The organism is Amycolatopsis vastitatis (assembly GCF_002234595.1).
Taxonomy (GTDB): domain Bacteria; phylum Actinomycetota; class Actinomycetes; order Mycobacteriales; family Pseudonocardiaceae; genus Amycolatopsis; species Amycolatopsis vastitatis.
Window position 1 is genome coordinate 1 of sequence record NZ_NMUL01000048.1, and the last position, 55,778, is coordinate 55,778.

57 protein-coding genes and 1 pseudogene are annotated in these 55,778 nt (G+C 72.2%); 23 read left to right on the plus strand and 35 right to left on the minus strand.

Features of this window, described 5'->3' with window-relative positions; all coding sequences use genetic code 11:
* Nucleotides 1-270: pseudogene (locus CF165_RS38900) on the minus strand (hypothetical protein); the annotation flags it as partial.
* Nucleotides 271-615: 345 nt separating this feature from the next.
* On the opposite strand from CF165_RS38900, the gene CF165_RS38905 reads away from it, so the two are divergent.
* The 3 genes from CF165_RS38905 to CF165_RS38915 are packed head-to-tail and all read left to right on the plus strand — an operon-like array spanning nucleotide 616 to nucleotide 3,894.
* A complete protein-coding gene (locus tag CF165_RS38905) occupies nucleotides 616-2,268 on the plus strand; it encodes an AMP-binding protein (protein ID WP_093952606.1) in 1,653 nt (550 codons plus the stop codon).
* Nucleotides 2,269-2,272: 4 nt separating this feature from the next.
* Nucleotides 2,273-3,253 (plus strand): phosphotriesterase family protein, encoded by a 981-nt coding sequence (locus tag CF165_RS38910; RefSeq protein ID WP_093952607.1) that lies wholly within the window; start codon nucleotides 2,273-2,275, stop codon nucleotides 3,251-3,253.
* A gap of 14 nt (nucleotides 3,254-3,267) precedes the next feature.
* On the plus strand, nucleotides 3,268-3,894 hold the full coding sequence (locus CF165_RS38915) for a TetR/AcrR family transcriptional regulator (RefSeq protein WP_093952608.1): 627 nt from the start codon (nucleotides 3,268-3,270) through the stop codon (nucleotides 3,892-3,894).
* On the opposite strand, the gene CF165_RS38920 is transcribed toward CF165_RS38915, so the two are convergent.
* From CF165_RS38920 to ligA, 9 genes are all read right to left on the minus strand, one after another.
* The gene (locus CF165_RS38920; RefSeq protein ID WP_093952609.1) at nucleotides 3,891-4,778 is read right to left on the minus strand and encodes an alpha/beta fold hydrolase; all 888 of its coding nucleotides are present in this window, start codon (nucleotides 4,776-4,778) and stop codon (nucleotides 3,891-3,893) included. The two genes, CF165_RS38915 and CF165_RS38920, sit on opposite strands and share 4 nt — an antisense overlap.
* Nucleotides 4,779-5,138: 360 nt before the next feature.
* Nucleotides 5,139-6,233, minus strand: a complete 1,095-nt coding sequence (locus CF165_RS38925) for an acyl-CoA dehydrogenase family protein (protein WP_167441707.1) — start codon at nucleotides 6,231-6,233, stop codon at nucleotides 5,139-5,141.
* On the minus strand, nucleotides 6,230-7,414 hold the full coding sequence (locus tag CF165_RS38930; RefSeq protein ID WP_093952610.1) for an acyl-CoA dehydrogenase family protein: 1,185 nt from the start codon (nucleotides 7,412-7,414) through the stop codon (nucleotides 6,230-6,232). Before CF165_RS38930 ends, CF165_RS38925 begins: the two co-directional genes overlap by 4 nt.
* The gene (locus CF165_RS38935) at nucleotides 7,411-8,634 is read right to left on the minus strand and encodes an acyl-CoA dehydrogenase family protein (RefSeq protein WP_093952611.1); all 1,224 of its coding nucleotides are present in this window, start codon (nucleotides 8,632-8,634) and stop codon (nucleotides 7,411-7,413) included. Before CF165_RS38935 ends, CF165_RS38930 begins: the two co-directional genes overlap by 4 nt.
* Nucleotides 8,634-9,659 carry a phosphotransferase family protein gene (locus CF165_RS38940; protein ID WP_093952612.1) on the minus strand — a complete coding sequence of 342 codons (1,026 nt, stop codon included), beginning with the start codon at nucleotides 9,657-9,659 and terminating at the stop codon, nucleotides 8,634-8,636. The genes CF165_RS38935 and CF165_RS38940 overlap by 1 nt, the downstream gene beginning before the upstream one ends.
* 89 nt (nucleotides 9,660-9,748) lie before the next feature.
* Entirely contained in the window at nucleotides 9,749-10,201 is a 453-nt protein-coding gene (locus CF165_RS38945) for a MaoC family dehydratase (protein WP_093952613.1), read from the minus strand.
* A 5-nt stretch (nucleotides 10,202-10,206) separates the two neighbouring features.
* A complete protein-coding gene (fabG, locus tag CF165_RS38950) occupies nucleotides 10,207-10,968 on the minus strand; it encodes a 3-oxoacyl-ACP reductase FabG (RefSeq protein WP_093952614.1) in 762 nt (253 codons plus the stop codon).
* Between the two features lie 197 nt (nucleotides 10,969-11,165).
* Nucleotides 11,166-11,612 carry a hypothetical protein gene (locus CF165_RS38955; protein ID WP_093952615.1) on the minus strand — a complete coding sequence of 149 codons (447 nt, stop codon included), beginning with the start codon at nucleotides 11,610-11,612 and terminating at the stop codon, nucleotides 11,166-11,168.
* A 107-nt stretch (nucleotides 11,613-11,719) separates the two neighbouring features.
* Entirely contained in the window at nucleotides 11,720-13,711 is a 1,992-nt protein-coding gene (gene ligA / locus CF165_RS38960) for an NAD-dependent DNA ligase LigA (RefSeq protein ID WP_093952616.1), read from the minus strand.
* A 36-nt stretch (nucleotides 13,712-13,747) separates the two neighbouring features.
* Between ligA and CF165_RS52930 the strand changes: the two genes are divergently transcribed.
* Both CF165_RS52930 and CF165_RS38970 read left to right on the plus strand, forming a co-directional pair.
* Nucleotides 13,748-13,882 (plus strand): mycothiol transferase, encoded by a 135-nt coding sequence (locus CF165_RS52930; RefSeq protein WP_439098539.1) that lies wholly within the window; start codon nucleotides 13,748-13,750, stop codon nucleotides 13,880-13,882.
* Between the two features lie 41 nt (nucleotides 13,883-13,923).
* Entirely contained in the window at nucleotides 13,924-14,763 is an 840-nt protein-coding gene (locus tag CF165_RS38970) for an LLM class F420-dependent oxidoreductase (RefSeq protein WP_167441708.1), read from the plus strand.
* Nucleotides 14,764-14,776: 13 nt separating this feature from the next.
* On the opposite strand, the gene CF165_RS38975 is transcribed toward CF165_RS38970, so the two are convergent.
* Nucleotides 14,777-15,190, minus strand: a complete 414-nt coding sequence (locus tag CF165_RS38975) for a hypothetical protein (RefSeq protein ID WP_093952617.1) — start codon at nucleotides 15,188-15,190, stop codon at nucleotides 14,777-14,779.
* Between the two features lie 89 nt (nucleotides 15,191-15,279).
* Complete coding sequence (locus CF165_RS38980) at nucleotides 15,280-15,591, minus strand: hypothetical protein (RefSeq protein WP_093952656.1); 312 nt, start codon at nucleotides 15,589-15,591, stop codon at nucleotides 15,280-15,282.
* A 154-nt stretch (nucleotides 15,592-15,745) separates the two neighbouring features.
* Between CF165_RS38980 and CF165_RS38985 the strand changes: the two genes are divergently transcribed.
* From CF165_RS38985 to CF165_RS38995, 3 genes are read left to right on the plus strand one after another with little or no spacing between them, the layout of a single operon-like run.
* Complete coding sequence (locus tag CF165_RS38985) at nucleotides 15,746-16,222, plus strand: roadblock/LC7 domain-containing protein (protein WP_240521974.1); 477 nt, start codon at nucleotides 15,746-15,748, stop codon at nucleotides 16,220-16,222.
* A 39-nt stretch (nucleotides 16,223-16,261) separates the two neighbouring features.
* Nucleotides 16,262-16,627 (plus strand): hypothetical protein, encoded by a 366-nt coding sequence (locus CF165_RS38990; protein ID WP_167441712.1) that lies wholly within the window; start codon nucleotides 16,262-16,264, stop codon nucleotides 16,625-16,627.
* A gap of 19 nt (nucleotides 16,628-16,646) precedes the next feature.
* On the plus strand, nucleotides 16,647-16,985 hold the full coding sequence (locus CF165_RS38995) for a hypothetical protein (RefSeq protein WP_240521975.1): 339 nt from the start codon (nucleotides 16,647-16,649) through the stop codon (nucleotides 16,983-16,985).
* A 14-nt stretch (nucleotides 16,986-16,999) separates the two neighbouring features.
* Here CF165_RS38995 and CF165_RS39000 read toward each other — a convergent pair whose 3' ends face one another.
* Entirely contained in the window at nucleotides 17,000-17,578 is a 579-nt protein-coding gene (locus CF165_RS39000; RefSeq protein WP_240521976.1) for a TetR/AcrR family transcriptional regulator, read from the minus strand.
* A gap of 75 nt (nucleotides 17,579-17,653) precedes the next feature.
* Between CF165_RS39000 and CF165_RS39005 the strand changes: the two genes are divergently transcribed.
* The 5 genes from CF165_RS39005 to CF165_RS39020 all read left to right on the plus strand — a co-directional run bounded on the left by CF165_RS39005 (nucleotide 17,654) and on the right by CF165_RS39020 (nucleotide 22,479).
* A complete protein-coding gene (locus CF165_RS39005) occupies nucleotides 17,654-17,980 on the plus strand; it encodes a rhodanese-like domain-containing protein (protein ID WP_093952658.1) in 327 nt (108 codons plus the stop codon).
* A 655-nt stretch (nucleotides 17,981-18,635) separates the two neighbouring features.
* On the plus strand, nucleotides 18,636-20,192 hold the full coding sequence (locus CF165_RS39010; protein ID WP_093952620.1) for an alpha-L-arabinofuranosidase B: 1,557 nt from the start codon (nucleotides 18,636-18,638) through the stop codon (nucleotides 20,190-20,192).
* 138 nt (nucleotides 20,193-20,330) lie between these two features.
* Nucleotides 20,331-20,483: a hypothetical protein gene (locus CF165_RS50565; RefSeq protein ID WP_240521977.1), complete on the plus strand. Its 153-nt coding sequence runs from the start codon at nucleotides 20,331-20,333 to the stop codon at nucleotides 20,481-20,483.
* A gap of 13 nt (nucleotides 20,484-20,496) precedes the next feature.
* Nucleotides 20,497-21,735 (plus strand): GDSL-type esterase/lipase family protein, encoded by a 1,239-nt coding sequence (locus tag CF165_RS39015; protein ID WP_093952621.1) that lies wholly within the window; start codon nucleotides 20,497-20,499, stop codon nucleotides 21,733-21,735.
* An 18-nt stretch (nucleotides 21,736-21,753) separates the two neighbouring features.
* Complete coding sequence (locus CF165_RS39020; RefSeq protein WP_093952622.1) at nucleotides 21,754-22,479, plus strand: PP2C family protein-serine/threonine phosphatase; 726 nt, start codon at nucleotides 21,754-21,756, stop codon at nucleotides 22,477-22,479.
* Between the two features lie 241 nt (nucleotides 22,480-22,720).
* On the opposite strand, the gene CF165_RS39025 is transcribed toward CF165_RS39020, so the two are convergent.
* From CF165_RS39025 to CF165_RS39035, 3 genes are all read right to left on the minus strand, one after another.
* A complete protein-coding gene (locus CF165_RS39025; RefSeq protein WP_093952623.1) occupies nucleotides 22,721-23,248 on the minus strand; it encodes a hypothetical protein in 528 nt (175 codons plus the stop codon).
* A gap of 102 nt (nucleotides 23,249-23,350) precedes the next feature.
* On the minus strand, nucleotides 23,351-23,746 hold the full coding sequence (locus CF165_RS39030; protein WP_093952624.1) for a bacteriophage spanin2 family protein: 396 nt from the start codon (nucleotides 23,744-23,746) through the stop codon (nucleotides 23,351-23,353).
* A gap of 27 nt (nucleotides 23,747-23,773) precedes the next feature.
* Nucleotides 23,774-24,700: a TerC family protein gene (locus CF165_RS39035; RefSeq protein WP_093952625.1), complete on the minus strand. Its 927-nt coding sequence runs from the start codon at nucleotides 24,698-24,700 to the stop codon at nucleotides 23,774-23,776.
* 184 nt (nucleotides 24,701-24,884) lie between these two features.
* Between CF165_RS39035 and CF165_RS39040 the strand changes: the two genes are divergently transcribed.
* A complete protein-coding gene (locus CF165_RS39040; protein ID WP_093952626.1) occupies nucleotides 24,885-25,187 on the plus strand; it encodes a helix-turn-helix transcriptional regulator in 303 nt (100 codons plus the stop codon).
* Between the two features lie 78 nt (nucleotides 25,188-25,265).
* On the opposite strand, the gene CF165_RS39045 is transcribed toward CF165_RS39040, so the two are convergent.
* On the minus strand, nucleotides 25,266-26,123 hold the full coding sequence (locus CF165_RS39045) for an SDR family oxidoreductase (protein WP_093952627.1): 858 nt from the start codon (nucleotides 26,121-26,123) through the stop codon (nucleotides 25,266-25,268).
* A gap of 161 nt (nucleotides 26,124-26,284) precedes the next feature.
* Between CF165_RS39045 and CF165_RS39050 the strand changes: the two genes are divergently transcribed.
* Nucleotides 26,285-26,677 (plus strand): winged helix-turn-helix transcriptional regulator, encoded by a 393-nt coding sequence (locus tag CF165_RS39050; protein WP_093952628.1) that lies wholly within the window; start codon nucleotides 26,285-26,287, stop codon nucleotides 26,675-26,677.
* A 23-nt stretch (nucleotides 26,678-26,700) separates the two neighbouring features.
* Here CF165_RS39050 and CF165_RS39055 read toward each other — a convergent pair whose 3' ends face one another.
* From CF165_RS39055 to CF165_RS39080, 6 genes are all read right to left on the minus strand, one after another.
* Entirely contained in the window at nucleotides 26,701-28,341 is a 1,641-nt protein-coding gene (locus CF165_RS39055; protein WP_093952629.1) for a glycoside hydrolase family 13 protein, read from the minus strand.
* A gap of 59 nt (nucleotides 28,342-28,400) precedes the next feature.
* Nucleotides 28,401-30,338 carry a DUF2264 domain-containing protein gene (locus CF165_RS39060; RefSeq protein ID WP_093952630.1) on the minus strand — a complete coding sequence of 646 codons (1,938 nt, stop codon included), beginning with the start codon at nucleotides 30,336-30,338 and terminating at the stop codon, nucleotides 28,401-28,403.
* Nucleotides 30,335-31,348 (minus strand): hydroxyacid dehydrogenase, encoded by a 1,014-nt coding sequence (locus CF165_RS39065; RefSeq protein WP_093952631.1) that lies wholly within the window; start codon nucleotides 31,346-31,348, stop codon nucleotides 30,335-30,337. Before CF165_RS39065 ends, CF165_RS39060 begins: the two co-directional genes overlap by 4 nt.
* A complete protein-coding gene (locus CF165_RS39070) occupies nucleotides 31,345-32,154 on the minus strand; it encodes a carbohydrate ABC transporter permease (protein WP_093952632.1) in 810 nt (269 codons plus the stop codon). The genes CF165_RS39065 and CF165_RS39070 overlap by 4 nt, the downstream gene beginning before the upstream one ends.
* 104 nt (nucleotides 32,155-32,258) lie before the next feature.
* Nucleotides 32,259-33,194 carry a carbohydrate ABC transporter permease gene (locus tag CF165_RS39075; RefSeq protein WP_093952633.1) on the minus strand — a complete coding sequence of 312 codons (936 nt, stop codon included), beginning with the start codon at nucleotides 33,192-33,194 and terminating at the stop codon, nucleotides 32,259-32,261.
* Nucleotides 33,194-34,501 (minus strand): ABC transporter substrate-binding protein, encoded by a 1,308-nt coding sequence (locus CF165_RS39080; RefSeq protein ID WP_093952634.1) that lies wholly within the window; start codon nucleotides 34,499-34,501, stop codon nucleotides 33,194-33,196. Before CF165_RS39080 ends, CF165_RS39075 begins: the two co-directional genes overlap by 1 nt.
* Nucleotides 34,502-34,600: 99 nt before the next feature.
* On the opposite strand from CF165_RS39080, the gene CF165_RS39085 reads away from it, so the two are divergent.
* From CF165_RS39085 to CF165_RS50570, 3 genes are all read left to right on the plus strand, one after another.
* Entirely contained in the window at nucleotides 34,601-36,406 is a 1,806-nt protein-coding gene (locus tag CF165_RS39085; protein WP_240521978.1) for a heparinase II/III family protein, read from the plus strand.
* On the plus strand, nucleotides 36,406-37,512 hold the full coding sequence (locus CF165_RS39090) for a substrate-binding domain-containing protein (RefSeq protein ID WP_240521979.1): 1,107 nt from the start codon (nucleotides 36,406-36,408) through the stop codon (nucleotides 37,510-37,512). The genes CF165_RS39085 and CF165_RS39090 overlap by 1 nt, the downstream gene beginning before the upstream one ends.
* 174 nt (nucleotides 37,513-37,686) lie before the next feature.
* Nucleotides 37,687-38,049, plus strand: coding sequence for a hypothetical protein (locus CF165_RS50570; protein WP_143268768.1), 363 nt, complete (start codon nucleotides 37,687-37,689; stop codon nucleotides 38,047-38,049).
* On the opposite strand, the gene CF165_RS39100 is transcribed toward CF165_RS50570, so the two are convergent.
* The 4 genes from CF165_RS39100 to CF165_RS39115 form a co-directional block, all read right to left on the minus strand.
* Nucleotides 38,050-38,928: a serine/threonine-protein kinase gene (locus CF165_RS39100; protein ID WP_240521980.1), complete on the minus strand. Its 879-nt coding sequence runs from the start codon at nucleotides 38,926-38,928 to the stop codon at nucleotides 38,050-38,052. It abuts the gene before it with no gap.
* Between the two features lie 114 nt (nucleotides 38,929-39,042).
* Nucleotides 39,043-40,086 carry a LacI family DNA-binding transcriptional regulator gene (locus tag CF165_RS39105; protein ID WP_093952637.1) on the minus strand — a complete coding sequence of 348 codons (1,044 nt, stop codon included), beginning with the start codon at nucleotides 40,084-40,086 and terminating at the stop codon, nucleotides 39,043-39,045.
* Between the two features lie 152 nt (nucleotides 40,087-40,238).
* Nucleotides 40,239-41,585: a serine/threonine-protein kinase gene (locus CF165_RS39110; protein ID WP_240521981.1), complete on the minus strand. Its 1,347-nt coding sequence runs from the start codon at nucleotides 41,583-41,585 to the stop codon at nucleotides 40,239-40,241.
* Nucleotides 41,586-41,793: 208 nt separating this feature from the next.
* On the minus strand, nucleotides 41,794-43,197 hold the full coding sequence (locus tag CF165_RS39115; RefSeq protein WP_093952638.1) for a protein kinase domain-containing protein: 1,404 nt from the start codon (nucleotides 43,195-43,197) through the stop codon (nucleotides 41,794-41,796).
* A gap of 640 nt (nucleotides 43,198-43,837) precedes the next feature.
* Between CF165_RS39115 and CF165_RS39120 the strand changes: the two genes are divergently transcribed.
* From CF165_RS39120 to mihF, 3 genes are read left to right on the plus strand one after another with little or no spacing between them, the layout of a single operon-like run.
* The gene (locus CF165_RS39120) at nucleotides 43,838-44,248 is read left to right on the plus strand and encodes an STAS domain-containing protein (protein WP_093952639.1); all 411 of its coding nucleotides are present in this window, start codon (nucleotides 43,838-43,840) and stop codon (nucleotides 44,246-44,248) included.
* 20 nt (nucleotides 44,249-44,268) lie between these two features.
* Nucleotides 44,269-44,565: a J domain-containing protein gene (locus CF165_RS39125; protein WP_093952640.1), complete on the plus strand. Its 297-nt coding sequence runs from the start codon at nucleotides 44,269-44,271 to the stop codon at nucleotides 44,563-44,565.
* A 31-nt stretch (nucleotides 44,566-44,596) separates the two neighbouring features.
* Nucleotides 44,597-44,929: an integration host factor, actinobacterial type gene (mihF, locus tag CF165_RS39130; protein ID WP_093952641.1), complete on the plus strand. Its 333-nt coding sequence runs from the start codon at nucleotides 44,597-44,599 to the stop codon at nucleotides 44,927-44,929.
* A 4-nt stretch (nucleotides 44,930-44,933) separates the two neighbouring features.
* Here mihF and nrfD read toward each other — a convergent pair whose 3' ends face one another.
* The 6 genes from nrfD to CF165_RS39160 all read right to left on the minus strand — a co-directional run bounded on the left by nrfD (nucleotide 44,934) and on the right by CF165_RS39160 (nucleotide 53,251).
* Nucleotides 44,934-45,932 carry an NrfD/PsrC family molybdoenzyme membrane anchor subunit gene (nrfD, locus tag CF165_RS39135; RefSeq protein WP_093952642.1) on the minus strand — a complete coding sequence of 333 codons (999 nt, stop codon included), beginning with the start codon at nucleotides 45,930-45,932 and terminating at the stop codon, nucleotides 44,934-44,936.
* Nucleotides 45,929-46,960, minus strand: coding sequence for a 4Fe-4S dicluster domain-containing protein (locus CF165_RS39140; RefSeq protein ID WP_093952643.1), 1,032 nt, complete (start codon nucleotides 46,958-46,960; stop codon nucleotides 45,929-45,931). The genes nrfD and CF165_RS39140 overlap by 4 nt, the downstream gene beginning before the upstream one ends.
* Complete coding sequence (gene fdh / locus CF165_RS39145) at nucleotides 46,957-50,235, minus strand: formate dehydrogenase (protein WP_093952644.1); 3,279 nt, start codon at nucleotides 50,233-50,235, stop codon at nucleotides 46,957-46,959. Before fdh ends, CF165_RS39140 begins: the two co-directional genes overlap by 4 nt.
* A 145-nt stretch (nucleotides 50,236-50,380) precedes the next feature.
* Nucleotides 50,381-51,889: an MFS transporter gene (locus tag CF165_RS39150; RefSeq protein ID WP_093952645.1), complete on the minus strand. Its 1,509-nt coding sequence runs from the start codon at nucleotides 51,887-51,889 to the stop codon at nucleotides 50,381-50,383.
* Between the two features lie 122 nt (nucleotides 51,890-52,011).
* On the minus strand, nucleotides 52,012-52,524 hold the full coding sequence (locus CF165_RS39155; protein WP_093952646.1) for a hypothetical protein: 513 nt from the start codon (nucleotides 52,522-52,524) through the stop codon (nucleotides 52,012-52,014).
* 250 nt (nucleotides 52,525-52,774) lie between these two features.
* Nucleotides 52,775-53,251, minus strand: a complete 477-nt coding sequence (locus CF165_RS39160; RefSeq protein WP_093952647.1) for a DinB family protein — start codon at nucleotides 53,249-53,251, stop codon at nucleotides 52,775-52,777.
* An 89-nt stretch (nucleotides 53,252-53,340) separates the two neighbouring features.
* Between CF165_RS39160 and CF165_RS39165 the strand changes: the two genes are divergently transcribed.
* Nucleotides 53,341-53,919, plus strand: a complete 579-nt coding sequence (locus tag CF165_RS39165) for a helix-turn-helix domain-containing protein (protein WP_093952648.1) — start codon at nucleotides 53,341-53,343, stop codon at nucleotides 53,917-53,919.
* Nucleotides 53,920-53,964: 45 nt separating this feature from the next.
* Nucleotides 53,965-54,819, plus strand: coding sequence for a TIGR03619 family F420-dependent LLM class oxidoreductase (locus CF165_RS39170; RefSeq protein ID WP_093952649.1), 855 nt, complete (start codon nucleotides 53,965-53,967; stop codon nucleotides 54,817-54,819).
* Nucleotides 54,820-55,078: 259 nt separating this feature from the next.
* On the opposite strand, the gene CF165_RS39175 is transcribed toward CF165_RS39170, so the two are convergent.
* The gene (locus CF165_RS39175) at nucleotides 55,079-55,384 is read right to left on the minus strand and encodes a lycopene cyclase domain-containing protein (RefSeq protein ID WP_167441711.1); all 306 of its coding nucleotides are present in this window, start codon (nucleotides 55,382-55,384) and stop codon (nucleotides 55,079-55,081) included.
* Nucleotides 55,381-55,704, minus strand: coding sequence for a lycopene cyclase domain-containing protein (locus tag CF165_RS39180; RefSeq protein WP_093952650.1), 324 nt, complete (start codon nucleotides 55,702-55,704; stop codon nucleotides 55,381-55,383). Before CF165_RS39180 ends, CF165_RS39175 begins: the two co-directional genes overlap by 4 nt.
* Nucleotides 55,705-55,778 lie beyond the last annotated feature (74 nt).

Genomic DNA, 55,778 nt, shown 5'->3' on the forward strand with positions numbered 1-55,778 from the left:
GGCTTCGCCGATCTGGGTGTTCAGCAGGTCGAGGTTGCGCGTGACCTCCGCCTGGGCCTGGGCGGGGATGGCCGGGAGCTTGCTCGCCACGTCGGGGCAGGAGATCTGCCCGACCGCCGCCGCTTGGTTGTTGGACGCGGCGTTCGCGGCGCCGGGGTCACCGAAGGTCGTCGCGACCGCCAGTGCGCCGCCCGCGATCGCGAGGGCGAGCGCCCCGGTCGCGATCTTCGTCCGCCGGGACAGGCGGTGTCGTCCACCGGTAGCAGGCATGAATGACTCCGTTTTCGTGCGATGAGTTAGCGTGAACATGTGGGTACTCCGCCGCCTTCGGGGGGTGCGGCGAGGTTTTCGGATGGGGCGGTTCCTGTGGAATCGCCGACGTCATGGTGACCTCTGGACCAGCGGTTTGTCCAGTGTGATCCGGAAGGAAAAGAAAATCTGAACCAGTCCGAACCGGGGTACGTGTAACCGGGTGAAGGGTGTTGTCTGGCTGCATTGTTCGGTGCGCCGGAATTGTTTTCGCGCAATTCTTTCGCGCCGGCGGGACTTGACGTGCCCGGCGTGGCCTCCTAGCTTCGACATACCGACTGGTCGGTGTCCAAAGGAGGTCGCTGGATGAGCTGGTACGACGCGAAGCCCTGGCTCGCGAGCTACGACGAACGGGCGCGGGCCGCGGGACCGGCGAAGCCGACGACGCTGCCCGAGACGTTCCGCCGGGCCGCGGACCACGTCCCCGACCGGGCGGCGATCGCGTACTTCGACGCGCGGCTGAGCTACCGCGAGGTCGACGAGCTCTCCGACGGCTTCGCGCGGTACCTGGCGGCGCACGGCTTCGCCCGCGGCGACCGGCTCGCCCTGGTGCTGCAGAACATCCCCCAGTTCGTCATCGCCCTGCTGGGCGCGTGGAAGGCCGGCGGGATCGTGGTGCCGGTCAACCCGATGTACCGCGAACGCGAACTCACCCACGTGCTCACCGACGCCGGCGTCAAGGCGATCGTCTGCTCGCAGCGGGGCTGGAACGCCTACATCGCGGACACGGTGCGGGACAGCCCGGTCGGGATCGCGCTCACCACCAGCGAACTGGAGTTCCAGACCCGCGACGACGAACGCGTGCTGGGCAAGGTCGTCCGCGAAGAGACCCCGGGTGCCGTCGAACTGCTCGAAGCCGCGGCCACCCCGGGGCCGAAGCCGCCGGAGCCCGCCTTCGCGCTCGACGACACGGCGTTGATCAGCTACACCTCCGGCACGAGCGGCACACCGAAGGGTGCCACCAACACCCACGGCAACGTCGGCACCAACGCCGCCGGGCTCGGCGCCTTCAGCGGCCTGCCCGCGGGCTCGACCCTGTTCGGGCTCGCACCGCTGTTCCACATCACCGGCATGGTCTGCGAGGTCGGCTCGGCGATCGACATCGAGGGCACCCTGGCCCTCGCCTACCGCTTCGAACCCGGCGTGGTGCTCGACGCCTTCCTCGAGCACCAGCCGTCGTACACGGTCGGGCCGTCCACGGCCTACATGGCGCTGATGGCCCACCCGTCGTTCAGCCGTGCGCACTTCGCGTCGTTCGCGCTGCTCTACTCCGGCGGTGCCGCGCTGCCACCCGCCGTCGTCGAGGCGTTCCGCGCGAAGACCGGGCACTACATCCACAACGGCTACGGCCTCACCGAAACCACGGCCGGCTGCGTCGTCGTGCCGGGCACGCTGGAAGCCCCGATCGATCCGGGGTCCGGCACCATCTCGATCGGCCTGCCGGTCCCGGACACGATCGTCCGCATCCTCGGCGAGAACGGTGAAGAGCTGCCGCCCGGGCAGCCGGGGGAGATCGCCGTCGAGGGGCCGATGGTCGTCTCGGGCTACTGGAACCGCCCGGACGCCACCGCCGAAGCCCTGCCCGGCGGGCGGCTGCTCACCGGCGACATCGGGTTCATGGACGAACGCGGCTGGGTCTACGTCGTCGACCGCAAGAAGGACATGATCAACGCGTCCGGCTTCAAGGTGTGGCCGCGCGAAGTCGAAGACGTCCTGTACACGCACCCAGCGGTCCGCGAAGCCGCCGTCGTCGGGATCGCCGACGAGTACCGCGGCGAGACGGTCAAGGCCTATGTGAGTCCGGCGCCGGGCGCGAACGCAGACCCCGCCGAGCTGGTGGCCTGGTGCAAGGAACGGCTCGCCGCCTACAAGTACCCGCGCACCATCGAAGTCCTCGACGAGCTGCCGAAGACCACCAGCGGCAAGATCCTGCGCCGCGAACTGCGGGCCAGGGGGTAGCCCGGTGGTCGAGACGGTCCGTGGCGCGATCGCGCCGGAAGCGCTCGGCCGGGTGCTGATGCACGAGCACCTCTTCGTGCTGAGCCCCGAATTCGCCGCGAACTACCCGGAGCACGAAGGGTTCCGCGAGGAAGAGCACGTCCCCGAGGCGATCCGGCGGCTCCGGGAGCTCAAGGACGCCGGGATCGACACGATCGTCGACCCGACGGTGATCGGGCTCGGCCGCTACATCCCGCGCGTGCAGCGGGTCGCGGCCGAGGTCGACGTCAACATCGTCGTGGCGACCGGGCTGTACACCTACAACGACGTGCCGCATTACCTGCACTACCGCGGGCCCGGCACGCTGCTGCAGGGCGAAGACCCGCTCATCGGGATGTTCGTCGGGGACCTCCGCGAGGGCATCGCCGGCACCGGCGTCAAGGCGGGCCTGCTCAAATGTGCGACCGACGAACCGGGCGTGACACCCGGTGTCGAGCGCGTGCTGCGCGCGGTGGCGAAGGCACACGCCGAGACGGGAGCGCCGATCATGACGCACACGCACGCGGGTACGCGGCGCGGGCTGGAGCAGCAGGACATCTTCGCGTCCGAGGGCGTCGACCTGACCCGGGTGCTGATCGGCCACTCGGGCGACTCGGCGGACCTGGGCTATCTGCTGGAACTGGCCGACCGCGGCTCGCTGCTCGGCATGGACCGGTTCGGCCTCGACCTGCTGCTGCCGTTCGAGGAGCGGGTGAACACGGTCGCGGCGCTGTGCGAACGCGGCTACGCGGGCAGCATGGTGCTCTCGCACGACGCGTCCTGCTACATCGACTGGCTGCCCGCCGAGCAGCTGCCGTCACTCACGCCGAACTGGCACTACCTGCACATCACCCGGGACGTGCTGCCGGCGCTGCGGGAACGCGGGGTGTCCGAAACGGACATCACGACGATGCTCGTGGACAACCCGCGGCGGTTCCTGTCGTGGCGTTATCCTGATGCGTCCTGAGAGGGGGTCCTGCGGTGACTCGAGCAAGCACCCGCAAGCCGGGCGAGGCCACCGGCGACGACCAGGCCGCCGTGCCCCGGCGGCTGCTGGAACACGCCACGAAGCTGTTCGCCAAGAAGGGCTTCGACCGCACGTCCGTGCAGGAGATCGTCGAGGCGGCGGGCGTCACCAAGGGCGCGATGTACCACTACTTCGGCTCGAAGGACGACCTGCTCTACGAGATCTACGCGCGGGTCCTGCGCGAGCAGACCCGGCAGCTGGAGAGCGTCGCCTCGTCGGACGCCCCGCTGCGGGAACGCCTCGCCGCCGCCGCGTCCGACGTCGTCGTGTCCAGTATCGACAACCTCGACGACAACACGATCTTCCTGCAGTCGATGCACCAGCTGTCCCCGGACAAGCAGAAGGCGGTGCGCGCCGAGCGCCGCAAGTACCACGAGCGCTTCCGCGGCCTGATCGAAGAGGGCCAGGCCTCGGGCGAGTTCCGCACCGACAAGCCGGCCGACGTCGTCGTGGACTTCTTCTTCGGCTCGGTGCACCACCTGGGCTCGTGGTACCACCGGAGCGGCTCGCTGACGGCCCGCCAGATCGGCGACCACTACGCGGACCTGCTCCTGGACGCCCTTCGCCCGCCGGCGGGCTAGTGGCGCTCGAGGTGGTCGAGCAGCAGGGCGATCACCTCGTCCGGCGCTTCCATCGCCATCCACTGGCTCGCGCCCTCGATGATCTGGAACCGGTACTCCGCGTCGATGTGGTGGACGGTCAGCTCGGCGGCGCTCTGGCCGAGGTAGGGGTCTTCGCGGCCCCAGAGGTAGAGCGTCGGCACGGTGATCGGGCCGGCCGGGATGTGGAATGCGTCGTTCGTCGCGCCGCGGTACCAATTCAGCGTTGCGGTGAGCGCGCCCGGTTCGGAAAGGCGCGCGACGGCGCGTTCGACGAATGCGGCGGGAATCCGGCGGCTGTAAACAGTCCGTAATTGCGCGGCTTCGTCGCGTAAGAGGTATTTCTCGGCTTTGCCGACCGCGCGCCGGAAGAAGCGGATGTAGCCGAGGTCGTGGAACTGCCCGTCGTCGGTGGCCGTGGCGCACTGGAGTGCCGCCGGGTGCGGCGTGGAGAGCACGGTCAGCGAGCGCAGCCGCTCGGGGTGCGCGGCCGCGAGTGCCCAGGCCACCATGCCGCCCCAGTCGCGGGCGACGAGGTGGAACTTCTCCGCGCCCTGGCTGTCGGCGAAGGCGAGCGCGTCGCCGACCAGGAGGTCGAGGGAGTAGCGCTCGACGCCGTCCGGACGCGCGCCGGCGGCGTAACCCCGCTGGTCGACGGCCAGTGCCCGGTAGCCGGCCTCGCCGAGGGCGTGGAGCTGCTCGGTCCAGGCGTCGGCGAACTCGGGCCAGCCGTGCAGCAGGAGCACGAGCTCACCCGAGGCGGGCCCGGCCGCGAGCGCGCTGTGGTGGTGATCACCGACGGTGATGGTCAATTCTTCCAGCGTGCCGGGGAAACCGGCTTCCGTCGGCGCGACGGCTGATTCCATGGCGCACACGTTAGATCCGCGGGGCGGGGAGAACCATGGGGAGAAGGGCAGTTTTGCCACCCTTTTGCTCCCGCAGTGGCGTGGCTCACAGAATTTTCGCTCAGGTGAGCGAAAATGCGAAAAAACCTGAACAGTATTCATGAAATCGCCCGGATCCGGCGCGCGCGTACAGGTACGCGAGCGTAGCGGGACGCACACGGACGGCGTTCGGCGTACCGGAACGGTCGGCTCGCGTACCCGGACGGTCGGTTCGCGTACTCAGGCGGTCGGCTCGCCTGCCCGGGCGCGCCGCTGATGCCGCGAATGACTCATCGGGGGACGTGCGACGTCCCCGATGAGTCATTCGCGACAGCGCCGTGATCAAGCGGGCAAGTCGACCAGGTCCGCCAGCCGGGCCCGGTGCTTGCCCGGCGTACCCAGGGCGATCTCGTCCGCCTTGGCCCGCTTCAGGTACAGGTGCGCCGGGTGCTCCCACGTCATCCCGATGCCGCCGTGCAGCTGGACGGCCTCCTCCGTGGCCTTCACCGCGATCGGCGCGTTGCGGGCCTGGGCCACCGCCACCGCGATCGGCACGTCGGTGCCCGTGGCCAGCGCGTCCGCCGCGTTGCGGGCCGCCGCGCGGGCCAGGACCAGGTCCGTGTACAGGTTCGCCAGCCGGTGCTTGAGCGACTGGAACCCGCCCACCGGGCGGCCGAACTGGTACCGGCCCTTCAGGTAGCGCACCGTCTCCGTGAGCGCCCACTCGGCGACCCCGGTCTGCTCCGACGCCAGGATGCCCGCGCCGAACAGCAGCGCCTGCTCCAGCGCCGCGGCGGCTTCCGGGCCCGAGGCGACCAGCGTGGCCGGGGCGTCCGAAAACTGCACGTCGGCCACCCGGCGCGTCAGATCGAACGAAATCAGCTCCGACACCGCCGCGGCTGATGCCTCGACCACGTACAGGCCCGGGCCGTCGGGTCCCGCGGCCGGGACCACCAGCAGGTCGGCCACCGACGCGTCGGCGACCGTCCCCACCCGCCCGCTCAAAGTTCCGTCGGCGGAGGCCGTCACCGAGGACGGGAAACCCGCGCCCGGGGCCGTCGACAGCGGGACGGCCAGCGCACCGATCGCCTGCCCGGCCGCGAGCCGGCCGACGAATTCGCGCGCGCCCACGTGCACCAGTGCCGTCGTCGCCAGCACGACGCTGCCCAGGAACGGCACCGGTGCCACACTGCGGCCCAGCTCCTCGGCCACCACGGCCACCTCGCGGGCCGACGCGCCGTGCCCGCCCAGCTCCTCCGGCACCGCCAGCCCGGCGACGCCGACCTCGTCGGCCAGCGTGCGCCACAGCTTCAGGTCGTACGGCTCCGCCGTCTCCACACGGGCCAGCAGCGCTTCGGCCGAAGCCTTGTCCTTCAGCAGGTCCCGGACCGAAGCGCGCAGGTCTTCCTCGACGTCGGAATACAGCAGATCGGTCATCGGGGCAGGTCCTTCCAGGCGACGTCCTTGTCGACGCGCGGCTCCGAGGGCAGCCCCAGCACGCGCTCGGCGATGATGTTGCGCAGGACCTCCGAGGTGCCGCCCTCGATGGAGTTCCCCTTCGCGCGCAGATAGCGGTAGCCGGCCTCGCGGCCGGTGAAGTCGACGATCGCCGGGCGCCGGAACGTCCAGTCGTCGTAGGCCAGGCCCTCTTCGCCGAGCAGCTCGACCTCCAGGCCGGTGAGCGCCTGGTTGAGCTCCGAGAAGGCGACCTTCATGGCCGAGCCCTCCGGCCCGGGCGCCCCGACCGCCAGCTGCTGACGCAGCCGCGTGCCGGCCAGCCGGAGCGTTTCCGCCTCGACCCAGTGCCGGACGAGGCGGTCGCGCAGCTCCGGCGTGCGCAGCTCGGGCCGCTCGCGCCAGGTCTTCGCGACGATGCCGATCAGGCCGCCCTCGCGCGGCTGGACGTACCCGCCGATCGCGACGCGCTCGTTCATCAGCGTGGTCTGCGCGACCTTCCAGCCTTCGCCGACCGCGCCGAGGCGCTGGGTGTCCGGGATCCGGACGTCGGTCAGGAAGACCTCGTTGAACTCGGCCTCGCCGGTGATCTGGCGCAGCGGCCGCACCTCGACGCCCGGGGCGGTCATGTCGCACAGGAAGTACGTCATGCCCTGGTGCTTCGGCACGTCCGGGTCGGTGCGGGTGACCAGGATCGCCCACTGCGACTCGTGCGCCCCCGACGTCCAGACCTTCTGGCCGGTGACGATCCAGTCGTCGCCGTCGCGGACGGCGCGGGTGCCCAGCGCGGCGAGGTCGGAGCCGGCGCCCGGTTCGCTGAACAGCTGGCACCACACCTCCTCGCCGGTCCACAGTGGACGCAGGAAGCGCTCGCGCTGCTCCGGCGTGCCGAAGGCGAGGATGGTCGGCGCGGCCATGCCGAGGCCGATGCCGATCCGGCGCGGGTTGTTGTCCGGCGCTCCGGCCTCGGTGAACACGATGTCCACAACGGACTGCAACGCGCGCGGCGCGTTCTGCCCGCCGAGCCCGGCGGGGAAGTGGATCCAGGCGAGCCCGGCGTCGAACCGGGCCCGGAGGAACTCCAGGCGGTCGGTGGACGCAGGGTCGTGCGAGGCCAGGAACTCCGTCGCCTGGCGGGTCAGGTCTTCGGCGGTGACAGTCACTTCGCGCCCTCCGAGAGGTACTTCTTCAGTTCACGCCGGGCCAGCGAGCGTTTGTGGACCTCGTCCGGCCCGTCGGCCAGGCGCAGCGTGCGGTTCCCGGCCCACATGGCGGCCAGCGGGAAGTCCTGGCTGACGCCGCCCGCGCCGTGCACCTGCACGGCCTTGTCGAGGATCCACTCGACGGTGGCCGGGGTGGAGATCTTGATCGCCTGGATCTCGGTGTGCGCGCCCTGGTTGCCGACGGTGTCCATCAGCCAGGCGGTCTTGAGCACGAGCAGCCGCTGCTGCTCGATCTTGACGCGCGATTCGGCGATCCAGTCCTGGACGACGCCCTGCTGGGCGATCGGCTTGCCGAACGCTTCGCGCGAGATCGCGCGGCGGCACATGAGCTCCAGCGCCCGCTCGGCCATGCCGATGGCGCGCATGCAGTGGTGGATGCGGCCCGGGCCGAGCCGGGCCTGGGCGATGGCGAACCCGTCGCCCTCGCCGGCGATGAGGTTCTCGACCGGCACGCGGACGTCCTCGAAGAGCACCTCGGCGTGGCCGCCGTGGTCGCTGTCGTCGTAGCCGAAGACGTGCATGCCGCGCTTGACCGTGACGCCCGGGGCGTCGCGGGGGACGAGGATCATGCTCTGCTGCTTGTGCGGCGCGGCTTCGGGATCGGTCTTGCCCATGACGATGAAGATCTTGCACGCGGGGTTCATCGCCCCGGAGATGTACCACTTGCGGCCGTTGACGACGTACTCGTCGCCGTCGCGGCGGATGGCCGTCTCGATGTTGCGGGCGTCGGAGGAGGCGACGTCCGGCTCGGTCATCGCGAACGCCGAGCGGATCTCGCCGTTCAGCAACGGTTCCAGCCACTGCTTCTGCTGCTGCTCGTTGCCGAACATGGCCAGCACTTCCATGTTCCCGGTGTCCGGCGCCGCGCAGTTGAGCGCGGTCGGGGCGAGCCGGATGCTGCGGCCGGTGATCTCGGCCAGCGGTGCGTACTGCAGGTTCGTCAGGCCCGCGCCGTGGTCGCCGGGGAGGAAGAAGTTCCACAGGCCGCGCCTGCGGGCCTCGGCCTTGAGTTCCTCGACGACCGGCGGGATGGCCCACGGGTCGTCGCGTTCGGCGAGCTGCTGCTCGAACACCGGCTCGGCGGGGTAGACGTGCGAGTCCATGAACTCGAGGAGCTGCCCGCGCAGCTCCTCGGTCTTCTCGTCGAACGCGAAGTCCATTACTTCTCCTCTTTGAGAATCTCGTTGCCGTGCGCGATGAGCGGCGCGACGCCGGCCCCGACGCCTTCGAAGCCCGCCCCGACCGTCTGGCCCTTGCTGAAGCGGTAGTAGATGCCTTCGAGGATCACGGCCAGCTTGAAGAACGCGAAGCTGACGTACCAGTTCAGCTGCGAGACGTCCCGCCCGGAACGCTGGGCGTAGCGGGCGACGACCTCGTCGGTGCCCGGGTAGCCCGGTGCCGAGCTGGCGTTCGAGACGAACGGCAGCGACACCCGGTCGCGCTCGGCGTAGGCCACCAGCAGCGCGAGGTCGGTCAGCGGGTCGCCCAGCGTCGACATCTCCCAGTCGAGCACCGCCGAAATCTCGTCGTTTCCGTCGACCAGCACGTTGTCCAGGCGGTAGTCGCCGTGGATGACCGACGGCTTCCCGGACACCGGCACCGCCGCGGCGAGCCGGTCGTGCAGTTCCTCGATGCCCGGCAGGTCACGGCTGCGGGAGGCGTCCAGCTGCTTCTTCCACCGCCGCAGCTGCCGTTCCAGGAAGCCTTCCGGGCGGCCGAAATCGGCCAGCCCGACGGCGGCCGGGTCCACCGAGTGCAGGTCGACGAGCGTGTCGACCAGCGCGTCGGCCATCGCCCGGGTGCGGTCCGGGCCGAGCGCCGCGAGCTCGTCCGCGGTCCGGTAGGGCGTGCCCTCGACGAAGCTCATCACGTAGAACGGCGCCCCGACGACGTCGGTGTCCTCGCACAGCAGCAGCGCTTCGGGTACCGGCACGGCGGTGTCGCGCAGACCCGAGATCACCCGGAACTCGCGGGTCATGTCGTGCGCCGTGGGGAGAACGTGCCCGAGCGGCGGACGGCGCACCACCCAGCGCGACCGGCCGTCGCCCACCACGTAGGTGAGGTTCGACCGGCCGCCCTCCACGACGTCCGCGGTCAGCTCCCCGGCGACCAGGCCGGGCCGGTGCGCGTCCAGGTGGGCGCGCAGGCGGCCCAGGTCGAGACCCGGCGGGTCGGTGCGGCTCATCCAGCCTCCTCGCACTCTTTCAGGGGAGCATACCGACTAGTCGGTATGTCGTACAGCGGCCCGGCCGGAGATCACCCCGGCGGGGTCGTTCACGCCAGGAACCGGGTGACCCATTCGGCGACGCAAGCGGGCTTCGCCTCGCCGTCGATCTCGATCGTCCACTTCGACACCGCCTGCTTGCCGCCCGGGATGTCGGTGATCTCCACCAGCTCGGCCCCGGCGCGCACCTTCGAGCCGACCTTCACCGGCTGCGGGAAGCGGACCTTGTTGAGGCCGTAGTTGATGCCCATCTTGATGCCGTTGACCCGGTAGATCTTCGGGCCGAACGCCGACAGCAGCGACAGCGTCAGGAAGCCGTGGGCGATGGTGCCGCCGAACGGGCCCGCGGCCGCCATCGGCTCGTCGACGTGGATCCACTGGTGGTCGTCGGTGGCGTCGGCGAACTGGTTGACGCGGTCCTGGGTGACCTTCAGCCATTCGCTGTACCCGAGGTGCTCGCCCGCCGCGGCGGCGAACTCGTCGAGGTTCTGGAACTCCCGCATCGGCCTCAGTCCTTCGGTCCGCCGGCGACGTAGATGACCTGACCCGAGACGAACCCGGCACCCTCGCTGACCAGGTACGACGTCAGGTGGGCGATGTCGTCGGGCGTGCCGACGCGCTGGACCGGGATCTGCGACGCGGCCGCCGCCTTGAAGTCCTCGAAGCCCATGCCGAGCCGCTCGGCGGTCGCCGCGGTCATGTCGGTGGCGATGAAGCCCGGGGCGATCGCGTTGGCGGTGACGTTGAACTTGCCCAGCTCGATGGCGAGGGTCTTGGTGAAGCCCTGCATGCCGGCCTTGGCGGCGGCGTAGTTGACCTGGCCGCGGTTGCCGAGCGCCGATGTGCTCGACAGGTTGACGATCCGGCCGTACTTCTCCTGCGTCATGTACTTCTGCACCGCGCGGGTCATCAGGAACGAGCCCTTGAGGTGCACGTCGAGCACGGAGTCCCACTCCTGCTCGGTCATCTTGAAGATCAGGTTGTCGCGGGTGATGCCGGCGTTGTTGACCAGCACGACCGGCGGGCCGAGCTCGTCGGCGACGCGGGTGACGGCCGCCTCGACCTGCTCGGCGTCACTGACGTCCAGCGCGACACCGACGGCCTTGCCGCCCTTGGCGACGATCGCCGCGGCGCCCTGCTTGACGCCGGCCTCGTCCAGGTCCAGCAGCCCGACGGCGAAGCCGTCCTCGGCCAGCCGTGCCGCGACAGCGGCGCCGATGCCACGGCCGGCACCGGTGACCACGGCGACACGGGAAGGGGAATCGGTCACGGGGGACCTCCTCGTCGTTGAGAAGCGGGCTCGTGCCCGCGAGCCTACTAAGCGGTTGGTCACAGACGATACGGGCAGCGGCCCGGATTTCGCTGCCACCGTACGCAGGTTTCCGGCCTCCCGCCCTGGCCCGGCCCGTTTCCCGAGGAAGCCGGTACCTTGCGACACCGCCGGTGGCCAACGTCACACCGGCGGCGTCACCGCTCGCAGGGCCCGAAGTACAGGCACTCGATCAGCGCCCGCGGGTCGAGGCTCCGCGCGCGGGGCTCGAGGGTGTCGAGCAGCGGGGCGATCGGGTCGAGGTCGACATCGCCACCCGCGGTCAGGGAGAAGAACCGTTCGCCGGTGTCGTGTTCGGCGCAGCCGCTGCCGTGCAGGTTGCCGGCCGCGACGACGGTGAACACCTCGTCGCCGTCGTCGTCGAAGGTGAAGTAACTCTGCAACAGGACCGGCGTGGCGTCGGCGACCTCGTTGATGTGCTGCCCGCCGAAGGTGGCCGGATAGAGCCATCCGGCGTGGGGGTCGTCGGCGAACCAGGCCTCGCCGGGATCGCTGTCGCCCTCGAGCTGCCAGCCCCGCGCGGTGAGGAACTCGTGCACGCGGCGCTGACGGGCGAGCGCCAGGTCGGTCGGCGGCGTGGTCATCGTGCATCCCTTCGGACGAGGCGGGCTACCCGCGTCCAGTGTCGTCTCCTGTGCCGCGCCACGAACGGGTGACCCGCGTCCGGGAACCGAGACAGGGGACGGCGGTGCTAGACGATCCCGGCCGCGATCAGCTGCTGCCAGATCTCGCCCTGGTCGACGACCTCGACTCCGTGCTTTTCGGCCTTGGTCAGCTTGCTCGCCCCGACGTCGGCGCCGGTGATGAGCAGGTCGGTGCTCGCCGAAACCGACGACGCCGTGGTCGCGCCCGCCTTCTCGCAGAGCCGCTGGAAGGTCGGGCGGGCGACCTTCTCGCCGGAGCGCGGGTCGCTGATCGCGCCGGTGACCACCACCGTCTTGCCCGCCAGCGGCGCGCCGACCGCGACGACCGGCGGCAGGTCTTCCTCGCGCACGTCGAGGGAGACGCCGGCCTCGCGCAGGCGCTCGAGTTCCGGCCGCAACCGGGTGAGGTGCTCGATCAGCGAGGCGGCGACCTTCGGCCCGATGTCTTCCACGGCCACGAGCCCGTCCACGCCCGCGTCCGCGACGTCTTCCAGGGAGCCGAACCCGGCCCGGCACAGGCGGGCGGCCGTGCCTTCGGACGCCATCGGGATCGCCAGCCCGATCAGCGCCCGGCGCAGGCCGACCGACCGGCTCGCGTCGATCGACTCGATCATGCGGGTGGCCGACACTTCGCCGATGCGGTCGAACTCCAGCAGCCGTTCCCTGGTCAGCCGGTAGAAGTCCGACGGGTGCTCGAGAATCCCCGCCTCGGCCAGCCGTTCGATCCACACCCCGCCGATGGCGTCGATGTCGGCCGCCGCCCGCGAAGCCCAGTGGATCAGCCGCCGCACGGTCTGGGCCGGGCAGGAAACGTTGGTGCAGAACAGTTCCCGGCTGTTGCCCTGCTCGGTCAGCGGCTGCCCGCACGACGGGCACACCTCCGGCGGGACGATCTCCCGCTCGGCGCCGGTGCGTTTCGAGGCGTCCAGCACGCCGGCGACGAACGGGATCACGTCGCCGGCGCGGCGCACCAGGACGGTGTCGCCGATCTTGACGCCGCGGTCGCGGATCACCTTCTGGTTGGCCAGCGTCGCGCGGGTGACCGTCGTCCCGCCCACGAACACCGGTTCCAGCCAGGCGACCGGGGCGATCTTGCCGGTCTTGCCGACGTCCCAGACCACGTCGGCCAGCACGGTGGTCTTCTCCTCGGCGGCGAACTTGAACGCCAGCGCGCCGCGGGGCGAGCTCGACCGCGTCCCGGCGGCGGCGTAGGCGTCGCGGTCGGCCAGCCGCAGCACCGCGCCGTCGAGGTCGTAGTCCAGCTCGTTGCGCTGCCGCTCGATTTCGCCGATCACCTCCTGCGCCGACGCCGCGTCGGCGCAGCGCCGCATGTCGGCCGCGGTGAAGCCGAGCGTGTGCAGGGCGCTGCCGAGGTCGGTCTCGGCGCTGTCGGGTTCGGTGAAGAGGTCGAAGGCGAAGAACCGCAGCCGCCGTCCGGCGACGGTGGCGGGGTCCTTGGCCCGCAGTGTGCCCGCCGCCGCGTTGCGCGGGTTGATCAGCGGCTTGTCCGGGTGCGCAGTGTTGTAGGCGGCGAACGTGGAGCGCAGCATGACCGCCTCGCCGCGGACCTCGACGCGGCCCGGCGCGTCGACGCGCCCGGGGATCCCGTCGGTCAGCGCCCGCACGAGCGGCGTGACGTCGTCGCCGGTCGTGCCTGTCCCGCGGGTGGCCACCCAGGCCAGGCGGCCGTCTTCGTAGACGACGGCCAGCGAGAGGCCGTCGAGCTTCGGCATGACGACCACGGGCTGGCCGGGGAAGCGGTCGAAGAACGCCGCGACCTGCTCCGGCTCGGTCGCCTTCTCCAGCGAGAGCATCGGGCGGGAGTGCCGGATCGGCGCGTGCAGCACCGCGGGCGCGCCGACCTGGTCCAGGGGGTTCGGGTTGGGCGCCAGCTCCGTGTGCGCCTCGATCAGGCTCCGCAGCTCGTCCTCGATCGCGTCGTACTCCGCGTCGGCCACCAGCGGCGAACCCCGGTAGTAGGCGTCGCGCAGCGCCACGATGCGGTCGGCGAGCTCCTGGATGCGTTCCTGAACGTTCACACCAGGGACGTTACCGGGCACCACCGACAAAAGCGGTTGCCGCCGGAGCGATGGCGCGGCGGGCCGATTTCGCTGCGCGAGGCGCTGGTCGGGATGATCGAGGAGGACGCCCGCCACCTCGGGCACGCCGACCTCCTGCGGGAAAGGATCGACGGCCGCCTCGGCCGATGAAGACGGGCGTTCTGGAGGAACTCCAGGTTACGATGAAGATCATGCGATTCGCCATCAAGACCTCGCCCCAGAACACCGAATGGGCCGGCATGCTCGCCGTGTGGCAGGCCGCCGACGAAATCGAGCTGTTCGAATCCGGCTGGACCTTCGACCACTTCTATCCCATCTTCTCCGATTCGACCGGGCCCTGCCTGGAAGGCTGGGTGACGCTCACCGCGCTGGCGCAGGCGACCAAGCGGCTCCGGCTGGGCACGCTGGTCAGCGGCATCCACTACCGCCACCCCGCGCTGCTGGCGAACATGGCCGCGACGCTCGACATCGTCTCCGGCGGACGGCTGGAGATCGGCGTCGGCGCCGGCTGGAACGAGGAGGAGTCGGGCGCGTACGGCATGGAGCTGGGCTCGATCAAGGAGCGCAGCGACCGCTTCGAGGAAGCCTGCGAAGTCCTCGTCGGGCTGCTGACGCAGGAGACCACGACGTTCCAGGGCGAGCACTACCGGCTGACCGACGCCCGGTGCGAGCCGAAGGGCGTGCAGAAGCCGCATCCGCCGATCTGCATCGGCGGCAGCGGCGAGAAGCGCACGCTGCGCACGGCCGCGAAGTACGCCCAGCACTGGAACTTCGTCGGCGGCTCGCCCGAAGAGTTCGCCCGCAAGCGTGACGTGCTGCACCGCCACTGCGCGGACGTCGGCCGCGACCCGGCCGAGATCACGCTGTCCTCGCACGTCCGGCTCGGCCCGGACCTCGACTACGCCCAGGTCGCCGCCGACGCGGAGGCGCTCGGCGAAGCCGGCCTGGACCTGGCGATCGTCTACCTGCCGCCGCCGCACACCCCGGCCGTGCTCGAGCCGCTGGCGAAGGCGCTGGAGCCGTTGCGCTGAACCGGATGCCGCCTCAGCGCCGGCGTTCGTGCAGGTAGGCGGAGACGCGGATCCGCAGGACGCGGACGTCGGCCAGGTCGAGCGCGAACGACCCGGCCGGAAGGGACCCGGGCCTGCCGCACGGTCCGGTGAAGTGGACGAAGCCGTCGCCCGGGTCGTGGCGGGGTACCGGCCACGCCGCCTCGTCATCGGCCGCGCGCGAGGCGGCGCCGGCCCGCGCGGACCAGTAAGCCGGCAGCTTCATCACCTCGCCGAGCGCCTTGGCGAACGGCGGCAGGTCGTCCTCGTGCAGGGCCAGCCCGCGCCCGGGCCACACGCGCGGCGCGGCCGGCGGGCGTCGGCCGCGCCCCGCCGGAGCGGGGACGAAGGTGACCTCGTGACCGGCGGTGCGGATCGTCCACTGCGGCAGTTCGGTCAACGTCGGCACGGGGCGCTCCTCACTTCACTTCTCGGCCCCAGGTGTCACCCACCTTAGTGGATCTTGACCGGCGGGCGCCGTCCGGCGGGGCCACTCCGTCACCCGTCGAACGGGCGTCCGGCCAGCAGGTTGCCCACCCAGCGGAGCGCCGTGCCGCACAGCGCGGCCTCGGTGCCTCGCCGGTGGGCGACGACTTCGTCGCCGCGCCAGAGCATCAGCGCCGTCTCGCCGCCGGCGGTCGGGGTCAGGCCGATCACCCAGCGCCGTCCGCCGGCGTGGAGGGTGCGCTCGGCCGTCGTCCAGCGCCCGCGCGATCCGCTCACCGTCCACTCCGGTGTGCGGCCGAGCCCGGCGACCGACGTGGCCGCACCGGCGTGCTCCTCGGGCTGGTCCTCCGTCCGGCCGTTCATGGGGTCACTTTCGCACACCGGGACCGGGGTGACGGGGAGGTGCGGGTGCCCGGTCACCGAGCGTGGCGCGGCCGACCGGGCGAAGCGCGTCCGGGGGCTCGTCGCGCGGAGTGCCGATATTTTGCCACAATCCGGATCGCCGCTCGCGTGATCAATGAACGACGCCGCCGATCGTCGATTTCTTCCCGTTTCGAAAAACATGCTCTTTGTCGGGCGCCCTTTTGTTTTGCGTTCGGTCTTTGCGAATTGGGACGAAATCGCTGTGGACTTCGAAGCACTGGCCGGCGAACTGCGCAGTCTTCGGGAAGGCGTCGCCGGGGTGACCGGCACGGTGCTGGCCGCGGTCGACGGAATACCCATCATCGCCGACTCGGCCGACGACATCGACCCGGCGAAGATCTCCGCGCTCGCCGCGGCCGACCTCGGGATCGCGCGCCAGGTGGCCGAAATGACCGGGAAAGGCGCGCTGAGCCAGACCGTGGCGTTCGGCAGCGAGGACTACCTGGCCGTCTACGCCGTCGGGCGGCTGGCGCTGATGGTCGTGCTCGGGGAGAAAGGGCTGAACGTCGGGCGCCTGTTGTTCGAGTCCCGGCCCGTCATCGAACGGATCGGCGCGATCCTGGCCGCCTAGCCGCCACACCCATTTCACGGAAAGGATGCTCCCGCGATGATGAACATCGACACAGCACTCAAGGAAGCCATGTCCATCGCCGGTGCCGTCGGGGTCGCGCTGGTCGACTACGAAAGCGGCATGTCGCTCGGCACCGGCGGCGGCGGCGACTGGCTCGACCTGGAGGTCGCCGCGGCGGGAAACACCGAGGTCGTGCGGTCGAAACTGCGGGTCATGTCTTCGCTCGCGCTCGACGACACCATCGAGGACATCCTGATCACGCTGCACCGCCAGTACCACCTGATCCGGCTGATGAACTCGTCGAGGAACTCGCTGTTCCTGTACCTGGTGCTCGACCGCGAACGGGCGAACCTGGCGCTGGCCCGGCACTACCTGAAACGCATCGAAGCGGACCTGCAGGTGTAACCCGGGGGAGGAGGAGCCGATGACCGGAGGTGGCTCGCGAGCCGCGCTCGTCATCGGTTCGGCGCTGATGCCCGACCTCGGTTCGCTGTTCGTGTCGTCCTGCCCGTCACCCGACGCCGTCGAGGAGTGGGTGCGGCTGCGGTCGGGCACCGTCGTGGCCGGCCGCGTGGTGCGCTTCTTCGTCGACGCGGACACGGCGGCGCCGAGCCGCTGCTCGACCTGGAGCTCGCCTACCGGCCGGACCGCGACCACGAGGTGCGGCTCGCCGGGGCGCACGAACGGGTGCGGCGGGCCCGTGGGTGGCTGCGCCGGCGGCGCACCGCCCGGATCATGGGGTGGAGCTGGACGTCCAGCCTGAGGAGACGCCCGGTCTCAGGAGAAGGCCTGCCGGCAGAGCCGGGCGACGCCCGCGCGGACCCGTCGTTCGCCGAGGCCGGGCAGGATCGCCGCGACGTGCTCGGCGGCGAGGGGTGCGAGCAGCGCGTGGGCGGTGTGGTCGGGGTCGGGCGTGCCGGCGAGCAGGATCGCCACGTGCCGGTGCCAGAACCGGTAGGCGCCGATCCGGTACCGGGCCCCCGGGGCCGCGGTCTCCGACATCCGCACCACGGGCAGGTGCTCGAGCAGGTAGTCGAGGTAGGCGTCGGCGAAGGCGGCGAGGCGTTCGACGGGCGGCGCGCCCGGGCCCAGCGGCGGCGGTCCGTGCAGGATCCCTTCCTGGAGCACGTGTTCCCGGGCGTCCAGCAACGCCGCGGCCAGCCCTGCCTTGTCGCCGAAGCGGCGGAAGAGGGTGCCCTTGCCGACGCCCGCGGCCGCCGCCACCTGGTCCATGGACACCGCGTCGACGCCGTGTTCGGCGAAGAGCACGGCGGCGGCGTCCAGGATGGCCGCCCGGTTGCGGGCGGCGTCCGCGCGCTCCTTGGGCGGAGGCGTGCGAAGCAGGTCCAAGGGCATTGCAGAACCGGACTGCGGTCCGCTATCGTCGGGGAGCACAGACGGACTATAGTCCGATTATCTCGAAGGAGCGACATGACCGCACTCATCACCCGCGACGAGCTCGAGGCCGCGATGGACGAGGGCACCGTGACGGTGGTCGACGCGCTGGGCGGCGAGTACTACGCCAAGCAGCACCTGCCCGGCGCCGTCGCCCTGGTCCTGGCCGACGTCGACGCGCAGGCACCGGCCCTGCTGCCCGATCGCGGAGCCGCGATCGTCACCTACTGCTCCAACCCGGCCTGCCCCAACAGCGGGCAGGTGGCCGACCGGCTCACCGCGCTGGGCTACACCGGCGTCCGCAAGTACCGCGAGGGCATCGAGGACTGGGTCGCGGCGGGCCTGCCCACCGAGACGGCCTGACCGCCGCCGCCGGGTAGCCTCGGGGACCGTGGTGTTCGACTCGGCCCGGTCCGATCTGCGGCCCTACACCGGTTTCGAGACGGACCGCTTCGTCCGACCTTCTGCAGCCGGGAGGACGTCGGCTGGCGGTCCCTGCTCGTGCAGCGGTTCGAGCACGTCCCCGTTGAAGGAATGGCGCTGTCCCGGCGCCGGTGACGGCCGGGACGGCGTCGGCGCGGTGCAGGCCATGGCGACCGGGTTGGCCGACCACGCCGCCGGCTGAGCATACTGTCCACAGTGGATACGCGGCGGCCCGCGGGAGCGGCGGCCCTGAACGATCCAGGACGAACGCGGCGCGGCGGTCCCGCGGCCGGGTGCCGAGGTGAAGTAGTCGAACGCGGGTGCGGCCCGCGATCAGGCCGTTGCACTCCGTCGGGCCGGGCGCTATGTTAGCGCTCACAATCGCTCCGCTTGTGCCGTCCGAGTGTGCCGGTGATCGAGGAGGAGGTTGGCAACGACGCCGGCCCGCGCAACCTTACTGATCAGCAACTCCACGGTATGCACCGAGCGTGCCAGCGGGCCTCTCTCTTCCCGTCCGCGCGCCGGCGTGCTGGTGAAGTCATGCCCGGCCAAGGAATTCGGCAGTGATCCCCGAACGCAACGGGAGAGATCAACCATGGCACGACAGTCGAAACACGTCCATCGGCAGGCCCTCGTCCCGGCCGTCATCGCGGCCGCGGCACTCGTCGGCGGCCTGCTGGCCGGCGGCGGCACGTCGCAGGCGGCCACCCAGGGGCCGTGCGACATCTACGCGTCCGGTGGCACGCCGTGCGTGGCCGCGCACAGCACCACCCGTGCCCTGTACGGCGCCTACACGGGCCCGCTGTACCAGGTCCGGCGCTCGTCGGACAACACCACCCGGGACATCGCCCCGGTGAGCGCCGGCGGCGTCGCCAACTCCGCGGCCCAGGACTCGTTCTGCGCCGGGACCACCTGCCTGATCACGATCATCTACGACCAGTCCGGCCGGAACAACCGGCTCACGCAGGCGCCTCCCGGCGGTTTCAACGGCCCGGCCGCGGGCGGGTACGACAACCTCGCCAACGCCACCGCGGCACCGATCACCGTCGGCGGCCACAAGGCCTACGGCGTCTACATCGCCCCCGGCACCGGGTACCGCAACAACAACACCAACGGCATCGCCACCGGTGACCAGCCGGAAGGCATGTACGCGATCTTCGACGGCACGCACTACAACGGCGGTTGCTGCTTCGACTACGGCAATGCCGAGCGCAACAGCCGGGACAACGGCAACGGCACGATGGAGGCCATCTACTTCGGCAACATCAAGGTCTGGGGCTACGGCAGCGGAAACGGGCCGTGGATCATGGCCGACCTGGAGAACGGCCTGTTCTCCGGGGTCAACCAGCACTACAACGCCAACGACCCGAGCATCAGCCACCGCTTCCTGACCGCCGTCGTCAAGGGCGGTCCGAACCGCTGGGCCATCCGCGGCGGCAACGGGCAGTCCGGTGGCCTGTCGACGTTCTACGACGGAGTGCGCCCCAACGTCTCGGGCTACAACCCGATGAAGAAGGAGGGCGCGATCATCCTGGGTATCGGCGGTGACAACAGCGTCGGCGCCCGCGGCACCTTCTACGAGGGCGTGATGACCTCCGGCTACCCGTCGGACGCCACCGAGAACGCGGTGCAGGCCAACATCACCGCGGCCGGCTACGCCACCGGTGCGGCCGGGACCGGCCTGACGCCGGGCACGTCCGTCTCGCTGCGCGCCACCACCGCGTGCTGCACCGACCGCTACATCCACCACACCGGGTCCACAGTGGACACAGCGGTCGTCGGCAGCGGCAGCTCCGCCACGGAGAAGGGCAACGCGACCTGGACCGTGCGGACCGGGCTGGCCGACAGCTCGTGCGTGTCGTTCGAGTCGAAGAACGTGTCCGGCCAGTACCTGCGGCACCAGAACTACCAGCTCCATGTGCAGGCCAGCGACGGGAGCGCGCTGTTCGGCCAGGACGCGACGTTCTGCCCGGAGGCCGGCCGCAGCGGGCAGGGGACTTCGCTGAGGTCGCTGAACTTCTCCGACCGGTACGTGCGCCACTACAACAACACCGTCTACATCGCGGCCAACGGCGGCTCGAACGCCTTCGACAGCACCAACGCCTACAACGACGACGTGAGCTGGGCCGTCAGCTCTCCGTGGGCGTCCTGATCCGAGCGGGCTTCCGCGCGTCCCGCCCACCCGGCGGGACGCGCGGAAGCGCTTTCAGACGGTCTTGTCGGCGTGGCGGACCCTGGGTTACCCTCGATCGGGAGCGCTCCCAACCGCCGTGTTGCCGCTGACATTCCTGTGCATCGCAACGCTTCCGGTGGCGGCACCCAGATCCTGGCCGGGCACGGCAGCGGCCACGGCCACGAGGCCGTGCTCGCCGACAGCGGCGCGTCCCTGCCGGGTGTCGACCGCTTGACCTACGGCCCGGCGGGGAACCCCCCCGTGCGATGAGAGGACGTCCCGGATGCACCTGCGCCTGACCGCTGTTGTCCTGACCGCTTCCGCGTCGCTGCTGGCGCCGGCCACGGCGGTCGCCGCGCCCGCGGACGAAGCCGGGCCGCACGCCGTCACCCTGACGGAGTCAGCCCTCGAAGGAGTGCACGGCACCGCGCCCGACGCCACGGTCCGCAACGTCCTCACCGTGACCGCGAGCGGCACCGGGCTGCGGGTCCGGCTGAGCAACCCGTCCGCCACCGCCGCGCTGACCGTGCGGTCGGTGTGGGCCGGGCTGCAGCCGTCGACGGCTTCGCCGGCGCTGGTCCCGCGGTCGAACCGCCACGCCACGTTCGGCTTCCGGCGCGCGGTGACGATCCCGCCGGGCGCCAGCGCGTGGACCGACCCGCTGCCGCTGTCCGTCCGGCGCGGCGACCACGTCGCCGTCAGCGTCTACGCCCCCGGCTCGCCGATCGGCGACCACACGTTCCCGCCGCCGGAGACCGACACGCCGGGCTCGTTCCTCTCCGGCGGGCCCGGTGACGCCGGGGCGGACGAGTCGGGAGCCGCCTACGGCGCCTTCTCACCCGGCGTCCTGTGGTGGGCGGACGCGATCAGCGCCGTTTCGGCCGCGCGCGGCACCATCGTCGCCCTCGGCGATTCGATCACCGACGGCTACAACGCTTTCGGCGGCGGCCCGCGCTGGACCGACGTGCTGGCGGCGCGCATCGGGAACCTGCCGCCGGGGCGGCGGCTGTCGGTGGCCAACGCGGGGATCAGCGGCAACACCGTCAGCGTCCAGCCGAACCCGTACGACCCGACCGGCCAGTGCTGCGGGCCGCCAGCGCCGGTGCGGCTCGACCGTGACGTGCTTTCCCTGCCCGGTGTGCGGTACGTCCTGCTCCTGGAAGGGACGAACGACATCGGCGGCGGCGACAACGCGCCGCCCGCGCCGGCCGCCCAGGTCGTCGGCGCCATGCGGACCGTCGCCGCGCGCGTGCACGCCGCGGGGCGCAAGATCGTCGGGGCGACCGTGCTGCCGATGTGCAACGCCGCCGGGGGACCGAAGGAACAGGCCCGCCTCGCCGTCAACGAGTGGATTCGCACGTCCGGCACGTTCGACGCGGTGCTCGACTTCGATTCGGTGCTCCGCGACCCCGCCGACCCGACCGTGATGCGCGCGGACTGGCGCAGCGACTGCTACCACCCCAACGCCGAAGGCGACCGGCTGCTGGGCGAGTCGATCGACCTCAGGGCGTTCGGGCTCTGACACTGGCATCATGCGGGCATGACGGAGTGTGCCTTCCGCGCGGCCGGGGCGAGCGTGACCGGCCGGCGGTACTCGGACAACTTCGACGTGCTGCACCTGCGGGAGTCGCCCCTGCTGGCCGTCGTCGCCGACGGCATGGGGGACGGCGAAGGCAGCCGGGTGGCCGGCCGGACCGGGACCGGCGTCTTCGTGGACCGGCTCCCGGCCGCCGGGGACGCGATCGACGCCGCGGCGCTGCGGGCCGCCGTCGCGCGGGCGCAGGCGGCGGTCGGCGAAGCCGGCCGCCGGATCGGCGGGCTGACCGGGTGCACGCTGACCGCGCTGGTGGCGGCCGGGGAAGCCCTGTGGATCGTGCAGCTCGGCGACTCCCGCGCCTACCGGCTGCGGGACGGGCTGCTGGAGCTGCTGACCACCGACCACACGATGGCGTGGCTCGGCGCGGTCAACGGCTGGTACGCATTCGATTCGCCCGAAGCCCACGCCGCGCGCTACCAGCTGACCCGCTACCTGGGGCATCCCGCGCACCCGGAACCGGACGTGCTGAACCTCGCGCCGCGCCCGGGGGACGTCCTGCTGCTCTGCAGCGACGGCGTGGCCGAACAGGTGCCCTACGAGCGCATCCGGGAGGTGCTGGCCGCGTCCGCGTCCCCGGCGGGGCAGGTCGGCAGGCTGCTGGCCGACGCCGAGGCGGCCGGCGGCCACGACAACGCGACCGCGGTGGTGGTCCAGGTGGTCCCGGCCTGACCGCACGGCCGCGCGGGGTGACCGGCCGCCCCCCTGCGCGGGAGAAGGCGCTCGAACACACCGGTATCACCCGATCGCGGAGGCTTTCGGCCCTGGCTTCCCGGCGGCGGTGGCGGGAGACTGGAGCCAAGTCACGGGGACGAAGGGCTACGGCCCCCAAGCGCCGCTGGCCCAGGTTCGCGGCCCGGTTCAAACCAGAGCCCCGCCGCGAACCGCCTGCCGTCCACGCCGGGGAGCCCGTTCAGTGGGCGATCAGCTTCACCGCCACCACCACGAGGGCGATGGCCAGTTCCCCGACGAAGAGCAGCAGCTTGACCGGCCACCGGACGGCCGCGCGCCGCGTGGCGACCATGGCCAGCGCGGCGATCGTGAGCACCAGCGACAGGGCGGCGATCCACAGGGCGGTCCCCAGCGGCAGCCAGCCCAGTGCCGCGGCGGCGACGCTGAGGACGGGCAGCAGGGCGGTCTCCAGGACGTGGCCCGCCGCCGAGAGGATGTGGCGCAGGTCCGCTCCGCGCGGGAAGCGGCCGTGCGCGATCCGGTGCGCGCTCACGTCCGCGAACCCGCCGGCCAGGCAGAGGGCGCCCATCGCGGCCGCGATGTCGGCGAGGGCTTCCGCCGCGGACGTGCTCTGCGCGTAGTTCAGCAGGAGCAGCACGGTCGAGAGGCCCGCCAGCGTCGCGTACACGCGTTCCCGCAAGGCGGACACCGACGGCGGGCGTTCCGCGGGCGCGGAACCGGCGGCCGCCTGCGTCCGGACTTCGTTCATGGGGGAACTTTAGCGGTCCGCTCCGGAACCGCGGCCGACGAAGAGTCCTATGGGGACGATCGTCTCCGCGAACCGGCGCACCGGAAGAAGGCCCGGCCGCGGTCAGCCCCCGCACGCCTTGGTCAGCGCGGCGACCTGGTCGGCCTGCTTGCGCAGCCAGGCGGCCGGCGCGCCGGTGAGGTCGCCGATCGTGGTCTCGCGCAGGGTGCCGGCCAGGGTGCCGATCGCTTCGCCCACCGTGGTGTTCCCGGCCCGCGAGGCCAGTTCGGACAGTTCGCCGGCGGCGGCGTGGGCGCGGTCGGCCGCGGCCCGCGGGTCGGTGAGGTCCGGGGTGGCCGTGGCGATCCGCACCGCCTCCGCGCAGACCGTGGCGGAGGACGCGGCCGCGCCGACCTGGCCCGCGGTTTCGGAGGCCTGCTGGGCGACGCCGCAGCCGGTGAGGGCCAGCAGGAGGCCGCCGGCGGCGACGGCCGTGGCGAATCGGTGGGTGGGGCGCATGGTGATCGTTCCTTTCCGGGGGAGGGGTCAGGCGTCCGGGCGCGCGGTGGCCCGCGTCCGGAGGAGGCTGGCGGCGAACGCGGTCCCGAGGATCACGCCTACCACGGCCAGCGAGAGCACGGTCGGGATCTTGTAGAGGTCCAGCAGCAGCATCTTCACGCCCACCCAGACCAGCACCAGGGCCAGGCCGAGCTTGAGGTAGACGAACCGGTGCATGACGTCGGCGAGCAGGAAGTACATCGCCCGCAGGCCGAGCACGGCGAAGGCGTTCGACGTGAACACCAGGAACGGTTCCTGGGTGACGGCGAAGATCGCCGGGATCGAGTCGACCGCGAAGACGACGTCGGTGACCTCGATCAGCACCAGGACGGTGAGCAGCGGCGTGGCAACCCAGCGGCCGCCTTGCCGCACGAGGAACTTCTTGCCGTGGTAGCGGTCGGTGGACGGGACGGTCCGGCGGAACACCCGCAGGACCGCGTTCCGCTCGTAGTCGACGGTCTCGTCGCGGTGCCGGGCCATCCGGATGCCGGTGATGACCAGGAAAGCGCCGAAGACGTACAGGATCCACGCGAAGCTCGCGATCAGCGCCGAGCCCGCGGCGATGAACACCGCCCGGAACACCAGCGCCCCGATGACGCCGTAGAACAGGATGCGGTGCTGGTGCTCGCGGGGGACGGCGAAGTACCCGAAGATGATCGCGAACACGAAGACGTTGTCGACGGCCAGGGACTTTTCGATGACATAGCCGGCGAAGTACTGGCCCGCGAACTCCGCGCCCCAGGCCCACCAGACGACGGCGCCGAAGGCGAGCCCCAGCGCCACCCACACGCCGGACCACGCGAGCGCTTCCCGCACGCCGACGACGTGCGTCCGCCGATGGGCGGCCAGGTCGATGGCGAGCATGGCCAGGATCACGCCGAGCACGGCGGCCCAGGCCCAGATGGGAACAGTCACAGCACACTCCTCTGGTTCGGTGACGAACCAGAGGTCTCCCCGGTCACCCGAGGGTGACGCCGGCACCGGGCTGCGCTCGGGCAGCCGGACTGACGATGCCGGACCGGGCGGGTACTCCCCTCCGTGCCTCCAGAATGACGAACTGTGGTTCGTCTGTCAAGTTCGGACGTCTACTGTGGCCGGTATGGCTTCGTGGACGTTCCTCAGCAACCACGCGCACGTCCTGCTGTGCGTGGCCGCGGATCCGGACCGGACGCTGCACGACATCGCCGAGCGGGTGGGGATCACCGAACGCGGGGTGCAGCTCATCCTCACGGACCTGATCGCGGAGGGCTACCTCGAACGCGAACGGGTCGGCAGGCGCAACCACTACAAGATCCACCCGGAAGGCCGGTTGCGCCACCCGCTGGAGGCTCACCACCGGGTGGCCGACCTGGTCGAGGCGCTCGGCCTCGACACCGGCGAGCGAACCGGGGGAACGGGGTGACGTCCGGGCCGCCGTTTTCGAGTGGCTCGTTCAGGCGACCTGAACGAGCCACTCACGGCGTCCCCGGCGCGGGCCGTCTCAGGCGGCGTCGACGACCTCGGCCACCGTCACGGCGATCGGGGTGCTCGGACGGCCGGTCAGGGCGTGGAAGTCGGGCGTGGTCTCGGCCAGGATGCCGTCCTTGATGTTGGCGTCCAGCGCGGAGAGGAAGCCGGCCACCGGCTCCGGGAGACCGGCCTGGGTCAGGGCCTTGGCGTGCTCGTCGGCGGGCAGGTCGACGTAGGTGATCTCGCGGCCGGTGGCCTTGCCGATCTCGGCGGCGAGTTCCGCGTTCGACCAGGCGACGTCTCCGGTGAGCTCGTAGATCTTGCCTTCGTGGCCTTCGCCGGTGAGTACGGCGACCGCCGCCGCGGCGTAGTCCGCGCGTGCGGCGCTGGCGACGCGGCCTTCGCCGGCGCTGCCGACGAAGCTGCCGGTGGCCACGGCCTGCTTGATCGTGTCGGCGTAGTTCTCGTTGTACCAGTTGTTGCGCAGGATCGTGGCGGCCAGGCCGGACGCCTCGATCAGCTCCTCGGTCGCCTTGTGCTCCGGGGCCAGCACGAGCGCCGAGGTCGTCGCCTTCGGGGCGCTGGTGTAGACGAGGTGGCCGACGCCGGCCTGCTTGGCCGCCTCGATGACCGCCTGGTGCTGCGCCGCCCGCTGGCCGACCTCGCTGCTCGAGACCAGCAGCACCTTGTCGGCACCCTTGAGCGCGGTGACCAGGCTGTCGGGATCGGTGTAGTCGGCGCGGCGGACCTCGACGCCGCGCGCGGCCAGGTCGGCGGCCTTTTCGGGGGTGCGCACCGCGGCGACGACCTGGTCGGCGGGCAGCTTCTCGAGCAGGCCTTCGACGACGAGCTTGCCGAGGTGGCCGGTGGCGCCGGTGACGACGATCATGATTGCTCCTTGAAGTTTCAACTTCCTTGTCCTTGGAGCATGTACTAACTTTTCGAAAGTACAAACTCATTGTAAGTGCCGTCACATCCATCGTGCAAACTTCTGGGTAGTATCGAACCGTGGAAGAACGACGGACAGGTCACGGCGGAGGAGGTGACGCGATGGCCGAGGTGGAGCACGACGACCTGGTCGCGGACGTGTTCAGCGCCGCGTGCGCGTCGCGCAGCCTGCTGGAACACGTCACCGGCCGGTGGGGTGTGCTGGCGCTCGTCGCGTTGAACGACGGCGTCTTCCGGTTCAACGCCCTGCGCCGCCGCGTGCAGGGGGTCAGCGAGAAGATGCTCGCCCAGACACTGCAGGCGCTCGAGCGGGACGGCTTCGTGCACCGCGAAGCCCGTCCGACGATCCCCCCGCACGTGGAGTACAGCCTCACGCCCGCGGGGCAGGAGGTGGCGCTGCGGCTGCGGGGGCTGATCGAGTTCCTCGAGGCGAGTGTCCCGGACGCCATGGCGGCCCAGGCTCGCTACGACGAAGCGAAGTCCGCCGCCGGGTAGCCTGCCGGACCGCGGCCGTCCGCTCAGGCGGGTGCGAACCAGGCCGCGGAGTCGCCCGGCACGCCGTCCTCGGAACGCGCGCTGCCGAGCACGACCTCGCCCCACCCGGCGGGTGGCGTGAACGGCCCGCTCCCCGTGTTGACCACGCACACCAGTTCCCCGCGCCGGAAAGCCAGCACGGCGTCGTCCCCGGTGCCGAGCCACTCCACCGGGCCCGGCTCGCCGAGGTCCCGCCCGCGCCGGGTCCGCAGGGCCCGGCGGTAGAAGTGCAGCATCGACGCGCCGTCCGCTTCCTGGACGTCGGCGGCATACCCGGCGAACCACCCGGGCTGCGGCAGCCACGGGGTTCCGGCGCCGAACCCGAACGCCGGCGCGTCCGCTCTCCAGGGCAGCGGGACGCGGCAGCCGTCGCGGCCCTTCTCGCGGCCGCCACTGCGGTGGAACACCGGGTCCTGGCGGGCCTCGTCCGGCAGGTCGAGGACCTCGGGCAGGCCCAGCTCCTCGCCCTGGTACAGGAAGACCGAGCCGGGCAGGGCCAGCACCAGGAGCAGCGCGGCGCGGGCCCGCCGTTCGCCGAGCGCGGTGTCGACCTCGCCGCGCGGGCGCATCAGGGCGGCGAAGGCGTCGTTGCTGACCGGAGCGGGCTCGGGACGGACGATGCCGTAGCGGGTGACGGCCCGGTGCACGTCGTGGTTGGCCAGCGTCCACGCCGCCGGGGCGCCGTGCGCGGCCGTGCCGGCCACGGCGCGCTCGACGGCGCCGCGCAGCGCGGCCGCCTCCCACGGCTGGACCAGCAAGTCGAAGGAGAAGGCCTGGTGCAGCTCGTCCGGGCGCAGGTAGTGGTCGAGATCGGCCGGGTCGGGGACCCACACCTCGCCGACGAGCAGCAGGTCGCGCTCCGGGCCGTAGCCCGCCGCGAGCGCGCGCCAGCGGCGGAAGATCTCGTGGACCTCCGGCTGGTTCCAGCTGTGCGCGTTGTACCCGTCGCCGTCCCAGTCCCGCAGGGCCGCGTCCTTGATCATCCCGTGGCAGACGTCGATGCGGAACCCGTCCACGCCGCGGTCGAACCAGAACCGCAGGACGTCGTCGAAGTACGCGAGGACGTCCGGGTGCCGCCAGTCGAAGTCCGGCTGCTCGCGGGTGAACAGGTGCAGGTACCACTGCCCGGGCGTGCCGTCGGGCTCGGTGACCCGGGTCCAGGCGGGACCGCCGAAGACCGACTGCCAGTTGTTGGGCGGCTGGTCGCCCCGGCCGTCGCGGAAGAGGAACCGTGCGCGTTCCGGTGAGCCCTGGCCGGCGGCCAGCGCCGCCGTGAACCAGGGGTGCTGGTCCGAGCAGTGGTTCGGGACGAGGTCCATGAGGATCCGCAGCCCGCGCGCGTGCGCCTCGGCGACCAGCCGGTCGAACGTCTCGAGACTGCCGTACTCCGGGTTGATCTCCCGGTAGTCGGCGATGTCGTAGCCGTGGTCGGCCTGGGGCGAGGGGTAGCAGGGGTTGAGCCAGATCGCGTCGGCGCCGAGCCCGGCGATGTGGCCGAGCCGCTCGACCACCCCGCCGAGGTCACCCACGCCGTCGCCGTCGCTGTCGGCGAACGAGCGGACGTACAGCTGGTACACGACCGCGTCGTCCCAGAACGAGCGCGGGCGGGAGGAGGTCCGGGACACCCCGGGATCTTCGCACGCGTGATCCGGCGGGCATCGCGGTGATGCCCCTCCCCGTCAGGTCATTCCGGTGCGGGCAAGGCGGCTTCGGCCGTGACGCCGTCGGGCCAGGTGAGGGTGACGTGGTGGCCGCCCCGGCCGTCGGCGGCGACGGTCAGGGCGGGGTCGGGATCGTCCGGGCCACCGCGGTCGAGGATGACGACGGCGGCGAGCACTGTCCCCGGAGCCGGGGCGCCTTCGGTGGCGAGGGACGGGACCGCGGCCCACTCGCCCAGGGGCGAGGTACCGGCTTCGACGGTGACGTCCGCGATGGTGAAGCCGCGCAGGTTCCGCAGCGTGGAACGGAGGCCGGGGGTCTCGGCAGTGGCGGACACCTCGGCGCCGCTCCGGGTCGCCGGCGGCGTGTCACCGGCCACCGGCCACCCGCTGAGCCGCAGCGACCGGACCGCGCCCTCGGCACTGTCGAGCCGCGCGAGCCTGACCTCGACGCCGCGCCGCACCACCGAAGCCACCGTCAGCAGCGGCCCCGGCACCACCGGGCCGCCGCGGCCGGACCCGTGGTCCGGCGAGTCGTCGCCCGCGGTGTCGACCCAGCGGACGCGGCCCTGTGACGCCGCCGCCAGCACACCGCCCGGCAGCTCGGTCGCGTAGCACGTCGAGAACCCCGCCCGGTGGCTCGCCCGGCCGTCCGCGTCGAGCACGACCACCGTGTTGTCGGGCACCGAAGCGAGCGGGAACGTCGCGGTCGAATACCCGATCCGGGCGTAGAGCGGGGAGTCGGCCCGCTGGTCGCCCGGGCACGCGTGGTCCGTGCCGTGGTTGACCACCAAGGCGATGCCGTCGCGGCGCCGTCCCGAAACCAGCCAGCCGGGCGCGGCGACGACCCGGGCGACGTCCCCGGTTTCGATCGGCAGCGGCTCCTCGACGTCCGTCCACACGGGATGGTTCGCGGGCAGGGCGAGGCCCAGCATCCCTTTGGCCGCCCAATACGGCGATCCCGGCCCGGAGTACGCCTGGCGCATCGCGGGCCAGGCGTGCTGCCAGCCGAGGGTCAGCAGCCCGTCCTGTTCCGCAGCGCCGGCGAAGTGCCGCACCATCCCGCCGGCCACGCGGCGCGTCAAGCCGGGGGACAGGTGGGAAGTCCCGGTGAGCGCGCCGACCCAGAACGGCGCCGCGGCGGCGAAGCGGTAGACCAGGCTGCGGCCCTGCAGCAGGGGCGAGCCGTCGCTGCCGACGAGCCGCATGGCGTCGTCGAGGTAGTCCCGGAGGTCCGCGGCCCACTGGTGGCGCAGGGAACCCGGGCACAGGCTGCCGGTGACGTCGAACAAGTGCGTCCACAGCAACGGATACAGGTGCAGGGCCCAGCCCGTGTAGTGGTCGTAGGCGCGCTCGTCGCCGTCGCTGAGCCAGCCGCCGGGCCGCCTCAGCGAGGCGTGCACGGCGAGGTCCTCCTCGACGTCCGCCGCCGACCACGGGCCGCCCGCCTCGCGCAGGAACGACTCGACGACGATCCGGAACCACACCCAGTTGATCGGCGGGTACGGCTGCCCGACCACCGTCGCGAGCCAGGCGACGACCCGGTCCCGGACGCGGTCGTCGAGCCGGTCCCACAGCCACGGCCGGGTCAGCTGGAGCACCAGCGCGATCGACGCGGCCTCCACTTTGGACTGACCGAGCTCGTCGGGCCGCGGCCACGCCTCGGGCGAGGCCGGATCGGTGCCGGCGGCCAGCCCGCGCGCGTACTGCTCGAGCAGGCCGCCGGGGTCCGCGCCGCCCTCCCCGGCGACGCGGAAGCCGGCGAGCAGGAAGGTCCGGGCGAACCCTTCCAGCCCGTCGGAGACGCGGCCGTTGCGGCTGGCCGGGCCGGGCAGGTCGATCCGGGCGCCGGCCGGGGAGCGGTACCGGCCCGCCGCCGCGAGCAGCCGGTCCGCCAGCGCCGTCCAGTGCCCGCGCGTCCAGCCGGTGTACGGCGAGAGCCGCCGGTCCTCGACGGCGGTCATGCCTGCACCGCCAGGGAATGCCGGGTCACCGGGGCCCGGGGCGGCAGGCCCGCGGCGTAGCGCTCGAGCTCGCCGATCGCCTCCGCGCTCATGCGGCGGGTCTCCGAGCCCAGCGACCCCGCGATGTGCGGCGTCAGCACCACGTTCGGCAGGTCGTAGAGCGGCGAACCGGCGGGCAGCGGCTCCGGCTCGGTGACGTCGAGGACGGCGTGGAGGCCGTCGGACTCGCAGGCGTGCTCGAGCGCCGCGGTGTCGACGAGCGCGCCCCGGGCGGTGTTGATCAGCACCGCACCGGGTGGCAGGGCCGCCAGCTCCGCGGCGCCGATCAGGTGCCGGGTTTCCGGCAGCGACGGCGCGTGCAGGCTCAGCACGTCGGCCTGGGGCAGGGCTTCGGCCAGGCCGGCGGGCTCGGCACCGGCCGCGAGGATCTCGTCCGCGCCGACCACCGGGTCCACGACGAGGACACGGGCGATGTCGAGCCCGCGCAGCAGCGCGGCGACCCGGCGGCCGACGCGGGAGAAGCCGACCAGCACGACCGTCCGGTCCCGGCCGGACAGCTCGCCCCGCTGGTCCCGGTACCGCCAGTCCTCCCGGAACTTCCGGGCGTCGGCGGCCAGGAACGGCACCTTCTTGAACGCCCAGAGGACCGCGCCCAGGGTGTACTGGGCGACCGGTTCGGCGTTGGCGTCGGCGGCGGTGGTGACCCGCAGGCCCCGGTCGAAGACCGCCGCGCCGACGTGGTCGCGGACGCTGCCCGCCGCGTGCAGCACGGCCCGCAGGTTCGGCGCGGCGCGCAGCACGGCGTCGTCGAGCGGGGGACAGCCCCACGACGTGATCAGCACCTCCACCTCCGCCAGCCGCGCCCGGACCCGCGCCGAAGCGAGTTCGTCCGTGCACAGCGGCTCGCCGAGCCGGGCCGTGGCCCGCAACCGGGCCAGTTCCGCTTCGCCGAACTGCACCTCCATCGTGTCGTGCGCCATCACCAGCAGGGTTTCCGGACGACGGGTCACTTGACGCTGCCCGCCGCCAGCCCGGACCGCCATTGCCGGTGCAGCAGGACGAACGCGACCACCAGCGGCAGCACGGCCAGCAGGGAGCCGGTGATGACGAGCGGGTTGTACTGCGGGAACTGGGTCACGCGCGTGCTCCACTGGTACAGGCCGAGGCTCATCGGGAACAGCTTCGGATCGGTGAGCATCACCAGCGGCAGGAAGAAGTTGTTCCAGATGCCCACGAACTGGAACAGGAAGATCGTCACCAGGCCCGGCCGCATCATCGGCAGCGCGATGGTGAAGAACGTGCGCAGCTCGCCCGCGCCGTCGGTCCTGGCGGCTTCCAGGATCTCACCGGGCACCGCGGCCTCGGCGTAGACGCGGGCGAGGTAGACGCCGAAGGGGTTGGTCAGCAAGGGGACGAACACCGCCCAGAACGTGCCGACCACGTGGAGCTGTGACGCGAGCAGGTACAGCGGCAACGCCAGCGCCGTGGTGGGCACGAGCACCCCGGCCAGTGTCACCGCGAACAGCGCGCGCCGTCCCGGGAAGTCGAGCTTCGCGATCGCGTACCCGCACGCCGCGCAGATGAACGAGCCGAGCACCGCGCCGAGGCCGGCGTAGAGCAGCGAGTTGCGGATCCAGGCGAGGAAGACGCCGTTCTCCTGCGTGAAGAGGGCACTGAGGTTGGCGCCGAGGTTGAACTGCCCGAACTCGAACGCGCCGGTCGTGGAGAAGTCGCCGACGGACTTGGTGGCCGAGGTGACCAGCCAGACCAGCGGCAGCACCGCGTAGAGCGCGGCCAGTACCAGCAGGACGTGCACGACCGTGCGTGACGTCCACCGCGAACCCGCTTTCCGGGGGTTCCGGGTGGCGGAGCCCCCGGCCCGAGGCGAAGTCTCGGATGTCGCAGCGGCGGGGGACAGGGTCACCGGGACCTCCGGGCGGACAGGCGCATGACCAGCGCCGAGAGCAGGGCGGAAACGACGGCCAGCAGCACGGACGCGGCGGCGGCGCGGCCGTAGTCGTTGGCGATGAACGCGGCTTCGTACACGTAGAGGCTCGGGGACCAGGTGCTCGTCACCGACCCGGTGAACCCGCGCAGCACCAGGGGTTCGGTGAACAGCTGCAGGGAACCGATGACGGTGAAGACCAGGGCGACGAACATGGTCGGCCGGATCATCGGGACCTTGATCGACCACGCCGTCCGGAACCCGCCGGCGCCGTCGGCCCGCGCGGCCTCGAGGACGTCCCGGGGCACGGCCTGCAACGCGGTGTAGAAGATGATCATGTTGTAGCCGACCCACTGCCAGGTCGCGATGTTCACGATCGAGGGCAGGATGCCGGTCTTGCCCAGCGGGTCGAACGGCAGGAGCGCGGTCAGCCCGGAGTTCGGGCTGTAGAGGTAGACCCAGACGAGCCCGGTGATCACGGTCGGGACCGCGTAGGGCAGGAAGACCGCCAGCGACCAGACCCGCTTGAGCCGCACGACGGTGGAGTCGATCAACAGGGCCAGGAGGAGCGCGAGGCCGAGCATGATCGGGATGTGCACCAGGACGAACAGCGCCACGTTGCCGAGACTGGCGTGGAACGCGCTGTCGGTGAGGACGTCGAGGTAGTTGCCGAGGGCGACGAAGGCCTGGTGCGGGCCGGAGAACCCCAGGCCGGACAACCGGTCGGTGAACAGGCTCAGGTAGAGCGCGTACCCGATCGGCACGAGCACGGTGAGCGTCAGCAGGATCGCGAACGGGGCCGCCAGGGTGAGGCCGGCGCGGCCGCGGCCACGTCGCTCGCGGGCTGGGGCGGCTGGGCGGCCTGAGCGCGCCGGTGTGCTCGCGGCGCGCTCCGGAGTGAGGACGGTCATCAGGCTTTTCCTTCCAGCACGGTCAATCCCCGCTCGCGGAGCGCGGCGACGGCGTCGGCCTGCGTCTGCCGGACGGCGGTGGCCAGGGTCGTGCCGCCCGTCTTCACCCCGGACATGCGGTCGACGACGGTCGAGAAGATGCGCAGGGCGTTGGGGCCCCACGTCCAGTCCGGGACGCGGAGCGCGGCCTCGTCGAGCACGTCGTACACCGGGGTGCCGAGGAAGAACCCGCCCTTGTACGCCTTCCTCGCGACGTCCCGGCTCGGCAGGTAGCCGGGGAAGGGTGTCGTGAACGTGGTGCCGATCTTCGCCACGGCTGGGTCGGTGCTCAGCCAGCGCAGGAACTTCACGGCCGCCTCGGGCACCTTGCTTTCGGCGGAGACGGCGAACGCGCTGCCGCCCTGCACGCCGTTGGCCGGCACGCCGTCCCAGGTCGGCATGGTGGTGACCGCCCACCGGCCCTTGTCCTGCGGGATGGACTTGTTCAGCGTGCCGACGCTCCAGGAAGCGCCGAGCAGGCCCCACAGCCGGCCCTGGTGCATCGCCCCGATCCAGTCCTGGTCGCCGGTCGGCGCGGTGGCGACCAGGCCGTCGCGGATCATGCCCTGCCAGAAGTCCGCCGTGCGCACGGTGCCTTCGCCGCTGATGTTCACCCGCCACGAGCCGCCGTCGACGCGCCACCACGGATCGCCCGCCTGCCAGCACATCCCGGCGAAGAACGAGCCGTCGTTGAGCGGGAACGTCGTCACGCGCGCGGCCGGGTCGGCCTTCTTCACGGCTTGCGCGGCGGCGCGGAACTCGTCCCACGTGCGCGGGACGGCGATACCGTGCCGGTCGAACAGGTCCTTGCGGTAGTAGAGGACCATCGGTGCCAGGTCCATCGGCACGGCCCAGGTGCGGCCGCCGGGCCGGACGCCCTGCCAAGCCGCGGGGGAGTAGCCGCGCTCGAGGTCGGCCAGGTCGTCGGTCAGGTCCCGCAGGCCGCCCGTGGTGAGCAGCTGCGGCAGGCCCTGGTACTCGGCGTGCAGGATGTCCGGTGCGTTGTGGGCGCGCAGCGCGTTGGTCTGCTGGGCGTAGCCGCCCTTGAGGCCGGACGCGATCACGTTGAGCTCCACCGAGATGTCCGGATGTGCGGCGTTGAAGGCGGCGACGTACTTGTCCATGCCGGTCAGCCAGGACCAGACGCTGACGCGGGTGGCGCCGGCTGCGGTGGTCGTCGACGACCCGCACGCGCCGAGCAAACCGCCGGCCGCGAGCCCGGCCGAGGCGGACAGGAACGTCCGGCGGGTGAACCCCTGAAGCTTCATTGCTCCTCCGTCGAAGTGATGGCTGTCACTGTCGGGGTGTGCCATAGTGCGAGTCAACAATTTGCGTCAGAAACGATCACAAACGATCAGAACCGAAAGGTGCTGGAGATCGTGGGGCTCTTCGACGACGGTTCCGCGGCCCGGCGGCCACCGGTCCCGGACGTGCGCGACCGGACGGCCTGGGACGCCGTGGACGGCGAGGCGATCCTCGCCGAAGCCGAGGCCGTGCTCGCGCGTCCGGCACCGGTCCTGACGGCGACGGCGTGGGCCAGGACGTTCCGCGACGGCGTCCGGACCGACTACGAAGACGCGGCCCGCGAGCTGCGCGAACGCGTGACGCTGCTCGTCCTGGCCGCGGTGCTGACCGGCGAGGTGCCGCCGGGCCCGGTGCCGTTCCTGGACGGCGCGATCGACGGGCTGGTCGCGCTCGCGGAGGCGACCACGTGGTGCTGGGCACCGCACGACCGGCACGCGTCCGCACGCGGGGAAGTGCTGGCCGATCCCGACGACCCGTTCCTCGACCTGGGCGCGGCCGAGGTCGCGTCCCTGTTCGCCTGGGCCGACCACGTGCTGGGCCCGCACCTCGACCTCCGCGCCCCGGGGCTGCGCAGACGTTTGCGGCGCGAGGTCGACGTCCGCGTCCTGACGCCGTTCGAGCGCGTCCGCGACTGGCACTGGCTCGGCCTCGACGGCGACGCGCACAACTGGAACCCGTGGATCCACAGCGGCGTCCTCACCGCCGCGCTCCTGCTCGTGGCCGACGAAGAGCGGCGCTCACGGCTGGTGCGGCTGGTGGCCGAAGGACTCGAGCACTACGTCGCGGTCCTGCCCGACGACGGCGGCATCGACGAGGGCGTCGCCTACTGGTGGCACGGCGCCTGCCGCCTGCTGGAGTGCCTCGACCTGCTCGCCGACGCAGGGGACCTCCCCGTGCTGCCCGAACTGGTCCGCTTCCCGCACCGGATGCACCTGGGTGGCGACGCGTACGTCAACGCCGGAGACGCCCCGGCCCGCCTGCCCCCGGCCCAGCCGTGGCACGTCCTGTACCGCTGGGGCGAGCGCCTGTCCGACGACGAGGTTCGCGCACACGCGGTGAGCCGGGCACGGGAAGGCGGGCGGCTCGTGTGGCCGCAGGCCGGGCTGGGCCGCGCCCTGAGCGGTCTGCTCGACGAAGACTGGCGGAAGGCGGAACCGGGCGGGACCTGGCTCGCCCGCGAGGAATGGCTGCCGCGGGTGCAGGTGCTGGTGGCCAGGGAGACGGCGGGCACTCCGCGCGGGCTGACCGTGGCGGTCAAGGCCGGGCACAACGGCGAGCGGCACAACCACCTCGACGTCGGGTCCTACTGGGTGGCCGTCGACGGAGTACCGGTCGTGGTGGACGTCGGCCAGCCGACCTACACCGCGGACAGCTTCGGACCGGACCGGTACCGGGCCTGGCCGTTGCGCGGCGAGTGGCACAACGTGCCCGAGCCGGGCGTCACGCAGGAACCCGGGGAAACCTTCGGGGCGCGAGACGTCCGGGTGGACCTCACCGCGGCCGGGGCCACGTTGTCCGCGGACCTCGCCGGGGCCTATCCGGGTGTGCCCCGCTGGATCCGGTCGGTGCGGCTGGTCCGCGACGCGCCGGCGTACGTCCTCGTGGAGGACGACGACAGCATCCGGCCGGTCCGGCTGCGGCACGTCCTCGCGGGTGACGTCGAGCTGGGGGACGGCGAAGCCTTCGTGTCCCTCGCCGGAACGCGGGTGCTGCGGCTGAGCTGGGACTCGCGGCACACCACCCCGGAACTCGAAGTGCGGCCGCTGGACGACCCCCTGCTGCGGGCGAGCTGGGGTGATCACCTCAGCCGCCTCACGCTGCTGGTGCGCGAGGGCCCGGCCCGGGTCCGGCTGGAGCAGGTCCGGTGATGCTCGCGTCCGAACGGCACCAGCTGATCCTTTCGCTGGTGCGCGAACACGGCGCGATCCGGCTCGCCGAGCTGGTCGAGCGGCTCGGCGTCACCGCGGTCACCGTGCGCCGGGACGTCACCGAGCTGGCCGACCGCGGGCTGCTGACGCGCGTGCACGGCGGGGTCACGCTGACCCGGCCCCGCGGCGGCCACCCGGAGCCGGGGCGGCCCGCCGCCGTGTTCGGCCCGGCCGTGCCCGGCGCGCTGGTCGGGATGGTCGCGCCGTCCGTGGAGTACTACTGGCCGACGGTGATCCAGGGCGCCCAGTCCACTGTGGCCGCGGCGGGCGGACGGCTGGTCCTGCGCGCCTCCAGCTACGACGCGGCGGAGGACCGCCGTCAGATCACCAAGCTCCTCGAGCGCGGGGTGCAGACGCTGCTGGCCGCGCCGGCCACCACCGGCCGCGGTGCCCTGGACCTGCTGCGCTGGCTGGGCACGCTGAGCGTCCCGGTGGTGCTCGTCGAACGCCTGCCCCCGCCGGAGCTGCCGACCCTGGCCCTGGACGCCGCCACGACGGCGCACGCGCTCGGCGCGGGACTGGCCGTCCGCCACCTGGTTTCCCTGGGCCACCGCGGGGTCGGGCTCGTCACCTCGCGCTCCAGCCCGCACAGCCCGGCCGTGCGCACCGGCTGGCGCGAGACGATCGCGTCACTGGGCCTGGACGCCGGCGCGGCGCTGGACCTCGACGTGCCGGCCTACGGCTCCCGGGGCTGGGCGGCCGAGTACGACGCCCTGCTGGACCGCTGCCGCCGGGCCGGCGTCGGCGCCCTGCTCGTGCACGCCGACCGCGAGGCCATCGGCCTGATCGAACGGGCCCGCGACGGCGGCATCGCGGTGCCCGGCGAGCTGGCGGTGGTCTCCTACGACGACGAGGTCGCGGCGGCGTCGGACCCGCCGCTGACCGCGGTGTGCCCGCCGAAGCACCGGCTCGGCGCGGTGGCCGCCGAGCTCGCGCTGGCCCGGCTCGCCGACACGACCGAGCGGCCCGTGCACCGCCTGCAGCTCTGGCCGACGCTCGCGGTGCGCGAGTCCTGCGGAGCGGTGCCGGAACCCGCGGCGGAGTGAAATCGTCGAATTCGAACTCGCTTTTCTCGGGGTACGGCCGAAATGCGGATCCGGTTGTGTCGAAATGGTAACGACCGGATCGCGATCTCGGGATTTACAAGAAGTGGATCACCTCCTACTCTCCGCGAACGGGACATGCGACTCTTCGCATGTGGGGAATCGGAGGTGGTTCGGTTGACGCGCCCGACGGGGGCCACGGCCAGGCAGCAGATTTCGGTTCAGGAATTGATTCAGCGGGTGCGCGCGGAGAATTCCCCGCCACCCGATGCGCTGGAAAAGGGCCGCGCACAGCCGGATGTCTTCACGAGGTGGCTGGTGGCGGGCGCGGCGGTGGTGACCGTGCTGAGCGCGTTCGCACTGATTTCGTTCGCGGTGAGCGACGATCCGGAACGGGTGCCGGCGAACCAGCCCGCGGTATCGGTGCCGATCACGTTCGTCGGCACCCGCACGGTCACCGAAACGGTGGACGCGCCGCCTTCGGCGATCGACCCGACGTTTTACCAGCCGTACGGCAGCTATTACAGGCCGACGACGTAGTCACCTTTGCGGCTGGGTCGTGAAGCGGAGGGCGAGGCGGCGGAGGGCGGCGTGGGCCGTCACCGCCGTGCCGAGGGCGACGACGAGCACGGTGCCGGTCACCAGGGCGCGCGTGCGGGCGTGTGTGTCCCGGGCCCGGAGCTCCGCGAGCGGACGGGCCACGGCGAGGCCGGTGAGCGTCCGTTCCGCCTCGGCCATCGTCGGCCGGGCCGCCGGCTCGTGCCGCAGCAGGGCGAGCACGGCGTCGAGGACCGGCCCGCCGGCCGACGGCGGCACGCCGGTGCCGGGCGGCCGCCCTTCGAGGGCGAAGTAGAGGGTGGCGCCGAGGGAGAAGACGTCCGCGGGACACGCCGGGGACGCGCCCGCGGCCGCCTCCGGGGCGGGGAACGGGCCGTCCCCCAGCCCGAAGCCGTCGATCTTCGCCGTCCCGTCCGCGGTGACCAGCACCCGGTCCGGTCCGATCCCGCGGTGCAGGATGCCACCGGCGTGCGCGGCCGCCAGCGCCGAAGCCAGCTGGGCGCCGAGCGCCGCGACGCGGTCCGCCGGGAAGCTCCCGTGCCGTTCGAGGAGGTCGGCCAGCGTCCGGGTCGCCTGGTACTCCGTCACGACGTACGGGGTGATGTCCTGCTCGAAGACGTCGTGCACGACCACCGCGTGCGGGTGCCGCAGCCGGATCGCCACGCGCGCTTCGCGGATCGCCTTGGCCCGGACGCGGTCCGAGTGGGCCGCGTCGAACGGGCAGCCGGGCGGCAGCCGCTTGACGGTGACGAACCGGTCGAGCAGCTCGTCGCGGGCCCGCCACACCGTGCCCGCGGGACCGTCGCCGAGCGGGTCGAGCAGGTGGTACCGCCCGGCCAGGACTGCCTTTTTCGCTGCCACCGGTATTCCCCCGTCCGCGTCGTCGGCCTCACTGGGAAATACGGCCGGCAGGCGCAATGGGTTCGGTGGATCGGCCTAATTGTTCCGGACGGCCCGCGGTGCGGGGAAGCGCTTTCAACGAACGGCGGCCGCGGTGCTTTCGCCGGGGACGAAGGACGGGGTGACGGCTTCCGGGCCTGCCGCGGAACCGTCGAGCCGGCGCACCGCCAGTTCGACGGCCAGCGCGCCCAGCTCGCGGGCCGGGATCACCACCGCGGCCGGCCGGATCGGCTGGTGCCGGGCCACGGTGTCCGAGCACACGGCCACGACGGAGACGTCGGCGGGGACCCGCAGCCCACGGTCCCTAAGCGCCGCCAGGACCGGGGGCAGGGCCGCCTCGTCGTGGACGACCAGCGCGGTCACGTCGCCGGCGGTGAGGACGTCGTCCAGGCAACGGCCGACGTCTTCGGCCGCCGGCGCGCACGGCCGGGAAACCACGCGCACGCCGCGCCGGGCGGCGGTGATGCGGAAGCCTTCGGCGAAGTCCGTCAGGTACCCCGCCCGGCGACCCGGCGGCGCGGCCGACGGCTCGAGGTGGGCGATCGAGCGGTGGCCGAGGTCGGCGAGGTGGGTGGCGCAGGCCTGACCGGCCGGCGTGCAGTCGAGCGTCACCGAAGCCAGGCCGTGGTGCCGTCCGGGTGCGCCGACCAGCACCGCGGGGCGGCCCGAGGCGAGCAGCACGGGCACCCGCGGGTCGTCGTCACCGGCGTCCAGCACGATCACCGCGTCGGCCAGCGCGGCCGACGTCACCCGGTGCAGGCCGGACGTGCCTTCGTCGTCGGTGACCAGGAGCAGGTCGAAGCCGAGCTCGCGGGCGGCGCCCGCGGCCGCGGCGAAGAACTCCATCTCCACCCCCGGGTGCCGGTCGCCGTGCAGCGGCACCGCCACCGCGAGAACTCCGGCGCGGGTGGTGGGCGAGCCGGCGCGGCGCCGGTAGCCGAGGGTGCGGATGGTCTCCTCGACCCGCCGTCTCGTCGCCGCGGAGATCGTCCGCTTCCCGGTGATCACGTAGGACACCGTGCTCGCCGAGACACCGGCGGCGTTCGCCACGTCGGTGATCGTCACCGCGCCACGGCCGGCGCCGGAAGGTTCGTCCGCCGCGTCGCGGGAGTTCGTCATTGTGGAGCACTTTCTCGGTACCCATTGTCCGGTCCGTTGTCCGGCCGGGAGTTAGCGTTAACAAGATCGAGGGGAAGGCTGACCATAATGCCCGTCAACGGCGCTGGTCAAGCCACCTTCGTCGGATTGCGGAAGAACGTCCGCATCGCGATTCAGCCCGCCGGGCGGCAGTCGGTCACGGGTATCCCGCGGCGGCCGCCGCGGGCCAGGGCGATGAAGCCGAAGGTGGTCGATTCGCCGGGCCGCAGCACCGCGTTCCACTCGGCGCTGGTGATCGCCGAGGTGGTCCCGGTCCGCACCAGCGTGCCGTTCCAGAGGTCGTCGATGCTCGTCCCGGCCGGGTTCGCCCAGCTGACCGTCCACCCGGCGAGACCGGCGCGCCCGCTGTTGCGGACGGTCACCAGGCCCTGGAACCCGCCGTCCCAGGACTTCACGACCTGGTAGCGCGCGGCGCAGGCCGGCGGACCGGCCACAACGGACGTGAACGCCGTGGCGGACGGCGCCGAAGCGAGCTGGGCCGGGGCGCTCGCCGGTTCCCGGCGCGGCGGGATCGACGTCGCCGCCACGATCGCGGCCGCGGTCAGGACCAGCGCCGCGCCGGCGAAGACCAGCCGGGAGCGGCGGCGACGGGCCGGCTCGGGCCCGGGCTCGGGTGCCCGGGGCGTGCTCGGCAGGGCGGGCCCCGGGAGGGTGCAGCGGGTGAACAGCCGGGCGGCCTCGGCCATCGTGGGCCGGGCGGCCGGGTCGGTGTGGAGGAGCCGGAGGACGATGTCGATGGCCGGGCCGCTGGTGCGCGGCGGGATGATCTCGCCGCTGCCGACGCGTTTGAGCAGGGCCAGCTGGTTGTCGTCGGTGCCGAACGGCGGCCGCCCTTCGAGCGCGGTGTAGAGCGTCGCGCCGAGCGAGTAGACGTCGGAGGGGAAGCCGGGTTCGGCGCCGTCGGCGACCTCCGGGGCCAGGTAGGCCGGCGTGCCGACGACCAGCCCGCGTCCGGTGGCGCTGCCCTCCCCGCGTGCGTGTGCCACCCCGAAGTCGGTGATCTTCGCCGCGCCGTCGGTGGTGACGAGGACGTTGTTGGGACTGATGTCGCGGTGCACCACGCCTTCCGCGTGTGCCGCGGCCAGTGCCGAGGCGAGCTGGCTGCCCAGCTCCGCCGCGTATTCCGGCACCAGCGGGCCCTGCTGTTCGAGGAGCTCGGTGAGCGTGCGGGACGGCAGGTACTCCATCGCGATGTACGACATGGACTCGTCTTCGACGACGTCGTACACGACGACCGCGTGCGGGTGGCGCAGGCGGGCGGCGACGCGGGCCTCCCGGATCGTCCGCTCGCGGGTGCGCTCCCCGGCCGCCGGGTCGGCGGGGGACTCCGGGAAGAGCTGCTTGATCGCGACCACGCGGCCGAGCCGTTCGTCCTTCGCCCGCCAGACGGCCCCCATCGCGCCGTGACCCGCCCGGCCGAGTACGCGATAGCGGTCGGCGATCACTGCCCCTTCGTACACGAACAAGCTCCCCTCGGCCGGTGTGCCGTCATCGGGGAACACGGCCGGTTCCGGAGCCGAGTTCGGCGAACCGGCGGGAATCACTCACCTGGGTGGGGGATACGGAATAGCGTTCGACGATTTCGCTCCGGATCCGGGAATGGTTTTGACCGGCTACGGAAAAAAGACCGATCCGGTTGTGTCGGAACGATAACGGTATCGGCGCCGCTCAGTTCGTCCGGCAGCTGACGACCGGGACCGCGGGACTGCCGCCGGTGCGGGTTTCGTTCAGCCCGAACGTGGCCGACGCGCCCGGTTCGACCAAGGCGTTCCAGCCCGCGTCCGTGACGGTCGCCGACGAGCCGGCCTGGGTCAGCGTGCCGTTCCAGAGGTCCCGGATACCCGTGCCGGCGGGCAGCATCCACGTCACCGTCCAGCCGTTCAGGCGTGTCGTCCGGTCGTTGTGGACGGTCACCTCCGCCTGCGCCCCGTCCGGCCAGGTGCTCGTCACCCGGTAGTGCGCGGTGCACCCGCCGCGGGCCGGTTCGATGGCGGGGGCTGACGTCGGCGTCGCCGCCGGCGCCGGCGGCGCTTCGCCGGCCAGGAGCCGGGTCGCCACGGCCGCGGTCGTGGTGCTGCGGACGGTGTGGTCCGCGGTGACCGTCGTGGCCGGGTACTGGATGGGCGCCGCGGTGGTCTCGGGCCCGTCGGTGAGGGCCACGCCGGCCACCACGCCGGCGCAGGTCAAGCTCACGGCGAGGCCGGACACGGCGACGCGGCGCAGCCGGGACCGCCGGGGGACGTCCGCGACGGCCGGCCGCCCGACCGCGGCCAGCAGCTCCACCGCCTCCTGCATCGACGGGCGCGCGGCGGGGTCGCGTTCGAGCATCCGCATCAGCACGCCGGTGAGCGGGCCGCCGTGGGCGGGCGGGGCGAGCTGGTTTTCGGTGATCCGCCGGAGCAGGGTGATCGGGTCGTCGCTGGTGCCGAACGGCGGAGTGCCCTCCAGGGCGGTGTAGAGCGTGGCGCCGAGGGAATAGACGTCCGACGGCAGGCCCGCTTCGCCGCCCCGGGCGACCTCCGGGGCCAGGTAGGGAAGGGTGCCGACGACGACGTCATCCTCGGCGGCCGGGTGCTCGCCGAGCGCGCGCGACACCCCGAAGTCGGTGATCCGGGCCGTGCCGTCGCCGGTGACGAGCACGTTGTTCGGCGTCACGTCCCGGTGCAGGATCCAGTCCCCGTGCGCGGCGGCCAGTGCGGCGGCGACCTGCCGCCCGAGCCGGAGCACGTCGCACCGCGGCAGCGGTCCCCGTTCGACGAGCACGTCGGTCAGCGACTTGGCGGGCACGTACTCCATGACCAGGTACATCGAGCCGGCGTCTTCGAACACGTCGTACACCGCGACGGCGTTCGGGTGCCGCAGCCGGGAAGCCAGCCGCGCCTCACGCAGTGCGCGGTCGCAGGTTTCGGCGACCTTGCCCGGGTCGGTCGCCGGCTCCCGCAGGAACTGCTTGACCGCCACCACGCGGTCCAGCCGCTCGTCCTTGGCCCGCCACACCAGGCTCGTCGCGCCCCGGCCGAGCTGCCCCAGAAGCCGGTACCGCCCGTTGACGAGCTGTTCCTCGAAAGCCACCCATACCCCTGCGCCGGTCGACGACTGCCAAAACGCTCTGCTTTTTAGCAGATGATCGGCTTCGCGTGGGGCTTCGGTGGCAACCGTTATCGGAATCGATGCGTTCGACGGCCGATTTGTATTCCGAACATTGGGCCGCGCCGGTGCCCGGGTTCGACGGATTCACCGTGGCCGGGATTCCGGCGCGCGTTGTCGACCGGTCGGCAGTCCGGCGCCGGCGTTCTCCATCGTGGCCCGGATGTGCGCCGCCCCTCCTCGAGGGTGGGCGTGGCCGCGGCGAGCGTGCGCGACGAGCTTTGGGCGCGTGGGCGGCTTTCGCAGCCACTGGTGACCCGGGCCGGCCTGTCTGCGACGTCGCCGCGCTGTGGCTTGCCGGGACGTCGTAAGCCGGTCGGGTGGTGGGGCGATAGCGCGGTGTCGCGGCCGGTGGGACGTCGTGACCCGGCCGGGTGGGACCGGTGTCCGGGTGACCGGCAGGCGGCGTGGGAGTGGCCGCCGGCGGGCGTGGGTGGCGTACCGTGTGGGCATCGCGGTTCAACCGGTAGCCGCCCGCTCGTTCCCTGCGCCCGTCCGCAGGTGACGCGGGAGGCGGGCCCGGTGCCCGGGTCCCGGCGTCACCCCCTCGCTCGAGGAGGTCCCTGTGCTCGACCAGATCGCCGCGCCGAGATCCCGCGTCGACGTTCCGTCCGTGATGACCCTGCGGGTGACCGCCACCGCGGAGGCCACCGTCGTCACCGTCCGCGGGGAGATCGACCTGCCGGTGCACGACCGGCTCAGGAGCCGCGTGGGGGACGAGATCGACCTCGCGCCGCGGGCGCTCGTCCTGGACCTCATGGAGGTCGCGTTCTGCGGGGCGGGTGGGATCACTGAGCTGCTGGTCGCCGCTTCGGAAGCCAACGTCAGCGGGGTGCCGTTCGCCATCGCCACGGACCGGCGGGCCGTGCTGCGCCCGCTCCGGGTCCTGCGGCTGGAGCAGGCGCTGCCGATCCACGGCAGTGTCGCCGCCGCACTGGACTGGCTGGCCGTGCTGCCCCGGCTCCGCCGCCCCTGACACGGAGCGGGTGAGCCACCGTGCCCGAGCGCCGTGACCCGTACGCCGTGCTGGGCGTCGCCGCGACCGCGACGGACCGCGAGCTGGCCGCCGCCTTCCGCCGCCGGGTCCGGGAAGTGCACCCCGACGCCCCGGGCGGCGACGATGACCGGTTCGCCGCGGTCGTAGCCGCTTACGAACTGCTGCGCGACCCCCGGCGGCGCGCCGAGTTCGACCGCCGCCGCACGCGCGGGGTCCCGGTGCCGGTCCGCCGTCACCCCGGCCGGAAGGCGGACGTTCCGGACCTGCGCGCCGGACCGGTGCGCCACCACCCCTGATCGTGAGCCGGCGATGGAGGATCCGGGGGAGATGCCGTCCAGGCCGGAGCTGACCGACGAGCGGCGGCGGCTGGCGCGCGAGAAGGCGGCCGAGGCGCGCCTCGTGCGGGCCGAGCTGCTGGGCGCGCTGCGGAACGGCGACGTCACGGTCGCCCAGGTGCTGGCGCGGGCCGACGCGGGCGACCCGGTGGTCCGGCAGACGCGCGTCCTGCGGCTGGCGCGGTCGCTGCCGGGGTTCGGTGACGTCGCCGCGCGTGAGCTGCTGGCGCGGTTGAGGATCGACGAGCGGCGGCGGATCGGCGGGCTCGGGCGGCGTCAGCGGGACGCGCTGCTGGCCGCCACGAGCGATGCGCCGGGCCGCTGACCCGTCACCGGTTCTCCAGCCGCTCCCGCTGCGGCGTCACCACGTACTTGGGGTCCTTTGTGGACGCGACGCCCGCCTCGAACACCCCGAACCGCTGCAGCGCGCTCCCGGCGAACAGCGCCGTTCCCGCGGCCACCGAGATCGCGCGGCCACGGTGGCCGAGCAGTGTCCCGGCCAGGCCGGCGACGGTCAGCCGTTCGGACCACTTCCGCAGGCGGTGCGCTTTGCCGGTGGTGTAGGCCTCCGCCGCGAGCCCGAGCCGCTTTTCCAGCACCTTCGAAGCCACCAGCTCGGTCGCCGCGCCGAAGGCGGCCAGCGCGCGGGCGGGACCCGCTTCGGCCACCGGCACCAGGGCCATCGCGAAGCCGCCGGAGCTCGCGGCCGCCGAGCCGGTGAAGACGAACGGCAGCGGCGCGTGCGCTTCGTGCCAGGCCGGAACGGCGGTCTGCGACAGCAGCACGGCCGTGTAGGACGCGACGGCCGGGGCGACGACCGCCGAAGCGAGCCCGGCCGGCCGGGCGGCCGCGCGCAGGAGCCTGCCGGGCAACGTGCGGCGCAGCCCGGACGGCAGCACCTCGGCGACCGCGGCGAGGCCCACGCCGGGCCCGAAAGCGGTGAGGATCCAGGTGCCCACGCTCATCGGCGACGTCGGTTTCGCGACGCGCAGCATGTGGTGGAACCGTTCCGGCCGCCCGAGGTCGGCGACGAGCAGGTACCCACTCGCCAGGAGCGCGGCGAGGGAACCCGTCCGGCCGGCCCGGCGCAGGGCCGGCCGTCCGGTGAGGTCGGCGCCGGCGGCCAGCAGCGAGGTGCCCGCCGCGAGCCCGCCGGTGAACAGGTACGCCGGCACCTTCCACTCCCACACCGGCGGCTTGAGCACCGGACGGCCGTAGTAGGACCGGAACTCGGCCGGGGGCACCATCAGCTCTTCGCGGGAGCGGCGCTTGCGGCGGCCGAAGGTCTTCGCGTGCCGAGCGTCGCTGCGCGGCTCGCGCGGGGTCACCGGCGCTTCCTTCCGAACGCCGCGACCGCGGCCGCGAGCAGCGCCGACGCGGCCATCCCGGCGTACTTCCACATCGCGGGCAGCTCACGGGTCGGCACCACGGGATCCGGCGGGAGCCCGTAGACCTCGGGTTCGTCGAGCAGCAGGAAGAACGCGCCGTTGCCGCCCACCCCGTCGGCGGGGTCGTGGCCGTAGAGCCGGGCCTCGGTGACGCCGCGCTCGTGCAGCTCCTCGATGCGGCGGGCGGCCCGCTCGCGCAGCTCGTCGAGCTCGCCGAACTGGATCGAGTCGGTGGGGCAGGCCTTGGCGCACGCCGGTTCGAGGCCGTCGTGGAGCCGGTCGTAGCAGAGCGTGCACTTCTGCGCCCGCCCGTCGCCCGGGCGCCGGTCGATGACCCCGTACGGGCAGCCCGAAACGCAGTAGCCGCAGCCGTTGCAGATGTCCTGCTGCACCACGACCGTGCCGAACTCGGTGCGGAACAGCGCGCCGGTCGGGCACACGTCGAGGCAGCCCGCGTGCGTGCAGTGCTTGCAGACGTCCGACGCCATCAGCCAGCGGAAGTCGGTGCGGCCCTCGGCGCCGGTCTGCGCGCCCGGCAGGTCGAACGACGGCATCCCGAGGTCCTCCGGCGCCCGCGGCCGGGGAGAGGTGCCCAGCTCGCCACCGCCACGCGGCGCGTCCCGCAGCTCGTCGGCGACGAAGGCGGTGGTCACGTCGATCCCGGACGGCCCGGTCGGCAGCCCTTCGAGCCCCGGCGACTGCCCGCCGAGCGGCCGCTGCTGCTCGACGAAGGCCACGTGCCGCCACGAGTTCGCGCCCAGCGCGCCCGTGTTGTCGAACGACATCCCGAGCAGGTCGAGCCCGTCTTCGGGGACGTTGTTCCACTCCTTGCAGGCGACTTCGCAGGCCTTGCAGCCGATGCACACCGACGTGTCGGTGAAGAACCCGACACGCGGCGGGTGCCCGGTGTGCCCGGCTTCGGCGGCGACGTCCGGCAGCGGCCCGGAAAGCCGGTTCTCGATCGTCATGATCCGTCCTCCGTGGCGTGGCCGGGTTCGACGTGCTCGGTGCCGTGCGTGGTGGCGACCCGGGTACCCGTTTCCGGCGTGATGCCCGCCCGCGCGCGGTACTGCTCGAGCAACGCGAGCAGCTCGGCACCGCGCGGCCGCCGCCCGGGGCGGACGTCACAGGTGGCGACCTTGCTCTCCTGGATGAAGACGTTCGGGTCCAGCACCACGCCGAACAGGTCGTTGACGACGTCGCGGGACACCAGCCCGGAGCTGCCCCAGTGGTAGGGCATCCACACCTGGTGCACGACCCGGTCCTGCACCCGCAGCGGCGCCATCCGGTCGGTGACGAACACCCGCGCCTCGACGGCCGCCCGCGCCGTGACGACGTGCGCCCAGCCCAGGTGCGAAAGCCCGCGCAGCTTCGCCAGCTCGGGGGAGACCTCGACGAACAGGTCCGGCTGCAGCTCCGACAGGTACGGCAGCGTCCGGCTCATGCCGCCGGCGGTGTGGTGCTCGGTCAGCCGCGCGGCGGTGAACACGAACGGGAACACCTCGCCGCCTTCCTCGGGCGGCGACGGGTGGGACGGGTTGTCCCGGCGGCCGTAGACCTTCCGCGCCGGGTTGCCCTGCTGGGTGTAGAAGGGGTTGCGGAACGGCGATTCGTGCGGCTCGTAGTGCGTCGGCAGCGGGCCGTCGGCCAGTCCCGTCGGGGCGAACAGCCACGCCTTGCCGTCCGACTGCATGATGAACGGGTCGTCGCCGCGCAGCGCGGCCGGGCCGACGGCGTCCGGCGGCGGGACGTGGTCCGGCGGCTTGGTCTTTTCGAAGTCGGGGACGTCGTGGCCGGTCCATTCGCCCTTGTCCGCGTCCCACCAGATCAGAGCCTTGCGCTCGCTCCACGGCCGCCCGGCGGGGTCGGCGGACGCGCGGTTGTAGAGCACCCGCCGGTTCAGCGGCCACACCCAGCCCCACTCGAGGGCGTAGAAGTCCTGGTCGAACCGCGACTTCCGGCGGGCGGCCTGGTTGACGCCGTCGGCGTAGACGCCGCTGTAGATCCAGCACCCGCAGGAGGTGCTGCCGTCGGCCTTGAGCTCGAGGTAGCCCGAGAGCTCCTTGCCGGTGGCCAGGTCCTGGCCGTTGATCCGCCGCAGGACGTCTTCGGCGGACGGTTCGTCGCCGTGCACTTCGTAGTCCCAGGCGAGGTCGAGCACCGGCCGGTCGCGCTCGTCTTCCGAGCCCGCCAGCCGCTCCCGGACCAGCCGCCCGAGGTGGTGGAAGAACCACAGCTCCGACCGCTGGTCGCCGGACGGCTCGACGGCCTTCTCCCGCCACTGCAGCATGCGCTGGGTCTGGGTGAACGTCCCTTCCTTCTCCACGTGCGAGGCGGCGGGGAAGAAGAACACCTCGGTGCGGCACTGCTCCGGCACGATCTCGCCGGTCTCGATCTCCGGCGCGTCCTTCCAGAAGGTGGCGCTCTCGATCATCGTCAGGTCGCGGACGACCAGCCAGTCGAGGTTGGCCATGCCGAGCCGCTGCAGGCGGCCGTGCGCGGACCCGACGGCGGGGTTCTGCCCGAGCAGGAAGTAGCCGGACACCTTGCCGTCGACCATGTCCAGCACGGTGCGGTAGGTGCCGTGGTCGCCGTTGATCCGCGGCAGGTAACCGAAGCAGAAGTCGTTGTCCGGCGTGGCCTTCTCGCCCCAGTACTCCTTCAGCAGCGACACGGTGTAGGCGTCGGCGTTGCGCCAGAAGCCCTTCTGCTTGTCCCCGTGGACGCATTCGAGGTACTCGTCGAGCGTCGTGTGCTGCGGGGTGGGCATCGGCAGGTAGCCGGGCAGCAGGTTGAACAGCGTCGGGATGTCGGTCGAGCCCTGGATGCTGGCGTGCCCGCGCAGCGCGAACACCCCGCCGCCGGGACGGCCGATGTTGCCCAGCAGCAGCTGGATGATCGAGCCCGCCCGGATGTACTGCGCCCCGACGCTGTGCTGGGTCCAGCCCACGCTGTAGACGAGCGCGGCGGTGCGCTCACGGCCCGAGTTGCGCGTCCACGCGTCACAGACCCGCTGGAAGAGCTCCTTCGGCGTCCCGCAGGTGGCCTCGACCATCTCCGGGGTGTAGCGGGCGAAGTGGCGCTTGAGGATCTGGAACACGCACCGCGGGTGCTGCAGCGTCGGGTCGGCGGCGATCTCCTCGCTGCCGCCTTCGAGCACCGGGCCGCCGGAGCCGTGCTGGTCGGACGCCGAGGTCTCCTTGCCGTGCGCGGTGTCGCGCGGCCGGGTGTTCTCGTAGTGCCAGGTCGACGGGTCGTAGGCGGCCTTGGCCTCGTCGTAGCCGCTGAAGAGGCCGTCGAGGTCCTCGGTGTCGCGGTAGTCCTCGGAAACCAGGAAGGAGGCGTTGGTGTAGGCGACCACGTACTCCCGGAAGTCCAGGTCGTTGCTCAGGATGTGGTGGATCACCCCGCCGAGGAACGCGATGTCGGTACCGGCGCGCAGCGGCACGTGGGCGTCGGCGAGCGCGCTCGTCCGGGTGAAGCGCGGGTCGATGTGGAAGACCTCGGCCCCGCGGGCCTTCGCCTCCATCACCCACTGGAACCCCACCGGGTGCGCTTCGGCCATGTTCGAGCCCATGATGACCACGCAGTCGGAGTTCTGCAGGTCCTGCTGGTAGTCCGTCGCACCGCCGCGACCGAAGGAGGTCCCCAGACCGGGAACCGTGGCGGAGTGTCAAATCCGGGCCTGGTTCTCGATCTGGATCGCCCCGAGCGCGGTGAAGAGCTTCTTGATCAGGTAGTTCTCTTCGTTGTCCAGGGTGGCGCCGCCGAGGCTCGCGATGCCCATGGTGCGCCGCAGCGGCGCGCCGCGAGAGTCGGTCTCCTGCCAGCCCTTGCGCCGGGCGTCCAGGACGCGGTCGGCGACCATCTCCATCGCCGTGCCGAGGTCCAGGTCGGTCCACTCGGTCGCGTAGGGGGCGCGGTACCGGACCTTCAGCTCGCGCTGCGGCCCGGTGACCAGCTGCTTGCTCGCCGAACCCTTGGGGCACAGGCGGCCGCGGGAGATCGGGCTGTGCGGGTCGCCTTCGATCTGGACGACGCGCTCGTCCTTGACGTACACCTGCTGCCCGCACCCGACGGCGCAATACGGGCAAACCGACCGGGCCACCCGGTCGGCGCTCGCCGTGCGCGGGATCAGCGCCTCCGAGCGCGGGGACTCCGCCGCCTTGCCCCGCCCGAGCGGGTCGGTGCCGGTCAGCTGGCGGTACACGGGCCAGGATTCGAGCCACTTCCGTGGTCCCATGTCACCTCCCGATCGCGACCCGGCGGCCGCTTCCGAACCGGCGTCTACCCAGGGTCTGCCGAGCCTAAACGGCCGGACGTCATGAACGACTCTTTCCTGTCATCCGACGACAGGAAAGAGTCGTTCATGACACTTCGTCCAGGGGTCAGGTGGAGAACGGCGAAGACGCGCCTTCCGCGCGGGTGCGGCCGCGGCGGCCGGCGGCGGCCAGCGGCTGGGCGATGTCCTCCAGGGACTTGCCTTCCGCGTCCACGGCGAGGAACCGCGCGACCAGGCCGCCGGCGATCATGACGGCCGCGCCGATCAGGTAGCCGATGAACAGGCGGACCGGGTGGTCGCCGGTGCCGATGAGCGCGCCGTAGATCACCGGTCCCAGTGCGCCGAAGCACTGCGCGATCGCGAAGAACACCGCGATCGCCTTCGCCCGCACCTCCAGCGGGAAGATTTCGCTCACCGTCAGGTAGCCCGCGCTCGCGCCCGCCGAGGCGAAGAAGAAGATCACGCACCACGCGATGGTCTGCGTGATCGCGTTCAGCCACCCGGCGTAGAACAGCCCCGCCGTGACGGCCAGCAGGACGCCGGACACGACGTACGTGCCGGAGATCATCTTCCGCCGCCCGAGGGTGTCGAACAGGTGGCCGATGGTGAACGGGCCGACCAGGTTGCCCACCGCGAACGCGATCAGGTAGATCGGCGTGGCCGCCGACGAAACCCCGTAGAACTTGCCCAGCACCAGCGTGTAGGTGAAGAAGATCGCGTTGTACAGGAACGACTGGCTGATCATCAGCGAGGCGCCCAGGACCGCCCGCGACGGGTAGTCGCGGAACAGCACCCTCGCCAGGGCGACGTACCCGATCTGCTCGGCCGGCGTCACCTCGATCGCCTTCTTCTCGTCGACCGGCGGCAGGCTGCGGCCCGCCTCCTCCACTTCGTGCTCGATCTGGGCGATCGACTCCTCGGCGGCGTCGGCCTTGCCGTGCATGATCTGCCACCGCGGGCTCTCCGGCAGGTGCCGCCGCACCAGCAGGATCACCAGCCCGAGCACCGGGCCGATCAGGAAGCCCAGCCGCCAGCCCAGCGACAGGTCCATCCGGTTCAGCAGGATGTACGTGCCGATCGTGCCCAGCACGGCCCCTGCCCAGTAGGTGCCGTTGACGGCGATGTCGACGCGGCCACGGAAACGGGCCGGGATCAGCTCGTCGATCGCGGAGTTGATCGCGGCGTACTCGCCGCCGATGCCCATGCCGGCGACGAACCGGGTCGCGTACAGGAAGATGACCCAGCCGGCGCCGTTGCCGAGCGTCAGCGCGGTCAGCCCGCTGCCGACGAGGTAGACGGCCAGGGTGAGCATGAACAGGTTCCGGCGCCCCAGCTTGTCGGACAGGCTGCCGAAGAACAGCGCGCCGACCACCTCACCGGCGAGGTAGATCGTCGCGAGCAACCCCACCGCGGCCGACGACATGTGCAGCGTCTCGGGTTTGGTGAGCGTGTCGGCGACCGCGCTGGCCACCGTGATTTCCAGGCCGTCGAGGATCCACGCCACGCCGAGCGCGACCACCATCCGGGTGTGGAACCGCGACCAGGGCAACCGGTCGATGCGTGCCGGGATCAGTGTCCGTACCCCGGACGACGCCGGTACGGGTGTTGCCGCCATGACAACCTCCTTGAGAGCCAACCGCCTCGCGGGGCTTCCCCCTCCGCCGCCTGGCGAAACACGATCGAGGGACTGCGGCCCCGAACGCCCCGGCACCGGTTCGGGCCGCTCGGGGCCGGTCGTCAGCGGGGCCGGCCCGCTGCCGCGATGTAGGCGTTCGACGGGCCGGTGAACGACAGCACGACACCCACGACGGCGGCGAGCGCGGCGAGGTACCCGAAGACCGTGTCCTGGGCGGTCAGCAGCGAGATCACGTGCAGGGCGGTGAGCACCGTGAGCACGATGCGCGCCCAGTTGCGGCCCGCGCGCAGCTTGAAGGCGAACAGCAGGTAGAGCGCGGCGATGAGGACCACGATCACCACGGTGACGACCAGCGTGATGGTCGCGGCCTGGTCGATCTGCGCGTCGGTGAGGGTGCCGCCGCGCTGTCTGTTCGCGGTGCGCAGGGTGTCGGCCAGCGCGTCCCAGTTGACGAACAGCAGCAGGCCGCCGGCCAGCCCGAGGACGGTCGAGGCGACGAAAGCCCAGAAGGCGCCCTCGATCGTGCCGGGCCGCGCCGGGGCGGCCACCGGGCCGGCGGAAGCCGCGGCGCCGGCGTCGTCCGGATAGTTCGGGTAGTTCGGTGATTCGCTCATAGTGATCGAATAGCACCGTTCCGGACGATTCGCAGAATGAACGGGCGCGGACGTCTTGGCGGAATCTTTCCCCGGTCCGGTCCGCGCGCTGGAATTCCGCTTCCCACCGTCGTTCCACAGTGGATTCACCAGCGAATCCCGCCCAGGAGGCGAAAATGCGCAATGTTCGGACGGGCGTGCTCGCGGTGGCGACCGCGGCGGTGGCGGCCGGATGCGGCACCGGTACCGCATCCGGGCGGATCGTGCCAGGTCAGCGGCCGGTGCTGCCGTCGGCCAGCTCGCGGAGGATGTCGGCGTGCCCGGCGTGCCTGCCGGTCTCCTCGATCAGGTGGACCAGGGCCCAGCGCATCGACGGGCCACCACGGCGCACCGGTTGCGCGAGGTCCGTGCAGGCGTCGATGACCGCGTCCGCCTCGGCGCAGGCGGCCCGGTAGCCGGCCAGGACCGAGGCGGCGGTCTCGTCCGGGCGGGGCCGGAACGTGCCGGGCCAGCCGGCCGGGGCTTCCCCGAGGAAGGTGAACCGCTCGACCGCGGTCAGGTGCCGGACCAGGCCCAGCAGCGACGTCCCGGACGGCACGCCGGGGGTGCGCACCGCCGGTTCCGGGACGCCTTCGGCCTTGGCGGCCACCGCGTCCCGCAGGTAGCCGAGAAACCCGCGCAACACGGCCTTCTCGTCCGCGCCGGTGCGCGGGGGCGGGGTGTCACGGCGTCGGCGGGTGGCGGGCATGCGAGTCCTCCTGAGGTCGGGTCTCCGCCACCTTCACCCGGCGTCCGCGATTCCGGCACGCTTTCTTGCGGTTCCGGCAAGATGACGGAGTGAGCGACGACTTCGAGGACGTGCTGCACGCCGTCGGCCCCCGGCTGCGGGCGCTGCGGCGGCACTGCGGGATGACGCTGGCCGAGCTCGCCGCCACGACCGGGGTGTCGGAGAGCACGCTGTCGCGGCTGGAAAGCGGGCTGCGGCGGGCCAGCCTGGAACTGCTGCTGCCGCTGGCCCGCGCGTACGACGTCCCGCTGGACGACCTGGTCGGCGCGCCGCGGACCGGCGACCCCCGCGTCCACCTGACGCCGATCCACCGCCACGGCATGACGTTCGTGCCGCTGTCCCGCCGTCCGGGCGGCATGCAGGCGTACAAGATGATCATCCCGGGCACCGGCCGCCCGCTCGACCCGGACCACAAGACGCACGAAGGCCACGAGTGGCTCTACGTGCTGCACGGGCGGCTGTGGCTGGTCCTCGGCGAGCAAGACCTGGTGCTGCCGCCGGGGGAGGCGGCGGAGTTCGACACGACCCTCCCGCACTGGCTCGGCAGCGCCGACGGGAAGGCGGTCGAGCTGCTCATCCTCTTCGGGCGGTACGGCGAGCGGGCGCATCTGCGGGCGCGGACGGGGTGAACCGGAGTTGCCTTGACGTCGGCGTCAAAGTCTAGCTTCGGCGGCGTGAAGTTCGGGATCAGTTACAGCACCCCTGCGTTCGGCGCCGACCCGGAGCGGCTCACGGCGTTCGCGCGGCACGCGGAGGAGTGTGGGTTCGAGTCGTTGTCCCTGCCGGAACACGTCGCGCTGTACCCGGGCGCGAAGATCGGGCCGATGGAGCTGCCGCCGTCGCTGCCCTACGCGGATCCGCTGGAGTGCCTGAGCTTCGCCGCCGCGGTCACGCGGCGCATCCTGCTCGGCACCGGCGTCCTGCTGCTGCCGTACCACCATCCCGTGGTGCTGGCCAAGCGGCTGGCGACCGTCGACGTGCTCTCCGGCGGCCGCATGCGGCTGCTCACAGTGGGCGTCGGCGCGCTGCCCCGCGAAGCGAAGGCGGCCGGCGTCGACTTCGCGACCCGCGGCCGCCGGGCGGACGAGGCGATCGACGTCCTGCGGTTGCTGTGGGCGGGCGGGGAGGAGGGCGTCAGCTTCGACGGCGAGTTCTACGCCTTCGACGACGCCTGCGTGTTCCCGAAGCCGTTGGGTGTCCGGGAACTGCCCGTCCACGTCGGCGGTTCCAGCGCGGCCGCGGCACGGCGTGCCGGGCGACGCGGCGACGGCTGGTTCCCGGGCGGCATGCTGCCGCCGGACGAGCGGCGCCGCCAGTTCGAGCTGGTCCGGACCTCGGCGATCGAAGCGGGCCGCGATCCCGAAGCCGTCCAGTACACGCGGTGGGGCTCGCTCGGTATGTCCACAAAGGACGTCGATGCGCTGGCCGCGCAGGGGGTGACCCGGATCGTCGTGACGCCCACGACGGCCGAGCCCGGCCGGGCGCACGAGGAGATGACGGCGTTCGCGGAGCGGTTCGCTTTGGCGTGACGGTGATCCGGCGGCCGGAGTGACCACTGAGCGACGTACGTCACGTCCGGCGGCCGGAACATCGGCGCGGGCGCGACGTTGTAGAGAGTGTCGGTACGGCGGTGTCCCCGGGCCTCACCCCTTGCCTTCACGGAATACCTAGCAAGTAGGAGCCGTGTTGTGCCTTTCGCCGCGAGGCGACCCCCGTACCGGCCTCAGTCTCCCGTTTCCGCTCGCAGGTCGACCCCCCTCGGACCTCCGCTGGGCGGAAGCGGGACTTTCACCGCTTTCCGCGTTCCCACAGCAGGAGCACCGCGGTGACGAGGGCGTAGCCGAACAGGAAGTCTTCGACCGGGATGTCCCACGGGAACCGCCAGCCGGTGATGCCGCCGGGGGCGTACCGGACGATCGGCGCCGACAGCTTGGTCAGCCACCCGTCCACCGGCACCTGGAACGCCACGACGATCGCCATGGTGACCCAGTAGGCCGGCCGCCGGAACAGCCCGGTGCGCAGCAGGACCAGCTCGGCCGCGACCACCACGAGCACGGCGGCGACGGCGGGAACCGTGTAGCCCCACGGAATCACCGGCGCCGCCGCAGCAGCCGCCCGGTCAGCTCGACCCCTTCGTAGGTGAGCACGCCACAGATCGGGACCACCGCGAAGAAGAGGACCTCTTCGAGCGGAATCCCGAACGGGACGCGCAGCCCGGTGACGAACGCCGGGTCGAAGTGCCAGACCCCGGCGGCGATGGCCAGGGCGTCCCACGCCAGGAACACGACGGCCACCGGCAGCACCGCCCGCGCCAGCCGGGCCGGCCTGCGGTACACCCGGGCGCCCGCCAGTTCCAGCGGCAGCGTGACCAGCACGCACGCGCCGAGGACGAGCAGGTATTCCGCGCGGCCCACGTCAGGCCACGGCCCCGGCCCGGGGATCAACCGCCATCGGATTCCTTTCGCCGCCTCGCGATCCGTCGCCTACC

Coding starts and splice junctions, on each gene's coding strand:
- CF165_RS39140 (WP_093952643.1), bottom strand. CDS start 46,960: ATGACGATCGAGAACCGGCTTTCCGGGCCGCTGCCGGACGTCGCCGCC.
- CF165_RS39060 (WP_093952630.1), bottom strand. CDS start 30,338: ATGACCGCCGTCGAGGACCGGCGGCTCTCGCCGTACACCGGCTGGACG.
- CF165_RS38995 (WP_240521975.1), top strand. CDS start 16,647: ATGACCGGAGGTGGCTCGCGAGCCGCGCTCGTCATCGGTTCGGCGCTG.
- CF165_RS38990 (WP_167441712.1), top strand. CDS start 16,262: ATGAACATCGACACAGCACTCAAGGAAGCCATGTCCATCGCCGGTGCC.
- CF165_RS39005 (WP_093952658.1), top strand. CDS start 17,654: ATGACCGCACTCATCACCCGCGACGAGCTCGAGGCCGCGATGGACGAG.
- CF165_RS39050 (WP_093952628.1), top strand. CDS start 26,285: ATGGCCGAGGTGGAGCACGACGACCTGGTCGCGGACGTGTTCAGCGCC.
- CF165_RS39025 (WP_093952623.1), bottom strand. CDS start 23,248: ATGAACGAAGTCCGGACGCAGGCGGCCGCCGGTTCCGCGCCCGCGGAA.
- CF165_RS38905 (WP_093952606.1), top strand. CDS start 616: ATGAGCTGGTACGACGCGAAGCCCTGGCTCGCGAGCTACGACGAACGG.
- CF165_RS39160 (WP_093952647.1), bottom strand. CDS start 53,251: ATGCCCGCCACCCGCCGACGCCGTGACACCCCGCCCCCGCGCACCGGC.
- CF165_RS38940 (WP_093952612.1), bottom strand. CDS start 9,659: ATGAGCCGCACCGACCCGCCGGGTCTCGACCTGGGCCGCCTGCGCGCC.
- CF165_RS39040 (WP_093952626.1), top strand. CDS start 24,885: ATGGCTTCGTGGACGTTCCTCAGCAACCACGCGCACGTCCTGCTGTGC.
- CF165_RS39105 (WP_093952637.1), bottom strand. CDS start 40,086: ATGACGAACTCCCGCGACGCGGCGGACGAACCTTCCGGCGCCGGCCGT.
- CF165_RS38985 (WP_240521974.1), top strand. CDS start 15,746: ATGAACGACGCCGCCGATCGTCGATTTCTTCCCGTTTCGAAAAACATG.
- mihF (WP_093952641.1), top strand. CDS start 44,597: ATGCCGTCCAGGCCGGAGCTGACCGACGAGCGGCGGCGGCTGGCGCGC.
- CF165_RS39000 (WP_240521976.1), bottom strand. CDS start 17,578: ATGCCCTTGGACCTGCTTCGCACGCCTCCGCCCAAGGAGCGCGCGGAC.
- CF165_RS39010 (WP_093952620.1), top strand. CDS start 18,636: ATGGCACGACAGTCGAAACACGTCCATCGGCAGGCCCTCGTCCCGGCC.
- CF165_RS38980 (WP_093952656.1), bottom strand. CDS start 15,591: ATGAACGGCCGGACGGAGGACCAGCCCGAGGAGCACGCCGGTGCGGCC.
- CF165_RS39150 (WP_093952645.1), bottom strand. CDS start 51,889: ATGGCGGCAACACCCGTACCGGCGTCGTCCGGGGTACGGACACTGATC.
- CF165_RS39045 (WP_093952627.1), bottom strand. CDS start 26,123: ATGATCGTCGTCACCGGCGCCACCGGCCACCTCGGCAAGCTCGTCGTC.
- CF165_RS38925 (WP_167441707.1), bottom strand. CDS start 6,233: ATGACCGATCTGCTGTATTCCGACGTCGAGGAAGACCTGCGCGCTTCG.
- CF165_RS38955 (WP_093952615.1), bottom strand. CDS start 11,612: ATGACCACGCCGCCGACCGACCTGGCGCTCGCCCGTCAGCGCCGCGTG.
- CF165_RS38945 (WP_093952613.1), bottom strand. CDS start 10,201: ATGCGGGAGTTCCAGAACCTCGACGAGTTCGCCGCCGCGGCGGGCGAG.
- CF165_RS38920 (WP_093952609.1), bottom strand. CDS start 4,778: ATGGAATCAGCCGTCGCGCCGACGGAAGCCGGTTTCCCCGGCACGCTG.
- CF165_RS39080 (WP_093952634.1), bottom strand. CDS start 34,501: ATGAAGCTTCAGGGGTTCACCCGCCGGACGTTCCTGTCCGCCTCGGCC.
- CF165_RS39015 (WP_093952621.1), top strand. CDS start 20,497: ATGCACCTGCGCCTGACCGCTGTTGTCCTGACCGCTTCCGCGTCGCTG.
- CF165_RS38970 (WP_167441708.1), top strand. CDS start 13,924: ATGCGATTCGCCATCAAGACCTCGCCCCAGAACACCGAATGGGCCGGC.
- CF165_RS39075 (WP_093952633.1), bottom strand. CDS start 33,194: ATGACCGTCCTCACTCCGGAGCGCGCCGCGAGCACACCGGCGCGCTCA.
- CF165_RS39030 (WP_093952624.1), bottom strand. CDS start 23,746: ATGCGCCCCACCCACCGATTCGCCACGGCCGTCGCCGCCGGCGGCCTC.
- CF165_RS39090 (WP_240521979.1), top strand. CDS start 36,406: ATGCTCGCGTCCGAACGGCACCAGCTGATCCTTTCGCTGGTGCGCGAA.
- CF165_RS39155 (WP_093952646.1), bottom strand. CDS start 52,524: ATGAGCGAATCACCGAACTACCCGAACTATCCGGACGACGCCGGCGCC.
- CF165_RS38935 (WP_093952611.1), bottom strand. CDS start 8,634: ATGGACTTCGCGTTCGACGAGAAGACCGAGGAGCTGCGCGGGCAGCTC.
- CF165_RS39020 (WP_093952622.1), top strand. CDS start 21,754: ATGACGGAGTGTGCCTTCCGCGCGGCCGGGGCGAGCGTGACCGGCCGG.